This is a genomic window from Sphingomonas sp. Leaf30 (assembly GCF_001422525.1).
GTDB lineage: Bacteria > Pseudomonadota > Alphaproteobacteria > Sphingomonadales > Sphingomonadaceae > Sphingomonas > Sphingomonas aerolata.
Genome location: NZ_LMKZ01000002.1, coordinates 379,443 through 437,113, shown reverse-complemented (window position 1 = coordinate 437,113; position 57,671 = coordinate 379,443). Strand labels below are relative to the sequence as shown.

General features: G+C 67.6%; 43 protein-coding genes and 2 tRNA genes (1 of these 45 only partly in view). 19 read left to right on the top strand and 26 right to left on the bottom strand.

From position 1 onward, the window contains the following. A protein-coding gene (dxs, locus tag ASE89_RS08655; RefSeq protein WP_056676127.1) for a 1-deoxy-D-xylulose-5-phosphate synthase crosses the window boundary here: on the top strand, positions 1-1,637 show its 3' portion. Its footprint begins 286 nt before the window's first position; 1,637 of the gene's 1,923 nt are visible here — the last part of the coding sequence; the start codon falls outside the window, past its left edge; it ends in the stop codon at positions 1,635-1,637. Then, complete coding sequence (locus tag ASE89_RS20295) at positions 1,634-1,798, top strand: hypothetical protein (protein ID WP_156363369.1); 165 nt, start codon at positions 1,634-1,636, stop codon at positions 1,796-1,798. The genes dxs and ASE89_RS20295 overlap by 4 nt, the downstream gene beginning before the upstream one ends. A gap of 29 nt (positions 1,799-1,827) precedes the next feature. Here the strand turns inward: ASE89_RS20295 and ASE89_RS08650 are convergent, their stop codons facing one another. After that, a complete protein-coding gene (locus tag ASE89_RS08650) occupies positions 1,828-2,499 on the bottom strand; it encodes an RBBP9/YdeN family alpha/beta hydrolase (RefSeq protein ID WP_056676122.1) in 672 nt (223 codons plus the stop codon). A gap of 187 nt (positions 2,500-2,686) precedes the next feature. On the opposite strand from ASE89_RS08650, the gene ASE89_RS08645 reads away from it, so the two are divergent. From ASE89_RS08645 to ASE89_RS08625, 5 genes are all read left to right on the top strand, one after another. Then, positions 2,687-3,436 (top strand): TlyA family RNA methyltransferase, encoded by a 750-nt coding sequence (locus ASE89_RS08645; RefSeq protein ID WP_056676119.1) that lies wholly within the window; start codon positions 2,687-2,689, stop codon positions 3,434-3,436. Positions 3,437-3,607: 171 nt separating this feature from the next. After that, a complete protein-coding gene (locus ASE89_RS08640; RefSeq protein WP_056676116.1) occupies positions 3,608-4,126 on the top strand; it encodes a TspO/MBR family protein in 519 nt (172 codons plus the stop codon). Positions 4,127-4,164: 38 nt separating this feature from the next. Further along, positions 4,165-4,419: an accessory factor UbiK family protein gene (locus ASE89_RS08635; protein WP_031395657.1), complete on the top strand. Its 255-nt coding sequence runs from the start codon at positions 4,165-4,167 to the stop codon at positions 4,417-4,419. Between the two features lie 97 nt (positions 4,420-4,516). Next, positions 4,517-5,023: a YbjN domain-containing protein gene (locus ASE89_RS08630; RefSeq protein ID WP_031395656.1), complete on the top strand. Its 507-nt coding sequence runs from the start codon at positions 4,517-4,519 to the stop codon at positions 5,021-5,023. Positions 5,024-5,054: 31 nt separating this feature from the next. Then, positions 5,055-5,870, top strand: coding sequence for a pyrroline-5-carboxylate reductase family protein (locus tag ASE89_RS08625; protein WP_056676113.1), 816 nt, complete (start codon positions 5,055-5,057; stop codon positions 5,868-5,870). Here the strand turns inward: ASE89_RS08625 and ASE89_RS08620 are convergent, their stop codons facing one another. Beyond that, positions 5,871-6,359 carry a MarR family transcriptional regulator gene (locus ASE89_RS08620; RefSeq protein ID WP_031395654.1) on the bottom strand — a complete coding sequence of 163 codons (489 nt, stop codon included), beginning with the start codon at positions 6,357-6,359 and terminating at the stop codon, positions 5,871-5,873. A gap of 106 nt (positions 6,360-6,465) precedes the next feature. Between ASE89_RS08620 and ASE89_RS08615 the strand changes: the two genes are divergently transcribed. From ASE89_RS08615 to ASE89_RS08605, 3 genes are all read left to right on the top strand, one after another. Then, positions 6,466-7,545 (top strand): branched-chain amino acid aminotransferase, encoded by a 1,080-nt coding sequence (locus ASE89_RS08615; protein ID WP_156363368.1) that lies wholly within the window; start codon positions 6,466-6,468, stop codon positions 7,543-7,545. 52 nt (positions 7,546-7,597) lie between these two features. Next, positions 7,598-7,672 (top strand) — tRNA-Gln (locus ASE89_RS08610). Positions 7,673-7,738: 66 nt separating this feature from the next. Beyond that, a complete protein-coding gene (locus tag ASE89_RS08605) occupies positions 7,739-8,167 on the top strand; it encodes a DUF1810 domain-containing protein (protein ID WP_056676108.1) in 429 nt (142 codons plus the stop codon). A gap of 21 nt (positions 8,168-8,188) precedes the next feature. Here ASE89_RS08605 and ASE89_RS08600 read toward each other — a convergent pair whose 3' ends face one another. Beyond that, entirely contained in the window at positions 8,189-8,851 is a 663-nt protein-coding gene (locus ASE89_RS08600) for a Fe2+-dependent dioxygenase (RefSeq protein ID WP_056676100.1), read from the bottom strand. Positions 8,852-8,943: 92 nt separating this feature from the next. Here ASE89_RS08600 and ASE89_RS08595 point away from each other — a divergent pair, with 92 nt between their 5' ends. Then, positions 8,944-9,252, top strand: a complete 309-nt coding sequence (locus tag ASE89_RS08595; RefSeq protein ID WP_146163685.1) for a hypothetical protein — start codon at positions 8,944-8,946, stop codon at positions 9,250-9,252. 110 nt (positions 9,253-9,362) lie between these two features. Here the strand turns inward: ASE89_RS08595 and ASE89_RS08590 are convergent, their stop codons facing one another. Further along, complete coding sequence (locus ASE89_RS08590; protein ID WP_056676094.1) at positions 9,363-11,459, bottom strand: alpha/beta hydrolase family protein; 2,097 nt, start codon at positions 11,457-11,459, stop codon at positions 9,363-9,365. Between the two features lie 58 nt (positions 11,460-11,517). Continuing rightward, positions 11,518-12,645 carry a lactonase family protein gene (locus tag ASE89_RS08585; protein ID WP_056676091.1) on the bottom strand — a complete coding sequence of 376 codons (1,128 nt, stop codon included), beginning with the start codon at positions 12,643-12,645 and terminating at the stop codon, positions 11,518-11,520. Between the two features lie 117 nt (positions 12,646-12,762). On the opposite strand from ASE89_RS08585, the gene ASE89_RS08580 reads away from it, so the two are divergent. The 4 genes from ASE89_RS08580 (at position 12,763) to ASE89_RS08565 (ending at position 17,700) form a co-directional block, all read left to right on the top strand. After that, positions 12,763-14,160, top strand: coding sequence for an ABC1 kinase family protein (locus tag ASE89_RS08580; RefSeq protein ID WP_082451343.1), 1,398 nt, complete (start codon positions 12,763-12,765; stop codon positions 14,158-14,160). 129 nt (positions 14,161-14,289) lie between these two features. Beyond that, positions 14,290-16,650 carry an FdhF/YdeP family oxidoreductase gene (locus tag ASE89_RS08575; protein ID WP_056676088.1) on the top strand — a complete coding sequence of 787 codons (2,361 nt, stop codon included), beginning with the start codon at positions 14,290-14,292 and terminating at the stop codon, positions 16,648-16,650. Next, entirely contained in the window at positions 16,647-17,441 is a 795-nt protein-coding gene (locus ASE89_RS08570) for a formate/nitrite transporter family protein (protein ID WP_056676084.1), read from the top strand. The genes ASE89_RS08575 and ASE89_RS08570 overlap by 4 nt, the downstream gene beginning before the upstream one ends. 7 nt (positions 17,442-17,448) lie before the next feature. Then, a complete protein-coding gene (locus ASE89_RS08565) occupies positions 17,449-17,700 on the top strand; it encodes a hypothetical protein (protein WP_056676081.1) in 252 nt (83 codons plus the stop codon). A gap of 125 nt (positions 17,701-17,825) precedes the next feature. On the opposite strand, the gene ASE89_RS08560 is transcribed toward ASE89_RS08565, so the two are convergent. The 8 genes from ASE89_RS08560 to ASE89_RS08525 all read right to left on the bottom strand — a co-directional run bounded on the left by ASE89_RS08560 (position 17,826) and on the right by ASE89_RS08525 (position 33,440). Continuing rightward, positions 17,826-19,892, bottom strand: coding sequence for a catalase (locus tag ASE89_RS08560; RefSeq protein ID WP_056676077.1), 2,067 nt, complete (start codon positions 19,890-19,892; stop codon positions 17,826-17,828). 104 nt (positions 19,893-19,996) lie between these two features. Then, positions 19,997-20,260, bottom strand: coding sequence for a hypothetical protein (locus tag ASE89_RS08555; protein ID WP_156363367.1), 264 nt, complete (start codon positions 20,258-20,260; stop codon positions 19,997-19,999). A gap of 98 nt (positions 20,261-20,358) precedes the next feature. After that, positions 20,359-22,275, bottom strand: a complete 1,917-nt coding sequence (locus ASE89_RS08550; RefSeq protein ID WP_056676480.1) for an alpha-L-fucosidase — start codon at positions 22,273-22,275, stop codon at positions 20,359-20,361. Between the two features lie 18 nt (positions 22,276-22,293). After that, entirely contained in the window at positions 22,294-24,591 is a 2,298-nt protein-coding gene (locus tag ASE89_RS08545) for a GH92 family glycosyl hydrolase (RefSeq protein WP_056676072.1), read from the bottom strand. Next, entirely contained in the window at positions 24,588-26,009 is a 1,422-nt protein-coding gene (locus ASE89_RS08540; protein WP_056676070.1) for a glycoside hydrolase family 125 protein, read from the bottom strand. The genes ASE89_RS08545 and ASE89_RS08540 overlap by 4 nt, the downstream gene beginning before the upstream one ends. Beyond that, entirely contained in the window at positions 26,006-28,543 is a 2,538-nt protein-coding gene (locus ASE89_RS08535) for a glycoside hydrolase family 3 C-terminal domain-containing protein (RefSeq protein WP_056676068.1), read from the bottom strand. Before ASE89_RS08535 ends, ASE89_RS08540 begins: the two co-directional genes overlap by 4 nt. Next, positions 28,540-31,125, bottom strand: coding sequence for a beta-mannosidase (locus tag ASE89_RS08530; protein WP_056676065.1), 2,586 nt, complete (start codon positions 31,123-31,125; stop codon positions 28,540-28,542). The genes ASE89_RS08535 and ASE89_RS08530 overlap by 4 nt, the downstream gene beginning before the upstream one ends. Next, a complete protein-coding gene (locus ASE89_RS08525) occupies positions 31,125-33,440 on the bottom strand; it encodes a beta-N-acetylhexosaminidase (protein ID WP_056676059.1) in 2,316 nt (771 codons plus the stop codon). Before ASE89_RS08525 ends, ASE89_RS08530 begins: the two co-directional genes overlap by 1 nt. A 285-nt stretch (positions 33,441-33,725) precedes the next feature. On the opposite strand from ASE89_RS08525, the gene ASE89_RS08520 reads away from it, so the two are divergent. Continuing rightward, the gene (locus ASE89_RS08520) at positions 33,726-34,463 is read left to right on the top strand and encodes a GntR family transcriptional regulator (protein ID WP_031396151.1); all 738 of its coding nucleotides are present in this window, start codon (positions 33,726-33,728) and stop codon (positions 34,461-34,463) included. A 22-nt stretch (positions 34,464-34,485) separates the two neighbouring features. Continuing rightward, on the top strand, positions 34,486-37,407 hold the full coding sequence (galA, locus tag ASE89_RS08515) for a beta-galactosidase GalA (protein WP_056676056.1): 2,922 nt from the start codon (positions 34,486-34,488) through the stop codon (positions 37,405-37,407). Between the two features lie 61 nt (positions 37,408-37,468). On the opposite strand, the gene nagE is transcribed toward galA, so the two are convergent. From nagE to ASE89_RS08485, 6 genes are all read right to left on the bottom strand, one after another. Further along, positions 37,469-39,202 carry an N-acetylglucosamine-specific PTS transporter subunit IIBC gene (gene nagE, locus ASE89_RS08510; protein ID WP_056676054.1) on the bottom strand — a complete coding sequence of 578 codons (1,734 nt, stop codon included), beginning with the start codon at positions 39,200-39,202 and terminating at the stop codon, positions 37,469-37,471. Beyond that, positions 39,199-41,700, bottom strand: a complete 2,502-nt coding sequence (gene ptsP, locus ASE89_RS08505; protein WP_056676051.1) for a phosphoenolpyruvate--protein phosphotransferase — start codon at positions 41,698-41,700, stop codon at positions 39,199-39,201. The genes nagE and ptsP overlap by 4 nt, the downstream gene beginning before the upstream one ends. 43 nt (positions 41,701-41,743) lie before the next feature. Then, positions 41,744-42,886 (bottom strand): N-acetylglucosamine-6-phosphate deacetylase, encoded by a 1,143-nt coding sequence (nagA, locus tag ASE89_RS08500; protein ID WP_056676048.1) that lies wholly within the window; start codon positions 42,884-42,886, stop codon positions 41,744-41,746. Further along, the gene (locus tag ASE89_RS08495) at positions 42,883-43,953 is read right to left on the bottom strand and encodes an SIS domain-containing protein (protein WP_056676046.1); all 1,071 of its coding nucleotides are present in this window, start codon (positions 43,951-43,953) and stop codon (positions 42,883-42,885) included. The genes nagA and ASE89_RS08495 overlap by 4 nt, the downstream gene beginning before the upstream one ends. 85 nt (positions 43,954-44,038) lie before the next feature. Next, positions 44,039-44,806: a copper homeostasis protein CutC gene (locus ASE89_RS08490; RefSeq protein WP_156363366.1), complete on the bottom strand. Its 768-nt coding sequence runs from the start codon at positions 44,804-44,806 to the stop codon at positions 44,039-44,041. A gap of 4 nt (positions 44,807-44,810) precedes the next feature. Then, entirely contained in the window at positions 44,811-45,824 is a 1,014-nt protein-coding gene (locus ASE89_RS08485; protein ID WP_056676043.1) for a N(4)-(beta-N-acetylglucosaminyl)-L-asparaginase, read from the bottom strand. 203 nt (positions 45,825-46,027) lie between these two features. On the opposite strand from ASE89_RS08485, the gene ASE89_RS08480 reads away from it, so the two are divergent. After that, positions 46,028-49,096: a TonB-dependent receptor domain-containing protein gene (locus tag ASE89_RS08480; RefSeq protein ID WP_031439245.1), complete on the top strand. Its 3,069-nt coding sequence runs from the start codon at positions 46,028-46,030 to the stop codon at positions 49,094-49,096. A gap of 154 nt (positions 49,097-49,250) precedes the next feature. Then, positions 49,251-49,335, top strand: a tRNA-Leu gene (locus ASE89_RS08475). Between the two features lie 53 nt (positions 49,336-49,388). On the opposite strand, the gene ASE89_RS08470 is transcribed toward ASE89_RS08475, so the two are convergent. The 7 genes from ASE89_RS08470 to ASE89_RS08440 all read right to left on the bottom strand — a co-directional run bounded on the left by ASE89_RS08470 (position 49,389) and on the right by ASE89_RS08440 (position 57,517). Further along, on the bottom strand, positions 49,389-50,420 hold the full coding sequence (locus ASE89_RS08470) for a sulfate/molybdate ABC transporter ATP-binding protein (RefSeq protein WP_056676041.1): 1,032 nt from the start codon (positions 50,418-50,420) through the stop codon (positions 49,389-49,391). Then, entirely contained in the window at positions 50,417-51,256 is an 840-nt protein-coding gene (gene cysW / locus ASE89_RS08465) for a sulfate ABC transporter permease subunit CysW (protein ID WP_031395573.1), read from the bottom strand. The genes ASE89_RS08470 and cysW overlap by 4 nt, the downstream gene beginning before the upstream one ends. After that, complete coding sequence (gene cysT, locus ASE89_RS08460) at positions 51,253-52,119, bottom strand: sulfate ABC transporter permease subunit CysT (RefSeq protein WP_056676038.1); 867 nt, start codon at positions 52,117-52,119, stop codon at positions 51,253-51,255. Before cysT ends, cysW begins: the two co-directional genes overlap by 4 nt. A gap of 30 nt (positions 52,120-52,149) precedes the next feature. Beyond that, positions 52,150-53,175 carry a sulfate ABC transporter substrate-binding protein gene (locus tag ASE89_RS08455; protein WP_056676035.1) on the bottom strand — a complete coding sequence of 342 codons (1,026 nt, stop codon included), beginning with the start codon at positions 53,173-53,175 and terminating at the stop codon, positions 52,150-52,152. Positions 53,176-53,271: 96 nt separating this feature from the next. Next, on the bottom strand, positions 53,272-54,333 hold the full coding sequence (locus ASE89_RS08450; protein ID WP_056676032.1) for a lipocalin-like domain-containing protein: 1,062 nt from the start codon (positions 54,331-54,333) through the stop codon (positions 53,272-53,274). Next, a complete protein-coding gene (locus ASE89_RS08445; RefSeq protein WP_056676030.1) occupies positions 54,333-56,843 on the bottom strand; it encodes an FtsX-like permease family protein in 2,511 nt (836 codons plus the stop codon). Before ASE89_RS08445 ends, ASE89_RS08450 begins: the two co-directional genes overlap by 1 nt. Continuing rightward, positions 56,840-57,517 (bottom strand): ABC transporter ATP-binding protein, encoded by a 678-nt coding sequence (locus ASE89_RS08440; protein WP_056676027.1) that lies wholly within the window; start codon positions 57,515-57,517, stop codon positions 56,840-56,842. Before ASE89_RS08440 ends, ASE89_RS08445 begins: the two co-directional genes overlap by 4 nt. Positions 57,518-57,671: the final 154 nt, after the last annotated feature.

Here is a 57,671-nt window from a genome sequence, read left to right as displayed (position 1 = left end):
CGTTGCGCCAGGGTGGCGGCCTCAGCGGCTTCACCAAGCGGAGCGAGAGCGAATACGACCCGTTCGGCGCTGCGCATTCCTCGACGTCGATCTCGGCCGCGCTCGGCTTCGCGGTCGCCAACAAGATCGCGGGCACGCCGGGCAAGGGCATTGCCGTGATCGGCGACGGCGCGATGTCGGCGGGCATGGCCTATGAGGCGATGAACAATGCCGAGCAGGCGGGCAATCGCCTCGTCGTGATCCTGAACGACAATGACATGTCGATCGCGCCGCCGGTCGGCGGGTTGTCGGCCTATCTTAGCCGGATCGTGTCGAGCCGCGAATTCCTGGGCATTCGCGAGCTTGCCAAGAAGCTCGCGCGCCGCCTGCCGCGGCCGTTCCACAACGCCGCGCGGAAGACCGACGAGTTCGCCCGCGGCATGACGATGGGCGGTACGCTGTTCGAGGAACTCGGCTTTTATTATGTCGGGCCGATCGATGGGCATAATCTCGAGCATCTGATTCCCGTGCTCGAGAATGTGCGCGACGCGGAGGAGGGCCCGATCCTCGTCCATGTCGTGACCAAGAAGGGCAAGGGCTATGCGCCCGCCGAGGCCGCGGCCGACAAATATCACGGCGTGCAGAAGTTCGACGTGATCTCGGGCGTGCAGACCAAGGCCCCGCCGGGACCGCCGCAATATCAGAACGTCTTCGGCGCGCAGCTCGTCGCCGAGGCTGCCAAGGACGACCGGATCTGTGCGATCACCGCAGCGATGCCGTCCGGCACCGGCCTCGATGCCTTTGCCAAGGCCTATCCCGACCGCTTCTTCGATGTCGGCATTGCCGAACAGCACGGCGTGACGTTCGCGGCAGGACTCGCGGCACAGGGGATGCGGCCGTTCTGCGCGATTTACTCGACGTTCCTGCAGCGCGCCTATGACCAGGTCGTGCACGACGTCGCGATCCAGAACCTGCCGGTGCGCTTTGCGATCGACCGCGCCGGGCTGGTCGGCGCGGATGGGGCGACGCACGCCGGATCGTTCGACGTGACCTATCTCGCGACGCTGCCGAATTTCGTCGTGATGGCGGCGGCGGACGAAGCCGAGCTGGTCCATATGACACACACCGCGGCGCAGTATGACACCGGCCCGATCGCGGTGCGCTACCCGCGCGGCAACGGCACGGGCGTCGCCTTGCCTGCCACGCCCGAACTGCTTGAAATCGGCAAGGGCCGGATCGTTCGCGAGGGCAAGGCCGTGGCGATCCTGTCGCTCGGCACGCGGCTCGAGGAAGCATTGAAGGCCGCCGATGTGCTCGAGGCCAAGGGGCTGTCGACCACCGTCGCCGATCTGCGATTCGCCAAGCCGCTCGACGTCGAGATGATCCGCAAGCTGCTGACCACGCACGAGGTCGCTGTCACGATCGAGGAGGGCGCGGTCGGCGGTTTCGGGGCGCATGTGCTGACGCTGGCCAGCGACGAGGGGCTGATCGATGGCGGGCTGAAGCTGCGCACGCTGCGTCTGCCGGATCTCTTCCAGGATCAGGACAAGCCCGACGCGCAATATGCCGAGGCCGGGCTCGATGCGGCGGCGCTGGTGGAAACCGTGCTCAAGGCGCTGCGCCATAATTCGGGCGGGGTTGCCGAAGCGCGCGCATGACCGGGCCGACCAAGGCCATCGTGATCATCGCGCTCGCGGTGATCGTGATGGTGTCGCTGAACATCGCCATGTGGCGGCGGATGCGTGCCGGGCTGGCCGCGGCGCGCGCCGCGGACCAGCAGGATCAGCAGACGGGGGCAGACGACACACTGCGCGGTTGATCCGGAACGACTGCCCGACCCGCGCCTGCCTATCTGCCCAGATAGTGGGACTGGGCCGCGTCGGTTGCGCTGACGGCGAGGATCGATCGCGCCTGGCTCGGCGGCAGCGCTTGCCCGTGACCGTCGCCACTCGCGGCGATCACCCGCTCGAGCAGATCCTGTCCCTCGCGCCACCAGCCGATACCGCTCACGGCATTGAGATGCCCCTGCGGGCCGGCATCGACGAAATGACTGCCCCAGTCGGCGGCCATGCTGTGCGCGCGGTCGGGCGTGACCCAGGGATCGTCGCTGCTCGCGACGACGATCGAGGGGAAGGGCAGGGGGCCGCGCGGGGTCGGTGAAAAGCCCTTGAGCTCGGCCTGGGCCCCACCGCGATCGACATCGGCGGGCGCGACGAGCAATGCCCCCGCGACGGGCCAGCCATAGGGTTGCGGGCTGAGTTCGGCCCACCACGCCACCGCAAGGCAACCGAGGCTGTGCGCGGCTAGGATGACGGGGGCCTGCGCGCGCCGGATCGCCTCGTCGAGTCGCGTGACCCAGGCGTTGCGATGCGGCGTGTTCCACATCCCCAGTTCGACCCGGACGGTATCCGGCCGGGCATCTTCCCACAGGGTCTGCCAGTGTGACGGGCCGGATCCGCCGAGCCCGGGGACGGTCAGGATGGTCGGCTGAACGCTATCATATGGTGCAAAAGAACCCACGACGCCTCTCCTTCTCCAGACCCCCGGAGCCCGGGGGTAGGATCGTGATCGATCGACGCTCTAGGGGACGTCGGCCGATCACGATCCCTGTCCGCAAGATAATCCTACCAGTTCAGTGGGCAATAGACATTGCGGCGAAAGGAAGGCAGCTTGCGATGATCGGACGCCGGGGCGATAGGCTGGGCGTATGGCAAAGCAACGCGCGGACCAGATGCTGGTCGACAGGGGACTGGTCGAGTCGCGGACGCGCGCGCAGGCGCTGATCATGGCGGGGCTGGTCTTTGCCGGCACGCGCAAGGTCGACAAGCCGGGGCAGACGCTGGCGGACGACGTCGTGCTCGACGTCCGGGGCCGCGATCACCCCTGGGTGTCACGCGGCGGGATCAAGCTCGCGCACGGGCTCGCACATTTCGGCTGGATGGTCACGGACGCGGTGGCGATCGACGTCGGCTCGTCGACCGGCGGGTTTACCGACGTGCTGCTCAGCAACGGGGTCGCCCGCGTCTATGCCGTCGACAGCGGGACCAACCAGCTTGCGTGGAAACTCCGCCAGAACCCGCGCGTGATCGTCCATGAACAGACCAGCGCGCGCATCCTGACCGACGCGCATATCCCCGAACCGGTCGACCTGATCGTCTGCGATGCGAGCTTTATCGGGCTGGCCAAGGTGCTCGAGCGACCGATTAGGTTCGCACGTCCCGGCGCGCGGCTGCTCGCGCTCGTCAAGCCGCAGTTCGAGGCAGGACGCGAAGAGGTCGGAAAGGGCGGCGTGATCCGCGATCCGGCCGTCCATGCGCGCGTCTGCGGCGAGGTCGCGGCCTGGTTCGAGGCACAGGGCTGGCAGGTCGAGGGCGTCGTCGAGAGCCCGATCACCGGTCCCGAGGGCAATATCGAGTTCCTGATCGCCGCGCATGCGGTCGCCGCGCCACGCGGCTGAGGATCCCGATGCTACCCGCGCTGGACCCGGATCGGCCATCGCAGAATGACACACTTCCCGATCGGTACATGCATGTTGCGGTTTACGGCAGGGCGTTCCCGCGGCAGGACTAAGGCGATCAGTCGTGAAAGGACGTATGTGGGAGGCATCGCTTCGAAGGGCCAGCTGAGGATGTCGTTCCTGCGCTGGGCGATCGTGACCGTTCCGTTGATCGTCCTGCTGGGCTTTCTGGCCGGGCGCGCGGTCCCGGTGGGGAGCGAAAGTGCCTGGTACACCGCCCTGGTGAAGCCCGCGCTCACTCCGCCAGGCTGGGTGTTTCCGGTCGCCTGGTCGACGCTCTACGTGCTGCTCGGCCTGGCTCTCGCAATGATCCTCAATGCGCGCGGCGCGCTGGGGCGGGGGCGCGCGATCGCCTTGTTTGCCGCGCAGTTCGTGTTGAATCTTGCCTGGACGCCATTGTTCTTCGGCGCGCACCGAATCGGGGCGTCGGTGCTCGTCATCGTCGCGATGTTGCTGCTCTCGATCGCGGCGACATTCCTGTTCGCGCGCATCCGGCGCGGGGCGGCGTGGCTGATGGTGCCCTATATGGTGTGGATCAGCTTTGCGGGAATGCTCACATACGGTATAGGCCGGCTCAACCCCGAGGCCGAAACCCTTGTGCCGACGACGCGCACCTCCCAGATGTTGTGAAGAGGCGCGCCGCGCGAGTTACTAGCAGGATGATGACAATGCAGTCCGAAAACCGGATGTTCGACGATTTCGTGAAGGTCCTGAACGGCGCCGCAGGAACCTTTGCCGGTGTCGGCCGCGAAGCGCAGTCGGGAGTTCGCGAGCGTGCCCGCGAATGGCTCGGCGGCCTCGATTTCGTGAGCCGTGAGGAGTTCGACGCGGTCAAGTCGATGGCGGCTGCGGCGCGCGACGAAAATGATGCGCTGAAGGCCCGGCTCGACGCTCTCGAAGCAAAAATGCAGGTCGGCGTCTGACTTTTCCACAGATTTCTGGGCATTCGGATCGAACGGGGTTGTCGGAGCATTTTTGCCCCGGCACCCTTTGTCGCGTGACAAGGAGTGCCAGGACGTAATGATGCTCGACCACGCCGACCATGACCAGGACGATGCTGCGCCCATCGACATGCTCGAAGCCTATTATGCTGCGCATGGATGGGAGCACGAACGTCACGACGACGAGATCGTCGCGACCGTAAAGGGCAGCTGGACGACGTACGAGCTGCGCGCCCTGTGGCGCGAGGACGACAGCGTGCTGCAGTTCCTGGCGTTTCCGGACATCAAGGTGCCCGATGAACGGCGTCAGGCGGTCTACGAGACGATCGGGCTCGCCAACGAGCAGCTCTGGATCGGCCATTTCGAACTCTGGTCGACGAGCGGAATCCTGCTGTTCCGTCACGCGGCGATGGTCGATGGCGGTGAGGATGGCACGATGTCGCTGTCGGCCGCCGAACTGCTCGTCGAATCGGCGATCGAGGAATGCGAGCGTTTCTATCCAGTGTTCCAGTTCGTCCTGTGGGGCGGGAAGACGCCCGCGGATGCGCTTGCCTCGGCATTGATCGAAACCCAGGGCGAGGCGTGATCGCGCGCGTTTCCCCGGGCGCGGCGTGCCGATGACCGGGCGGATCCTGATGATCGGCTGTGGCAATATGGGCGGGGCGATGCTGGCCCGCTGGCTTGCCGACGGCCTTTCACCTGACAGCGTGACCGTCGTCAGCCCCAGTATGCGCGTGATGCCACCCGGTGTGCACGTCGTCGCCGCGGTGCCCGACCCCGACGACTTTTCCGCTGAAACCGTCATGCTCGCGCTGAAGCCGCAGCAGCTTGGCGCGCTGAAGACGCCCGTTTTCGCGCGCTATGCGCCAAAGCTGCTGATTTCGATCCTCGCGGGGGTCGAGATCGCCGCACTCGACCGTCTGTCCCAGGCGCAGGCGGTGGTTCGAGCGATGCCCAACCTGCCGGTTGCGATCGGCCGCGGCGTGGTTGCGCTGCACGGCGCAACGGATGACGGCGCGGCGCGTGCGACCGCAGAGGCGTTGATGACCCCGCTCGGTCTGGTCGAGTGGATCGCCGCAGAGGCGCAGTTCGATGCCGTTACCGCGCTCGCGGGATGCGGGCCGGGATTCGTGTTCCGTTTTGCCGACGCGCTGGCCAAGGCGGGGCAGGCGCTCGGCCTGCCGGCGGATCAGGCGGCGCGACTCGCGATCGCGACGCTCGACGGATCTGCGCAGATGGCCGGCGTAGCCGACGTTTCGCCGGCGGTACTGGCGGACCGGGTCGCGAGCCCGGGTGGATCGACGCGGGAAGGCTTGAACGTGCTCGACGACGGCGATGCACTGGTCACCCTGCTGTCCCGCACGCTGGCGGCGTCGGCACGACGCAATGCGGAGATGGCGGCAAACGCCCGCGGCGACCGCGCGCCGCGCTAGTTAGCCGCGCAGCTTGATGACCTGCTCGCGTTCCTCTTCGGGGATCAGGCCTTCTAGCACCGCCCAATAGCCCGCAACCGCACCGTGGCCGGCGTGATTATAGGCTGCGGACATCTTCTGTCGCGCGGCTTCGAACAGGTCGCTTTCCATCTTGCTGCCGACCGGCGTCAAGCGCAGCAGCCGCTGACGCCGGTCACGATCGCCGGGACGAACCTCGATAAAGCCGCGATCGCTGAGTTCGTTCAGCACGCGACCGAGTGACTGTTTGGTGATCGCCAGCAGCGACAGCAGTTCGCTGACCGTCATGTCCGGTTTGCGGGCGATGAAATACAGGGCGCGGTGGTGCGCGCGCCCCAGCCCCTGCTCCGCGAGCCCCGCATCGATCGACCGGACCAGATGGCTCTGACCGAAGTACAGGAGTTCCATGCCGCGACGCAGTTCGGGTTCGCGAAGAAACAGGGGTGAAGCGGGTGATGCTGAGGCAGCCATGTTGACCGGTTTAGTCTTCGGTCCTAGTCGACGGCAAGCCGTGGAAAGAGAGAAAAATTCAATGCATCCTCCGTTGTCGCAGGCCTCATCGTCCCCAGACGCGAGCATGACATTTTCGTTCGAACCGTGTGGCGATCCGGTCGCTGCGAACGAGCGTGCGCAGCGCCTGATCGATCCCGGCTTCGGCCGGGTCTTTACCGACCATATGGCGATGATCCGCTTCAGTGACGCGAAGGGCTGGCATGATGCCAGGATCACGACGCGCGCGCCGATCATGATGGATCCCGCATCGTCGGTTCTGCACTATGCGCAAGAAATCTTCGAAGGAATGAAGGCCTATCGACTCGCCGATGGCGGCACCGCGCTCTTCCGGCCCGAAGCCAATGCGCGGCGTTTCCAGGATTCGGCACGCCGGATGGCGATGCCCGAGCTTCCCGAATCGCTGTTCCTCGAATCGGTCGAGCGCCTGGTCCGGACGGATCAGGACTGGATTCCCGACAGCGACGGCGGCGCGCTGTATCTGCGGCCGTTCATGTTCGCGAGCGAGGTGTTCCTGGGGGTCAAGCCGAGCGCCGAATATCTCTACATGGTGCTCGCCTCGTCGGTCGGTGCCTATTTCAAGGGCGGTGCCTCCGCGGTCTCGATCTGGGTCAGCCAGCATTATACGCGTGCGGCACAGGGCGGCACGGGCGCGGCGAAGTGCGGCGGCAACTACGCCGCCAGCCTGCTCGCGCAGAAGGAAGCGATCAGCCAGGGCTGTGACCAGGTCGTCTTCCTCGATGCGGTCGAGCGCCGCTGGGTCGAGGAACTCGGCGGCATGAACGTCTTCTTCGTCTTCAAGGACGGCAGCCTGTCGACCCCCGCGCTCACGGGCACGATCCTGCCCGGCATCACCCGCGATTCGATCCTGACGCTCGCGCGGGCGCAGGGGATCACGGTGCGCGAGGAGCCCTATGCGATCGACCAGTGGCGCGCCGACGCGGCGAGCGGCAAGCTTGTCGAGGCGTTCGCCTGCGGCACCGCCGCGGTCGTGACCCCGATCGGGACCGTCGCGTCGCCCGAGGGCCGCTTCACGATCGGCGGCGGCGAGCCGGGCGCGATGACGCTGCGGATCCGCGATTCGCTCGTCGCGATCCAGCGCGGTCTGGCGCCGGATGCCAATGGGTGGGTCCATCGACTCGATTAAGACGCGATAGGGCTTTTCTCGTCGGGGCGCGCCGCTATAAGGCCGCCTCTGCTGGGGCGTCGCCAAGTGGTAAGGCAGCGGCTTTTGATGCCGCCATGCGCAGGTTCGAACCCTGCCGCCCCAGCCAGTCCTTCCTGCGTCCATCGATTCTGCCATATGTGGAGAGTTGAGGATTGAGTGAAAGCAGGCGGTTATGACCTATCCTTATGATCTTGAACGATTCGTCACTGCGCAGGCGGCAGTCTACGAGTCCGCGCTTGCCGAGATACGCCGCGGCGCCAAGCGTAGTCACTGGATGTGGTTCATCTTCCCGCAGGCTGCCGGGCTCGGACGAAGCCCGATGGCGCAGCATTATGCGATCGTGTCACTCGAGGAAGCGCGGGCCTATCTCGCGCATCCGGTGCTCGGGGCGCGTCTACGGCAATGCGTGGAAGCGCTCGACGCGCTGACGGGGGTGACCGCCCGGGCCGTTTTCGGTGAGGTCGATGCGATGAAGCTGCGATCGTCGCTGACGCTGTTTCGCGAGGCGGGGAATGATCCGCTGTTCGGCGCAGCGCTCGATCGCTGGTTTGCCGGGACGAGCGACGCGGCCACGCTTGCTCTCATCGACAGATCAAGCTGACGGCGATCCACGCCGCGCCGTTCAGTCCTCGGCCCAGCGCCGGAGCAGGTTGGATTGCGTCTTGGCGAGCAGGTCGAGTTCGGGCGTCTTGCCCAGCCGCTCGAACAGCGCGTGGCGGGCGGTTTCGAGATCGAACAGCAGTTCCCGTGCATCCGCGTCCCGAACGAGGCTCCGGACCCAAGTCACCGCGGCAAGCCGCTCGCCCGACACGACTGGCGCCACGCGGTGCAGCGAGGTCGTCGGATAGCAGACCGCCGAGCCCGCAGGCAGCTTGACGTCCTGTTCGCCGGCGGCGGATTCGATCACCAGTTCGCCGCCGTCATAATCCTCAGGCTCGCTGAGGAAGACCGTCACCGACACATCGGTCCGCATCCCGCCCATGATCGCATCGTCGACATGACTGCCATAGGCCATGCCCGCATCATAGCGGCTGAAGAGCGGCGGGCGGACGACATGCGGTCGCGTCGCCATGCGGAACAGGGCATTGTCGAGCAACCGGTCGACGACGAGGTCCTGCATCTCGGCGAGCAACGGGTCGCCGCGGTCGACCTGTTCGTTGCGTTTGACCGTTCGTGCCTCGCGCCCCGCCGTCCGTCGGCCGTCGACATAGCGGGTCTTGCGCATATTATCTCGCAGCCGCTGGAGATTGTCCGCATCCAGGACGTTGGCAATCATGATCATCATGGGAAATCTCGCAAATCCGGCATGGAGCCGGGTGATGCGCCCCTAACAGTTCAGTGCCCTCCCGGCCAACGTGTCAGGACCAAGGAGATAGTATGCGTACAAAATTATGGATGGGCGTCGGCGCCTTTGTGATCGCGCAATCGGGCCAAGCCGTCATCGGGGACGCGGCCGCCAAGCCAATGCCGTCGCCAGCTCAGCAGGTCGGTGAGGGCGAAGGCGAGGGTGAAGGTGAAGGACGGCGGGTCGTTCGGTCGGGCAAGGCTCGGCATGCGGTGACATCGCCGCGGCGCGCGCGCGCGGTGCAGCAGCAGCGTGGCCAGCGCGGCGAAGGCGAATATGAGGGTGGTGAGAACGAGCGCGGCGAGGGTGGCGAAAACGAGGGTGGCGAGGGCGAACGATGAGCCGCCTACGCCGATTGGCGTAACCAGCACTGCCGCACGGACCGGCATGATCCGTGCGGCAGTAACGAGACGGCACCATGGGCATCGCCCCGGCGGTGACGAACGGACGGTCAGTCGGTGCGTGATCCGCTCGGCTTGGCACGATAGCGATCGAACCAGGCGATGATCGCCGAGGCCTTTGCCGCGGATTGCGACGGCCGTGCGGTGAAGCCGCCATGGCTCGCACCCGGCACCTTGACGAGCGCGGTCGGTACGCCGCGAATCTGCAACGCGGCGTAATATTGCTCGGATTCCGAAACCGGCGTGCGGTAATCGTCGCTGCCCACCACGACCAGGGTCGGCGTCTTGACGTTGCCGACGAGACTGAGCGGCGAGCGGTTCCAGTAGCTCATCGGATCCTCCCATGGCAGCTTGCTGAACCAGTAGCGCGACGTGAACAGCGTATTGTCCATCGTCAGCGCCTCGCTCGCCCAGTTGATCACCGGCTTCTGCGTCGCCGCGGCCTTGAACCGGTCGGTCTTGCCGACGATCCAGGCGGTCAACACGCCGCCGCCCGATCCGCCGGTGACGAACAGATTGTCGGGATCCGCGGTCCCATCCGCGATCGCCGCGTCGACCGCGGCGATCAGGTCGCCATAATCGTCGGACGGGTATTTCTTGTCGATCAGGTTGGCGAACTCCTCGCCGTAGGAGGTCGAGCCGCGCGGATTGGTCCACAGCACCGCATAGCCTGCCGCGGCATAGAGCTGCATGTCGGTGGCGAACCCCGGGCCATAGGCGCTGTTCGGCCCACCATGGATTTCCAGGATCAGCGGCACGCGCTGGCCGGGCGTGCGATTGGCGGGCGTTGCGAGCCACGCGTCGATCGCGCGGCCATCAGGCGCGGTCACCGCGATCTTGCGGATCGGCGCGAGCGTCTTGGCGCCGGTCATCACCGCGTTGAGCTGCGTCAGCCGCCGTGACTTGCCACCGCTCGACACCCAGACATCGGCAGGAGCGCTGCCGTCGCCGCCGGTATAGGCGATCGTCCCGCCTCTCGCGACCGAGAACTCGCCCCCGGTATAGGGTCGGTCGAGCCCGCCGCCCGCGACATTGTCGACCAGCGGCGTCGTCCGGCCGTCGAGGCCGATGCGCGCAATCCGGCGCTGGCCGTGATCGTCATAGCTTGCATAGAGGCTGCGCCCGTCGGCGGCCCAAATCGCATCCTCGATCCCGCGATCGAGCGCGGCGGTCAGCGACCGGGGACTGCCGGCGTTGCGGTCGCCGAGGTAGAGCTGCGTATTCTCGTAACTGCGTCGCTTGTCGTCGAAGCCGAGCCACGCGATCCGCGTGCCGTCGGGGGAGATCCGCGGCTGCGCATCGGGGCCGTCGCGGGTCGTCAGCGTCCGCATCGCGCCGCTCGTCGTGTCGACCGCGATGAGGTCCGAATTCATCACCTGCCGCTCGGCTTCGGGCCCACGGATCGCGGCGAACACGATCGCGCGGCCGTCGGGCGTCCATGACAAGGGGCCGCCGTCATCGAACGCGCCGAAGGTGAGCTGTTGCGGCGCGCCGCCGTCCGCCGCGACGACGAACAGATGATCGCGGCCGGGCTTCACATAGCCGGGGCCATCGTTGCGATAATTGACGCGGTCGATCACTGTCAGCGGCTCGGCCCATTTTGCGCCCTCGGGCTTGGGCGGTGCCTTGCCGAGCGTCGTCGCCTCGCCAGCAACGGTCGCGACGTAAGCGAGCCGGGTGCCGTCGGGCGACCAGGCAAGCGCCTGCGGATCGCCGGGAAAGCCCGTCACCCGCGCGCTCGTGCCGGTCGCGATCCAGCGGACGAACAGTTGCGACTGCTCGCCGTCGCGCGCGACATAGGCAACGCGCGTGCCGTCGGGGGACCAGCGCGGGTCTGACCCTTGCGCGGCGAACGGCGACTGGCGACCGGTCGCGACGTCGATCAACCACAGCGACGACTGGACACGGTCGGTCATGACGTCGGCGGTGCGGCGGACATAGACGATCGTGCGTCCGTCAGGGCTGATCTGCGGGTCCGCTGCGATCGACAGGCCGAACAGGTCGGCACCGGTGAAGCGCCGCGTCGGGGCGTCGGCCGGGGCCGCAATCGGCTGCTGCTGCGCGACGGCGGGGGCAGCCGACAACAGGGCGAGAACGAGGGTGAGGCGCAAGCACGGCTCCTTTGACGATGATCGAGGCGCGATCATGCCCGATCCCCCGGCCCGTGCAAGGGCAGGGGCGGGGGCGTCACCGGTCGGGTGATCGTCAGCCGTTCGGCGCGAGGAACACCGCCCCGGGGACGCGCAGCGTTTGATCGGTCGCCGCGAGACGGCCGTCCTTGCCAAGCGCCATGACCGCGATCGTGCCCGACCGCTCGTTCGCGACGAGCATCTGCCGCTGATCCTCGAGCAGGAGGAAGATGCGCGGCCAGTGTTCGCCGGCGGTGATGTGCTGGACGAGGGTCGGCACTCCGTCGCGATCGAGTGCGAACACCGCGATGCTGTCAGCGCCGCGGTTCGAGACGTAGAGGTGCCGGCCGGCGCGATCGATCGCGATGTGCGCGGCCTGGGACGACCCGACATGGCCATCGGGCAGGGTGGATACCTGCGTGCGGGTGGTGAAACGCCCGTCCGGCTGTGCATCGAGCGCGGTCACGGTATTGGCGAGTTCGGCAACGACATAGGCGCGTGGCAGGCGGGGATGCCAGACGAGGTGGCGCGGTCCCGTTCCCGGCGGCGCGCGCCACGCCGGGACCGGTGCGCCAAGGCTGCGCGCTCCCGGATCGAACCGATAGGCGAAGATCGTGTCGGCGCCGAGGTCGACCGAGTGCAGCCAGCGCCGATCGGGGCTGAACCCGACCCAGTGCGCATGCGGGCCCTCCTGACGGCTCTTGTCTCGACCGGTCCCCTCATGGCGGAAGATCGTCGGTTCGCCGGGCGCGCCGGTCGCGGGATCGACGCGGTAGAAGCCGACGCTGCCGCTCGAATAATTGGCGATGGCGAGGCAGCCGGACCCGTCGTCAAACGCGGCATGGCAGGGATCGGCGCCACCCGATGGCATCGTGCCGCGGGCTTTCCAGCCGGGCGCAAAGCCAGTCACCGATCCTTTTGCCTGCTCGCGCAGGACATACCAAAGCCCGGTGCGGGGTGCCCGCACCGCAAACGATGCGTCGTCGATCCCGGCGACCGGCGGTTCGACCTGCCAGCGATTGCGCGCCTGGTCATGCGACAGCGTGTACAGGCCCTTGCCGCCCTCGCGCGCATAGGTGCCGACGAGCACGCGGGCGTCGCGCGGCGATGGCGGCGCGGCGCGCAGACCGGTGGCGAGCGTCGCGGTCGCCATGCCGCAGAGCAATGTGCGGCGGGTGATGTTATTGAAAACAGGTGGCGTCATGGATGGCGGTCCGATGGTTGATCCTCCACCCCAGCTTACCATCTAAGAAGCGGTCTCGCGCAAGGGGCTCTCCAGACCGAGGATAGACCGACGAGCGAAGATCCTGTCATGCCCGGTATGGAGCCGGGCACTCAACAAAATCCACACGCTGATAACGAGTCCGGCTTCGACGCGGGATCGCAATCGCGTGGCGGGCGGTCGATCCCGCGGGGCCGGCTGTCGCGGCTGGGCGTGTTCGGGCGGCTTGCCGGCGGCGTCGCGGGCGGGGTGGTCGCCGAGGGGGCCCGGCGGCTCGCGAGCGGCGAGCGTCCGCGCATGTCGGACCTGCTGCTGACCCCCGCCAACGCGGTGCGCGTCGCGGATCAGCTTTCGCATCTGCGCGGCGCGGCGATGAAGCTCGGCCAGATGGTGTCGATGGACGCGGGCGACATGCTGCCGCCCGAACTGGCGACGATCCTCGCCAGGCTGCGCAACGATGCGCATCACATGCCGCCCGCGCAGCTCGACCGGGTGCTCACGGCCGAATGGGGGAAGGACTGGCGTCGCCGCTTCGCGCATTTCCAGGCTCATCCGGTCGCGGCTGCATCGATCGGCCAGGTGCACCGGGCACGGCTCCCCGACGGACGCGTGCTGGCGATCAAGGTGCAATATCCGGGCGTGAAGGACAGCATCGACGCGGATGTCGACAATGTCGCGACGCTGCTGCGCGTGTCGGGGCTGTTGCCCAAGGAGCTCGACATCACGCGGCTGCTCGGTGACGCGAAACAGCAATTGCACGACGAGGCGGATTATGTCCGCGAGGGCGAGATGCTGGAACGCTATCGCGCGCTGGTGGGCGACGACGCGGGGCTGGTCGTTCCGCAACTCGAGCCGACATTGTCGACCCCGCGCGTGCTGGCGATGGAGTATATCGACTGTACGCCGATCGAGAGCCTCGAAACCGCACCCCAGGATGTACGCGATACGGCCATGGAGCGGCTGATCAGGCTCACGCTGCACGAATTGCTCGACTGGCGGCTGATGCAGACCGATCCCAATTTCGCGAATTATCGCTGGCAGGCCGAGACGGGGCGGATCGTCCTGCTCGACTTCGGGGCCGCGCGCGCGGTGCCGCAGGACGTAGCGGACGGGTATCGCCGGCTGCTGGCCGCGGGGCTCGCCGGACAGCGCGACGCGGTCCGCGAAGCCGCCGTTCAGGCGGGCTTTCTGGGCGAGGCCGCGGTCGTGGGGCATCGGCCGCAGATCGACCACATAATCGACGTGATCCTGGCGGAGATGAACCGGACGGGGCCGTTCGACTTCGGCGATCGCAGCTTCGTCTCTGTGCTGCGGGACGAGGGCGCGGCGATCGCCCGCGACCGGTCGACCTGGCATATCCCGTCGGCCGACATGCTATTCGTGCAACGCAAGATCAGCGGTACCGCGCTGCTCGCCGCACGGCTGAAGGCGCGCGTGGACGTGCGGGCGATGGTCGAACCTTATTGTCCGTCGAATGAAAGCCGTACTGACCTATAAAGGCGATCACTGGCTGCGATTTTCCTGTTTTGCCGCTTATGCTGCGGCGCGGTATCGCGACTCCAAACGTTAAGGCTGCATGGACCCGGGCCTTTTCCGCGGTGACACGCCCGATTTGGAGATTTGAGTATGCGTAACAAGCGTCCCGACGGGATTGTCGACTATACCGGCCCGGCCGGTGGCTGGGGTGCGCTCAAGGCGGTCGCGACGTCGCTGAAGGCGCAGCAGATCGTGGTCCGCGGCGGGCAGACGCTGCTCAAATCCAACCAGCCCGACGGGTTCGACTGTCCGAGCTGCGCCTGGCCGGATCCCAAGCATACCTCGTCGTTCGAATTCTGCGAGAATGGCGCCAAGGCGGTGGCATGGGAATCCACGGCCAAGCTGATCGGCGCCGGCTTCTTCGCCAAGCACAGTGTCGCCGAGATCTGGAAGCAGAGCGATCACTGGATCGAGGATCAGGGTCGCGTCACCGAACCGCTGCGCTACAACGCCGCGACCGACCATTATGAGGTCGTGACCTGGGCGGAGGCGATGTCTGCGATCGGTGCGGGTCTTGCCGCGGTGCCGGATCCGAATCAGGCCGAATTCTATACCTCGGGCCGCTGCTCGAACGAGGCGGCGTTCCTCTATCAGCTGTTCGTGCGGCTGTACGGGACCAACAATTTCCCTGACTGTTCGAACATGTGCCACGAGGCGACGTCGGTCGGCCTCCCCAAGTCGATCGGGATCGGCAAGGGTACGGTCAGTCTTGAGGATTTCGACCATGCCGACCTGATCCTGTCGATCGGCCATAATCCGGGGACCAACCATCCGCGGATGATGGCGACGCTGCGCGAGGTGTCGCGCCGCGGTGGCAAGATCATCGTGTTCAATCCGCTGAAGGAACGCTCGCTCGAACGCTTCGAATCGCCGCAGTCGGTGGTCGAGATGGCGACGATGTCGGCGACCCAGATCGCCAGTTCCTATCTGCAGGTGAAGGTCGGCGGTGACGCCGCAGCGTTGAAGGGTATCGCCAAGGCACTCGTGGCGCTCGACGAGGCGGCGCGCGTGAGCGGCGGCGAACCCACGCTCGACCATGCGTTCATCGCTGAACATACCGACGGGCTCGAGCCCTATATCGCCGATCTCGCGCGGACCGACTGGGCCGATATCGAACAGGCCAGTGGTTTGCGCCGGGCGGATCTCGAGGACGTCGCGCGGATCTATGCGTCGTCCAAGGCGACGATCGCCTGTTACGGCATGGGGATCACCCAGCACCGCACCGGTACCAGCAACGTCCAGCAGCTTGCGAACCTGTTGCTGCTGCGCGGCAATATGGGCCGCCCCGGCGCCGGGATCTGTCCGCTGCGCGGGCATAGCAACGTGCAGGGCGACCGGACGGTCGGCATCACCGAACGCCCGATGCCGCTGTTGCTCGATCAGATGAAGAAGGTCTTCAACTTCGAGCCGCCGCGCGAGCATGGTCATTCGGTGGTCGAAAGCATCGCCGCGATGCGCGACGGCAAGGCCAAGGCGATCGTCTGCCTGGGTGGCAACCTCGCCATCGCGTCGTCCGATCCGCAGGCGTGCGCCGAAGGGTTCCGCAATCTCGATCTGGCGGTGCACATCACCACCAAGCTCAACCGCACGATGCTGTTGATGGCGAAGGACACCTATATCCTGCCATGCCTGGGGCGGACCGAGCTCGACACGCAGGCCGGTGGCCCACAGTCAGTCACCGTCGAGGATTCGATGTCGATGGTCCACGCCTCGCGCGGCTTCCTGATGCCGCCCGGCGAGAATGTGAAGTCGGAGATCTGGATCGTCGGCGAGATCGCCAAGGCGACGCTCAAGGGCAAGGGCGATATCGACTGGGATGCCTATGTCGCCAATTACGACCTGATCCGCGACAAGATCGAGGCCGTGTTCCCCGATTTCGCCGATTACAACGCGCGCATTCGCAAGCCCGGCGGGTTCCATCTGCCCAATTCCGCCGCGATGCGGATCTGGAAGACGAGCAGCGGCAAGGCGAACTTCATCGTCGCCGAGGGGATCGAGGAAGACGAGACCGCAAACGCGCCGGACGTGCTGCGTCTGACGACGCTGCGGGCGCATGATCAGTATAACACGACCGTCTACAGCCTCGACGACCGGTATCGCGGTGTCTTCGGCCGTCGCGACATCCTGTTCATGAACGAGCGTGACATGGCGCGGCTCGGCTATGCGGAGGGCGATGTCGTCGATGTCGCCACCGCGTTGCAATATGCGCATCCCGACCGCGTCGTGCAGAAGCTGACCTTGGTCCGCTATGCGCTGCCGGACGGGTGCATCGCGTCCTATTATCCCGAGACGCAGCCGCTGATCGCGCTCGAGGATCATGATCCGCAGAGCTTCACCCCGTCCTACAAGTCGGTTCCGGTCACGGTGCGGCGGGCTAGCGGGGATGTCGGTGCGGAGCGCGGCGTGGCGCGCGCGGGGGTCGTCGGCCAGAGCCAGGCCGCGATGGTATGAGCGCGGGATACGCGCCGACGATCGACACCTATGCGACGCTCGCGGCGGCCAAGGCCGCGGCGTGGCGTCGCTCACCGGTTGGCTTCTTTGCGGGCGCGATCCTGGCTGGAACCTATATCGGGATCGCGATGATCCTGGCGATCAGCGCGGCGGCGGGGCTTCCTCCTGGCGTCCGGCCGCTGGTGATGGGCGCGACGTTCGGGATCGGCCTGATCCTGACGGTATTCGCCGGCGCCGAGCTGTTCACCGGCTATGTCATGTATCTTGGCTTCGGCCTGGCGAAGCGGACCATCAGCTATGGTGAGGCGATCACGCTGGCGAGCGTCGTCTGGCTCGGCAATCTGGTCGGCGGCGTCCTGCTATCGGCAATCTTCGCAATCGGCGGGGGCGGCGCCGTGTTCGCCAATGCCGACACGATGTTCAACGCCTATGTCCAGCACAAGGTCGAGGCGGACGGGATCGCGTTGTTCGCGCGGGCGATCCTGTGCAACTGGCTCGTCTGTCTCGCGATCTGGACGGCGGCGCGGATGAAGGGCGATGCGGCCAAGTGCATCGCGATGGCCTGGATCCTGCTCGCCTTCGTCGCTGCCGGCTTCGAGCATTCGGTCGCCAACATGACCGCGCTCACGCTCGGCCTCATGGCGCCGCATCCGGTGATCAATCTGGCGGGCACGGTGCACAATCTCGTCGTCGTGACGGCGGGAAACACCGTCGGCGGGCTGGTCTTCGTCGTCTTCGGGTACATGCTCGCGGCCCGGACGGACGCCGCGGCCGCGCCCGCGGCGGACTGACGCGCACTTGGCCCGAAAGCATTATCTCACCGCGACGCTGCCCGATGGCTATGTGAAGACGATCGGGCCCACGGCGACGGCGTTCACGCATTACTGGCGGATCGTCGCGGTGCTCGCCAACGGCAAGACCGAAGTGTTCTGGGGGCACAGCAAGTCATTGGCCGAGGCGAAGAAGAAGCGCGTTGCGGCCGAGGAGGCGTCGATCCAGCGCGGCTGGCGATCGCACGCGTTCGAGATCGTCGAGCTCGTTCGCTCGTAGACCGTCAGCCCGTACAGCCGGGCCAGACGCGAAACGGCCGCCCCGCACATGATGTGCGGGGCGGCCGTTCTTCTATGCGACGAATGAGACCACGCACGAACGGCGGGATCTCATTCTTATACCGGTCAGGCGAGCATGCGGACGCTAGGCTCACGATCCCAATAGCGCTTTGCACCCGCGGTCGCGATGTCGGCCAGCGCCACCACACCCGCATCGGGCTCTACGCCAGCCTTGTCGAGAAGCGGCTTGGCCGCATCGCTGGCGCCGATCGCCTTCAGGTGACCGAACGCATCCATGACCCACTGGACCGCCGCGCCTTCCTTCAGGAGCATCTTGCACCCGTCGGCCGACAGGACGACCGCCACCGCGTCGAAGATCTGCGACGGGCTGCCCGCAAGCTGGCCCTGTGCCTTCTTCATGCTGCCATCGGCGAGCTTCGCGCCACCGACCTTGGGCGCGACCAGCACCGGTTTGCCGCCGGCACCCTCGACCGCCGCGACGACCGCGTCGATCTCCGCGCCATCCGACCCGTCGGCAATCAGGATCCCGACCTGACGGCCCTCGAGCGTCTCCTTCATGTTCTTCTGAATCGACAATGCCGGGCTCGGTGGCATGTCGACCGGAGCGCGGAACGCCGGATTGGCCGCCGGCAGGGGGATGCCGAGACCATCGGCAACGCGCGTGGCCAGTTCCTCGTTCACGTTGCGGAGGTTGGCGACGGTGCGCTCCTGAACATGCGCGAGACCGACCTTCGACAGCTCGAAGGTGAAGGCCGACGCGATATGCGCCTTCTCATTGTCGGTCGCCGACACCCAGAACAGCCGTGCCTGGCTATAATGATCGCCGAACAGTTCGGCGCGCATGCGCAGCTTCTCGCCCTGCTCGTCGGCACCGGTCGGGTTGGTGGTCGTCACGAAGCCGTTCGGCGACTCGCGTGGGCCGCCGTCTTCGCCGACAACCGACAGGCTGTTCGGCTCGTAATTGGCGCGACCCTTGGGCACCTTGGTCTGCATCATGCCGTCACGCTGGAAATTGCCGGCGGGGCTGCGCGGTGCGTTGACCGGGATCTGGTGGAAGTTGGTCGTGCCGAGACGCGACTTCTGCGTGTCGAGATAGCTGAACAAACGGCCTTGAAGCAGCGGATCGTTCGAGAAATCGATACCGGGGACGATGTTGGTCGGCAGGAACGCGACCTGCTCGGTCTCGGCGAAGAAATTGTCGACGTTGCGGTCGAGCACCATCCGGCCGATGATCCGGACAGGAACGTCCTCCTCGGGAATCAGCTTGGTCGAATCGAGCACGTCATAGGGCTGCGCCTCGGCGAACGCCTTGTCGAACACCTGGATGCCGAGCTCCCACTCGGGGAAGTCGCCGGTGTCGATCGCTTCCCACAGGTCGCGACGATGATAGTCGTTGTCCGCGGCCTGGAGCTTGAGCGTCTCGTCCCAGATCGTCGACTGGAGACCAAGCTTGGGCTTCCAGTGGAACTTGACGAAGCTCGACTTGCCTTCCTCGTTCACGAGTTGGAACGTATGGACGCCGAAGCCTTCCATCATCCGCAGCGAACGCGGCAGGGTACGGTCGGACATCGCCCACATCTGCATGTGCGTCGATTCCGGAGTCAGCGACGCCCAGTCCCAGAAGGTGTCGTGCGCCGAACCTGCCTGCGGATAGGCGCGATCGGCCTCCATCTTCACCGAATGGATCAGGTCGGGGAACTTGATCGCGTCCTGGATGAAGAACACCGGAATGTTGTTGCCGACGAGATCCCAGTTGCCCTCGGTCGTGTAGAACTTGACCGCGAAGCCGCGCACGTCGCGCGGGGTGTCGACCGAGCCGGCGCCGCCGGCGACCGTCGAGAAGCGCGTGAAGAGTTCGGTCTTCGTACCCTTCTTGAACACCGCCGCCTTGGTCAGATCGGAGATATCGTCGGTCGCTTCGAAATAGCCGTGCGCACCCGTTCCGCGCGCGTGGACGATCCGCTCGGGGATACGCTCGTGATCGAAGTGGAAGATCTTCTCGCGCAGCACGAAATCCTCGAGCAGCGTGGGACCACGCGCGCCGGATTTCAGGCTGTTCTGGTTGTCGGACACGGGCACGCCGTGGTTGGTAGTCAGGACGGGGACGTCGCCGCCTGCCTGCTGATGCGTCTCACCACCGTTGCCGGGGTTGCGCTGTTCGGTGTCGCTCATTGCGGATCCTTGCTGTCGAGGACGAAGTTCGGGGGCTCAACGTGTGATCCACCAGACCGGGTCCATGCAGGCGGCAAGGAATCGGCCTGCTTCATGTTAGGGGATCAGGTCGTGGGCGACGGATGTTGCCCGGACCACGCCGAACCGAGTCCGTTTCCAGCAGGTGCCCGGAATCGCCGGAGTTTTTTCGCCGACCGCCAGAGCAGAAGCAGGCCGATCGCGAACAGGAACAGCGCACCGAACAGGAAGGCGAGGTAGAATCCTGGTGCGAGCCAGGCCGATCGTATCACCGGCGCGGCCTCGGCACCGTCCACGGCGACCCCTGCCATGCTGGTCATCGGCGTTGCACTGGTTTCGATCGCTGTCATGGCGTGTCCCCGGCCGGACCGGCGCCGTCGCGGCACCGGATCCGACCTGAGGTATGCCCGCGATTTATTTCACGCGTGGGACAGACCGTATCATAGCGTCACCCGCTGCGCGGCCGGAACGCGCCGATTCCGGCGATTGCCAGGCGGCGGGCAGGAATTGCTGTTTCGGCAAAGCTGAGGCGGAGCAGACGGGCCGTGACCGGCGCCGCAAACGCAATGCGCTGAGTCGCGAGCGCATAGGCGATGTTCGGCAGTTCGCCCTTGCCGGCCTCTTGCCAGTTGGTGCCGTCGGTGCTCGTCTCGATCCGGTAGCCCTTTGGCGGTGCGGTATTTGCCATCACCGCGCGCGACGGCGTCAGGCTGAACCCGGCGAGCGTCTCGGTCGCGCCGAGGTCGATCGTCACCGAGGCGGGGGCGCCGGCTTTGGGGGCGGGCAGCGCCCAGCTCGTCGCGGTGTCGTTGTCGAGCAGTGCCTGCGCGCCCGGGGCGGAGGCGGCCGCGATCGACCAGCGCGTCGTGGCGACGATGCTCGGGTCCGATGCGACGACGGTGGCGACCGCGGCGGGCGCGACCTGGCGGAAAAGCGCGATCTCGCGGATCGCGGGGCAGGCGGGGGCCTCGAGGATTCGCAGACGCAGGCGGCGGGCCGTGACCGGTGCGGGCAGGCGGATGATACGCTGCGCGCCGATGCAGGCGTGCTGCGCCAGCTCGCGCCACCGGCCGTCCACTTCGGCATCGACCGCAAACCGCGTCACGCGCAGCCCGAGCGGGAGATATTCGCGCAGGCGGATGAGGTCGAAGACCCGGCCGGGCGGAAGGTCGAGCACGAGACTGGGCGTCGTGATCCCGTCGGCGGTCGACCAATAGCTGTCGGCGCGACCGTCGAGGACATTGGCCGGCAAAAAGCCTGCGCCGCGGCTCTGGCTGGCGGTCGCGACCGCACCCTGAGCGAGGTCGCGCGCGAAGGTGGCGGCCTGCGCGGTGCCGAACGACTTCAGCACGGCGACGTCGATATCGGCGAGGCGGCCGCGCCGGTCGGGTGGCAGGTTGAGGTTCAGGTTGGTGCCGCGACCGACCGACTCGTCGTACAGCTTTACCAGCCGCGCGGGCGTCTTGACCTTCGCATCCTCGTCCGCGTGATAGAACCAGCCCGGCCGGATCGAGACGTCGGTCTCGGCCGGCCACCAGAGCGGCGCACCCCGCACGCCCGAATTGCCCTCGCTCTGGACATAGGGATGGTTCGGCATGGTCGGCCAGCAGGGATCGCCTGCGACCCCGTCCTCATTGCCGACCCAGCGCACGTCGGCGCCGAGCGGATCGAAGGTGCAGGCCATCGGCTGATGCTGATGGACCAGCGCGACGATCGACGGCCAGTTGTAATATTTTGGTGCATCGATCTTCCGCGTGTCGCGCGCGCCGCCATAATAGCCGTCGCCACCATTCGCGCCGTCGAACCAGAATTCGAACAGGGTGCCATAGCGCGTGCAGAGTTCGACCACCTGCTTGCGGAAATAGTCGACATAGGCCGGGCGGCCATATTCCGCGTGATTGCGATCCCAGGGCGAGAGGTACAGCCCGAAATCGAGCCCGGCCCGCCTGGTCGCGCGCTCCATCTCGCCGACGACATCGCCCTTGCCGTTCTTGTACGGGCTGTTGCGGATGCAATGCTCGGTCAGCATCGTTGGCCACAGGCAGAAGCCGTCATGATGCTTGGCGGTCAGGATGATGCCGCGCATGCCGCCTGCCTTGGCCGCCGCGACGATCTGGTCGGGGTCGAAATCGGTCGGATCGAAGAGCTTGGGATCCTCGTCGCCATAGCCCCATTCGCGATCGGTGAAGGTGTTTATCGAGAAATGGACAAAGGCATATTGCTCGCGCGCATGCCAGGCGAGCTGGCGTTTCGACGGCGTCGCACCCCATGGCTTGGGGGCGGCCGCGCGGGTCGCCGCGAGCGCAGGCGTCGCGGTTGCGGCCAAGCCCGAGGCGAGCAGGAGGCGGCGGGAAACTTCGGTCATCATCGTCTCCATGGGAATTCAGGCGGCGGGGCGGCCGAACGAGGGGGGGCGGTCAGCGAGCTTCGCGCCGAACGCCGGATCGGGGGTGGCGGACATTGTGAAGCGCAGCGTACCGCCGGCGACGAGGTCCGCATGCGCGATCCAGCTTTTCGTCCAGGGCTTGCCGTTCCAGGTGACCGCGGTGACATAGGGCGTATCGGCGCGATTGCCTGGCGCCTCGATCACGACCTTGCGCTTGCCCCCGACCTTGAGTTCGGCGCGGGTGAAGAGCGGCGAGCCGAACACATAGACCGCCGCGACCGGATCGACCGGGTAGAGGCCGAGCGCGGACATCACGAACCATGCGCTCATCTGGCCGCAATCGTCATTGCCGATGATCCCGTCGGGCGCGCGCTTGTACATCGTCGTCAGGATCTTGCGGACCAGCGCCTGCGTCTTCCAGGGCTGGCCGACATAGGCGTAGAGATACGGCACGTGCTGATCAGGTTCGTTGCCGTGCGCATATTGGCCGATCAGCCCCGATATGTCGGGCGGCGCGTCCCTGGGCAGCGTCGACGGCGCAGCGAACAGCGCGTCGAGGCGCGCGGCGAATTTCGCATCGCCACCGAAATGCGCGATCTGGCCGTAGAGATCATGCTGGTTGAGGAAGGTCGTCTGCCAGCCATTGGCTTCGGTGAAGTCGTGGTAGCGCTTGATGTGGCCGAGCTGGATCGGGTCATAGGGCGTCAGCCAGCTGCCATCAGCGAGTTTGGGCCGCGCCAGGCCGATCGCCGGGTCGAGCACGTTGCGATAGTTCCGGCTGCGCTCGCGCAAGCGGGCCGCGTCATCGGTCGCGCCGGCCCTGGCCGCGAGGGCGGCCATCGCCCAGTCGTCATAGGCATATTCCTGCGTTCGGCTGACCGACTCGTCGACCTGATCGGCAGGCAGATAGCCGCGCGCGATATAGGTGCCGCGCGCGCGGCTGTTGACAAGGTCGGGGGCCTTGGCGTCGAACGCGCGCGTGCGGATCGCCGGCCAGGCGGCGGCATAGTCGGCGTCGATGCCCTTGGCCGCGGCCTCCGCCATGATCGCGACCGAATGCCAGCCGATCATCGTGCCGGTCTCGACCCCCTGGAGCGGCCAGCAGGGCGGGCCATAGGCGCTCTGCTGCGTCTGGCGGACCAGGTCCCGGACGAGCGACCGCGCGCGATCGGGCGCGACCAGCGTCAGTAGCGGGTGGAGCGTACGATAGGTGTCCCAGGTCGAATAGGTGCTGTAGGCCTGTTCGCCCTTGGGCACGCTGTGGACCAGCCGGTCGAGCCCGACATAGCGGTCGTCGACATCCGAAAACAGCGTCGGCGCGAGCATCGCATGATAGAGCGCGGTGGCCATGACGACGCGCTGGTCGTCGCTGCCGCCGTCGATCTTAACGGTCTTGAGCGCATCGGCCCAGTCGCCGATGGCCTGCCGCCGCGCGGCATCGAAGTCGCGCGAGGCCGAGGCGGCGAGGTTGGTCCGTGCGCCCGCCATGTCGACCGCGGAGACCGCGGTCCGCACGACGATCGGGGCGGATCCCGCATCGTCGTAGTGCAGCACCGCGCGCACGCGGTCGGCGGTCGCGATCGCGCCGTTGACGACCTGGTCGCCCGCATGGAGCGTGATCCGGTCGGGCTTGCGGGAGACCTGCATCGCGAAGTGGATGCGGCGCCCCTTGGCCCAGCGGAAGGTGCGGCGGCTGCCGATCAGGATGCCGTCCGATTCGAGTTCGATCCGGCTGTCGTCGATCAGCGGGCCTTCGCCCGGGCGGCTGTCGCGGTAGTTGCCGAGGTCGATAAGGAGATGCCCGGGGCCGGCAGGAAAGCGGTGCCGCTGCCAGCCGACGCGCGCTTCGGCGGTGAGTTCGGAGCGAACGCCGTTGCCGAGCGTGCAGGCATAATAGCCGGGCTCGGCACTCTCCTGCGCATAGGTCTGGCGATAGCCTTCGCCGGGACGGTCGGGCGCGCCGGGGCGCAGCTTGACCGGGCCGCGGGCAGGCACGACGAGCACGTCCATCATGTCGGCGATACCGGTGCCCGACAGATGCGTGTGCGAAAAGCCCATGATCGACGGGTCACCGCGATGATAGCCCGAGCAGTTCGCCCAGTTCTCCGTATCCGTATCGGGGCTGACCTGGACCATGCCGAAGGGCACGGTCGCGCCGGGATAGGTATGACCGTCACCGCCGGTCCCGATCCACAGATCGGGCACCGCGCGCGACCGGCCGGCAAAGGCCGGGATCGCGCCGCTCAGGGCCAACGCACCGGTCGAGCCGAGCAACGCACGTCGCGTGAGCCTCATAACGGCGCCGCCAGCAGCTCGGGGCGGGTATCGGCAAGATGGACGAGCAGTTCCCCGAACAGTCCGTTTGTCCAGGCGAACCAGCTGCGCGTGAACTTGGTGGGATCGTCCTTGTCGAACGCCTCGTGCATGAAGCCTGTGTCGGCATCCGTATCGCGCAGCATTCTGAGGCAGCTGCGGACGGTCGCGTCGTCGGCGCCGGCAAGCGCGCGGATGATCAGCGACATCGGCCAGATCTGGCCGAGCCCGACATGCGGGCCGCCGATCCCCTCCGCCTTGGTGCCCTTGAAGAAATAGGGATTGGCGTCGCTCCATGCCGCTTCGGCGGTGCGGCGCCAGAGCGGGTCGGTGGCGGGAACGCAGCCCATATAGGCGAGCGCGGACAGCGACGGCACGTTGGCGTCGTCCATGAAGACCGCGTTGCCGAACCCGTCGACCTCATAGGCCCAGACCTCGCGGCCGTCGCGCAGCCGCATCTTGCCATGCGCATTGAGCGCGGTCTCGACCTCGGCCGCAAGCGCGGTGGCATCGGCGGCGAGCGCGGTGTCGTTGCGCGCCTCCTTCGCGACGACAGCCAGTTCGCGCAGCGTCGTCACCGCGAAATTATTGGCCGGGATAAGATAGGGATAGAGGCAGGCATCGTCGGACGGACGAAAGCCGCACTGGATCAGGCCGTTCGGCTTGGCGGGATTGCCCCAGCCCTCGAGCGCCATCGTCTCGGTATTGCGGTTCGAGGCGCGCAGGAAGCTATAGGGTCCGCGGCCGTCCTTACGCTGCTGCTCGCGATAGGTGCGCAGGCTGGCGCGTGCTGCCTCCGCCCAGGTCGCGTCGAACGGGGTCGCGTCGCGCGTCGCCTGCCAATAGCCATAAGCGAGACGCATCGGGTAGCAGAGTGAATCGATCTCCCATTTGCGCTCGGCAACACCCGGTTTCATCTCGGTCTGGTCGTGCAGCGCCCAGCTCAGCTCGGTCTTGCCGGCGGGATCCTCGAGAAATGCGTTGGCATAGGGATCGAGCAGGATCGAGCGCGACTGGCGGGCGATCAGCCCGCGGAACACGGTGCGCAGCGCGGGATCGTTGCGGACGAGGTGGAGATAGGGGCGGAGCTGCGCCGAGCTGTCGCGCAGCCACAGGCACGGAATGTCGCCGGTGATGACGAAGGCATCGGGCGCACCGCCGATGGTCGACATCCGCACGGTCGTATCGAGCGTGTTGGGATAGCAGTTGCCGAACATCCAGCGCAGCTTCGGATCGGCGATCCGGGCCGAGACGCGGGCGATCTCGCGTTCCACCGCCCGGCTCTTGAACAGACGGTCGGCGACGGCGGGGCGCTTGGAGGGCAGGTTCGGGCGGGCGGCAAAAGCAGGGGTGCCGACGAGCGCGAGCCCGCCGGCGATCAACGAACGGCGATCGATCATTTGGGCAGCCCCACCGCTGCGCCGGTGATCGTCAGGTCGGTCCATTGTCCCTCGCCGTCGCCGGGCTGGCCGCCGCCGACATAGAGGCGATAGGCGCCGGGCTGGATCGTGCGCGTGCCGTCACGCGCGACGCTGCTCATCGAGCGGGGATCGAGCGCGAACGAGACGGTGCGCGACTGGCCGGGCTTGAGTGCGACGCGGTTGAAGCCGACGAGCTGGCGCTGGAGCACCGCGGTGGTCGCTCCGCCGCCGGTAGTCGCGGTCGGGACGAGATAGGCCTGAACCACCTCTTCGCCCGCGCGCGCGCCGGTGTTCGAGACCTTCGCCGCGATCGTGAGCGGCTGGCCGGCGGCGACGGTGAGGCCGGGCTTTGCCGCGGCATAGCCGAAGCTGGTATAGCTCAGCCCGTGGCCGAAGCCCCAGAGCGGCTTGCCGGTGAAGTATCGATAGGTGCGCTCCTTCATCGTATAGTCGATGAAGGCGGGCAGATCGCTGGCAGACTTGTAGACGGTGACGGGGAGGCGACCCGAGGGGTTGTTGAGCCCCGCGAGCGTCTCGGCGATCGCGGTGCCGCCGGCCTGGCCCGGATACCAGGCGGTCAGGATCGCGTCGGCGAGCGACGGATCGACCGCCACCGCGCTGCCGCTGGTCAGGACGAGGATGACGGGTTTGCCGGTCGCGCGCAGTGCTTTCAGCAGCGCCTGTTGCGCGAGCGGAAGCCCGATGTCGGTGCGGTCGCCGCCGACGAAGCCGGGGACACTGACCGACAGCGCTTCGCCCTCGAGATCGGGCGACAGGCCCATCACCGCGACGACGACGTCCGACGCGTTTGCGGCGGCGACGGCGGCGGCGAGCATCGGCGCGGCGGGCGGCGTCCAGAGCAGGCGGATGCCTTCGTCGTCGCTGCGGTGATCGAGCTCGAGGCGGAAGGCGGCGGGCTTGCCGTCGCTGGAGACCGGGATCTCGACGCGGCCCTTCTTGACCTCGCCCGCAGTGAGCTGGCGGTCGCCGATCCAGAGGCGTGCGACGTCATGGACCGAACAGTCCTTCCAGCACGCCGGGACGTCGATCACCAGCGTATAGTCACCCGCGGCGGGCGGAGTGAAGACGCCCGACCAGCGGACGGCGAAGCTGCGGCCAAGCCCGGGCGCCGGACTGACGCGGTTGAGGTCGGCATCGATGCGGCGTTCGGTGCGCGTCAGCACCGGCGTGCCGCCGGTCGTCCCGGTACCAGCGAAATATTCGGCCTTCAGACCCTGTGGAAAGACGGTTTCGGGAACCACCACCGGCGCGCCGTCGGCGAGCACGGAGCCCTGGGCATAGCGGACATTGGCGGCGCCGAACTGTTTGCGGATACCGTCGAGCGGGGTGACCGGGGCGACCGCGGTGCCGTGATAATTGCCCTGGAGCACGCCGATATCGTCGGCATTGGTGCCGATCACCGCGATCCGGCTGCCCGATTTGAGCGGCAGGCGGCTGGCGTCGTTCTTGAGCAGCACGATCGATTTGCGCGCCGCTTCGAGTGCGAGCGCACGGTGCGCGGGGGTGTCGACCTGATCGGTGCCGATCTTGCTCCACGGGCTGTCGCCGCCGAACGCGATGCCCAGCGCGCGGCGGGCGCGGAAGGCCCGCGTTAGCGCGGTGTCGACCTCGGCCTCGCTCACCAGGCCCTGGCGGACCGCGGCGGGGAGCCCGGCATAGGCGGTGCCGCAATTGAGGTCGGTGCCGCCCCTGATCGCCGCCGCCGCTGCGCCGGGCGTGTCGAGCCGGTAGTGGTGATAGGTGCTGATATTACCGACCGCGTCGCAATCCGAGACGGTGAAGCCGGTAAAGCCCCAGTCGCGCCGCAGCCGGTCGACCATCAGCGGCGACGACGCGCAGGCGGGCACCCCGTGGATCGAGTTGTACGCGCACATCAGCGAGAGCGCCTTGCCCTCGGTCACCGCCTGACGGAAGGCGGGCAGGTAGGTTGCTTCCAGATCCTGCGGGCTGGGGTCGACGTCGAAACTGTCGCGCCCGGCCTCGGGGCCGCTGTGCACCGCGAAATGCTTTGGCGTGGCGACGACCTTGGGGTGAAGCGGGTCGGGGCCCTGGAGACCGCCGATGAAGGCGACGCCGAGCCGCCCGGTCAGATACGGGTCCTCGCCATAGGTTTCCTGCCCGCGCCCCCAGCGCGGATCGCGGAAGATGTTGATGTTGGGCGACCAGATCGTCAGCCCTTCATAGATGCGGCGATCGGCATTGGCGGGCTTCGCATTGAAGCGCGCGCGTGCCTCGGTCGCGACGACGTCGCCGATCTTGCGGACGAGCACCGGATCCCAGGCCGCGGCCATGCCGATCGCCTGCGGGAACACGGTCGCATGACCATTGCGCGCGAGACCGTGCAGTCCCTCGTTCCACCAGTCATAGGCGGGCAGGCCGAGCTTCGCATCGGCGGGCGCGGTGCTCTGCAGCTGCGCGGCCTTTTCCTCCATCGACATGGTGGCGACTGCGGTGGCGACGGGATCGGCGGAGGCGAGCAGGAGCCAGATCATCGGGCAAGGGTCCTCAAGGTAAGCGATTTGCGCAGTGTGGCAGGTGACGCGTCCGACGCAACGGCGACGGTCCGCGTCTCGCCCGGCAGAAGATCGAACCCGTCATCGGCGGGCTGCGCCGCCACGTCCCCGAAATCGAGCATGACCGCGCGGGCGAAGCGGCTGGCAGTGATCGTCGCGGTCGAGCCCGACCAGGTGACGCTCAGGCCCGGATCAGGATAGGCCATGTCCTTGGGCAACGCGCGTTCGATGATCGCACGACTGGCGACCGCGTCACCGACGATCAGCTCGGCGACCGCATAGCTGGCCCCCAGCGCGGCACTGCCGAACAGCGTCGCGTCGGGGAGCGTCGCGGCGCGCGTCGACGAGAGCGGCGGCAGCGTCGCGGGCGTGGTGGTGTCGTTCAGCACGGCGCCCGCCATGTCCATCGCGCGCACCCGCCAGCGCGCGGCGATCGGCGTGGTCGCGTCGGAGATCAGCGAGATCCGCGTCGCGCCATCCTTGTGCTCCGCGGCGATTGCCTGGGGTGCGAAGAAGCGCCGCGCGGCATAGTTCAGCAGCTTCCACTGGCCATCATGATCGATGCTCGCCCAGCTGATCGAGGGCCAGACGTCGTTCAGCTGCCAGTAGAGCGATCCCATCGTCACCGGGCGGCACGCACGGTGATGCAATGCGGCGATGCGGATCGCCTCGGCCTGGTTGACCTGCGTCAGATAGACGAGATCGGCAAAGTCCTTTGCCGGGCGCAGGCGATCGCGCAGATACATCAGCAGGCGCTCATTGCCCTCGCCGGCGAGGAATTTCTGATGCGCCTTCATCACCGGACTGTCGGCGGCCAGCGGGCCCTTGCCCGCGAAGTCGCGGATCGTCGCGAGGTCCGGCATCGCCTGGAACCCATATTCGGACATGAAGCGCGGGCAGCTGTCGAGATAGCCTTCGACCGGCTTCGAGCCGGACCAGACATCCCAGAAATGGCGATCGCCATTCTTGTCGGTGTCGGTCGGGCCCTCATAATCGGTCGAGGGGGAGCCCGGCCAATAGGGGGTGCCGGGCGAATATTTCGTCACCGCCTGGCGCAGCACGCGGTCGAACAGGACCGCCATGCCCGCGCCGATCCGCTCCTGCTCATCCGCGCCGACCGCCTTCTTGAACGCCTTGCGATCGGACCAGTTCTCCCAGCCCGACAGCACTTCGTTGCCGCCGGCCCAGATCACGACCGACGGATGCGAGCCGATCCGGGCGACCTGCTGCTCGGCTTCGATCCGGACATTCTCGCGGAATGCGGCATCGGGCGGCGTGACGCTGCCGCCGAACATGAAGTCCTGCCACACCATCAGCCCCATGCGGTCGGCCAGGTCGTAAAAGGCGTCGTCGAGATAATAGCCGCCGCCCCAGACGCGGATCATGTTCATGTTGGCGTCCGCCGCGCCCTTCAGGATCGTCTGCATATAGGCGGGGGTGACGCGCGACGGGAACATGTCGAACGGGATCAGGTTCGCGCCCTTGGCGAAGATCGGCGTGCCGTTGACCTTGAAGCCGAAGCTGCCGTCCTTGCGGATCAGTTCGACCGTGCGCAGGCCGATCCGCCGCGTGACACTGTCCTCTGCGGTCGCTTGCGCGCCGGCGAGCGAGGCGGTGACGGTGTAGAGCGGCTGCGCGCCATAGCCGATCGGCTGCCAACGCTGCGGCGCGGCGATCGTCAGCGGGAGCGAGACGCTGTTGCTGCCGGCGGCGAGCGTGACGCTACGGTCGACCGTGACGGTCTTGCCGTCGGGACCCGTGACCACGGCGTGGACGGTGGTGCGACCGGGCGTGTCGGCGACGATGTCGAGCCTGGCCGCGATCCGCGCCTCGGCGTCGCTCAGATCCTCCTGCTCGACCCGGAACGTCTCGATCCGCGCCTCGTCCCAGATCTCGAGACGGACCGGGCGCCAGATGCCGATATTGACGATCCGGGGACCCCAGTCCCAGCTGTAATGGTATTTGGGTTTGCGAATATAAGGCGAGGTCTGCTTGCCCTTGGGCTCGTCGCCGAACGCGCTGTCATATTCGCCGGGAAGCGGGTGCTTCTCGGCGAGCACCATCGGCTGCAGCGTGCGGATCGGCGAGGCGATCGTCACCAGCACCTCGTTGCGGCCAGCCTTCAACGCCGATTTCGCGTCCACCCGCCAGCGACGGTGCGCGTTGTCGGTCTTGAGCAGCGGCGTGCCGTTGACGGTGACGGTCGCAAAGGTGTCGAGACCGTCGAACACGAGGTCGAGATGGTCGCGCGCGAGCATCGCTGGCGTGACGTCGAGCACGCGGCGGAACTGCCACCGGGTCAGCCCGGCCCACTGGATCGCGCCCTCGTTCATGCCCTTATAGGGATCGGGGACGCGGCGCGCGGCGATCAGGTCCTGCTGGACCGATCCCGGCACGGTGGCCGCGAGCCATTTCGCCTCACGCTTGTGCGCGGCGACCGCGCTCGTGTCGGTCGGATCGATCCGCACCTGCCAGTCGCGGTCGAGCGTGACCACCGTCTTCGGGGCCGAGATCGCGGGCGAGGCGAGTGCTAGGAGAGGGAGTAGGAACCAGCGACGCATCAGCGTGTCTCCGTGAGTTGCATCCGCTCGACCGCATAATAGGGATCGGACGTGGGGGAGGTGAATTGCAGGCAGATGTCGCGGTCGCCGGTCAGCGCAGGCAGGCGGCCCTTGACGCTGAACCGGGTGGCGGCGGTTGCCGGATCGGGAAGCGGGAAGGTGCCGGCGACGACCGGCTTGGCACCCGCCACGGTGCAGCCGACGAGCACGATCAGCTCGCCGTGCGGGGTGACGTTATAGTGCCGGCGCAGCTTGGTATCTTCATGCGCCAGCGCATAATGACGCGGCAGGCGGGCGATATCGATCGTGAAGCCCTTTGCGACGTCCATCGGCGCGGCGGGATAGGCGGTGCACAGGTCGAACAGGTCGATATTGTACACCGGTGCGTTCGCCTGCGCCTCCGGCGTCAGCGGCACGCGGAGTGCGAGCGAACCCTTGGGACAGGCGACCATGTCGGACGCCGTGCGCGTCAGCAGTGCCTGACGGCCGGTATCGAACAGGCGTGGCTCGGCGATCTGCTGACCGGCGGCGTCGAACGCGGCGGCGCGGATCTTGACCCCGGGTTTGATCGACAGCGGCGCCGTATAGGCGGGCGACCGCGCGCCGGGGGCCTTGCCGTCGAGCGTGTAGCGGATCGTGCCATAGGGCGCCTGCGTCGCCAGCGAGACCTTGGCGCTTTTGGTGCGCAGCGCATCGCCGCGCGTGCCAGCGAGCGTATAGCCGACTGCAAACGCGCTGTCCGCGACCTGCATGCCGGAGGTGCGCCAGCGGCCGATCTGCGGCTGGACCCGCTCGAGAAAGCTGCCGAAGTCGCGCTTGTCCTTGCCCGACCAGGTGATCTCGGCGAGCGCGGCGGCGCGCGGGAAGATCAGATGCTGCATCTGATAGGGCGTGACGATGTACTCACTCCACAGATTGCCCTGTGCACCGAGCACGTGATGCGCCTTGTCAGCGGGGATCCCCGCGGGCATCGGCTCGTATTTGTACACGGTCTCGAGAGACTGGATGTCGATCCGGCCCGGCGGTTCGTCGCTGCGATCGCTTTGCAGGCTGTTGAGGTAGAGTGTCGGTGCAGGTGAGAGGACGACGTCGTGGTTCTGGTTCGCGGCCTCGACCGCGCCCTTCTCCCCACGCCACGACATCACCGATGCGGAGGCGGGGAGGCCGCCTTCGAGGATTTCGTCCCAGCCGATCAGGCGGCGGCCCTTGCTGGCGAGATATTCGCCGAACTGGTCGATCATCCAGCTCTGCAGCCCGTTCTCGTCCTTGATCCCGAGCTTGAGCATCTGCGCCTGGACTTCGGGGCTGCGTTCCCACTGATCCTTGACCGCCTCGTCGCCGCCGAGATGGACATAGGTGCCGGGGAAGACCGCCATGATCTCGTCGAGCACCGTCTTGACGAAGGCGATGCCCTTGGGGCCGGGGTTGAAGAGATAGGGGTTCACGCCCCAGTCGCTGCTGACCTTCGGTGTGTCGCCGAGGACGCCGAGCTCGGGATAGGCCGCGACGAGCGCCTGGGCGTGGCCGGGCAGGTCGATCTCGGGGACGATGACGATGCCGCGTTCGGTCGCATAGGCGACGAGCTTGCGCAGCTCGTCCTGCGTGTAGAAGCCGCCGACCTGCGTGCCGGGCGCCTCGCCGGTCGAGGGCGAGGTCCGGACGCTGCCGATCGCGGTCAGCCGGGGATAAGCCTTCACCTCGAACCGCCAGCCCTGATCGTCGGTGAGGTGGAGATGGAGCGTGTTGAGCTTCACCGACGCCATCTGGTCGACGATCGCATAGAGCGAGGGCAGCGACTGGAAATGCCGTGCGGTGTCGATCATCAGCCCGCGCCAGCCGAAGCGGGGGGCGTCGTCGATCGTGACCGCTGGGATCCGGACGGGCTGGCCGAACGCGCGATCGGGGCTGATCAGCTGCGCCAGCGTCATCGCGCCATAGACAAGCCCGGCATCGCCCGACGCCGCGATCCGAACGCCCGACGCATCGACCGTCAGACGATAGGCTTCCGCGCCTTTGATCGTCGCGTCGCGATCGATCCGGATCACGCCGCGCGCGCCGGTCGCCAGCGTCAGGCCGCGTTCGGTCTTCACATGGGCGAGGAGCAGACGGGCGGCGGCGGTGGTGCCGGCATCGCCGGGATCGGCGGACACCGTGCTGCCCGTCACGATCGTCACGGCGCCGGTTCCGCGCGTCATCGCTGCGGGTTGCGGGACGAGCGGCAGGCGGTCCTGTGCATCGGCCACGCCGGTGGTGCCGAGCATCATGCCGGTCGCGATAAGCGCGCATCCGAAACGGGGGGGTGCGTTTGACCGCATGATTTCTGCTCCCGGTAACCGGCTCCTCACGGCCGCTGGTCGGGGAATGTAACCAATATAGGTCCAGACACAAGCCGTTGATTGGCCAGCGTCCTGAAAGCAGGTCCCGAACCTTTGCAAAGTTTGCCACTGTTTCAGCCGATCTGGCAGCTTCGACCCGTTTTGGACGGAAATACCAATATAATCCTTGGCGCCGGTCTGGTTGCCGCGCGGCTGTGCTTTGGCTATCCTCCCGCGCCAGGACAGGGTGTGGCGCGCTTCGGGCTGCCAGTCAAAGGGGGGTACATGGCGTTTTCCGATGATATCGGACGCTTTCGCAAGGGCAATCCGTCGCCGCTCTATCTTCAGTTGCAGGATCTGATCCGCAACGCGATCGGCGAGAAGCTGCTCGTCCAGGGCAATGCGATCCCCGCCGAACGCGATCTGGCGATCGAATATGACGTCTCGCGCATCACCGTGCGCAAGGCGATCGGCGGGCTCGTCGAGGAAGGACTGCTGACGCGGCGCCGGGGTGCAGGCACGTTCGTCGCCGGCCGCGTCGAAAAGAGCTTCTCGAAACTGTCGTCGTTCAGCGAGGACATGGCGGCACGCGGCCGGACATCGAGCAGCACCTGGATCTCGCGATCGGCGGGCCAGGTGAACCCCGAAGAGGCGATGGCGCTCGGCCTGTCGCCGGGGGCGCCGGTGTTCCGCTTCAACCGCATCCGCTATGCCGACGAGGAGGCGATGGCGCTCGAATTCTCGACCATCGCGGGCTATTGCCTGACCTCGGTCGATGGCGTGACGGACTCGCTCTATGCCGCGCTCGAAGCGGCGGGGAGCCGACCGGTGCGCGCATTGCAGCGGCTGCGGGCGGTGCCGTTCGGGGGCGAGCATGCGCGGATGCTGGGGGTCGATGCCGGTCATGCCGGGCTGCTGATCGAACGCCGCGGCTTCCTGCGCGACGGACGCGCGGCTGAATTCACGCGCTCCTATTACCGCGGCGACGCCTATGACTTCGTCGCCGAACTGGCCGACATCTGATCCGTTACACCGAAAGACTGCTATGAACCGACGCCAGCTCCTCATCGGCACGGCGGGCGCCGGTGTCGGCGTCGTCGTCCGCCCGACCGACGCCTTTGCTGCCGCCGGGGCTGGCCCAGGTCGGCAGGCAGGCGAGGCCGGCGCGTTGCCGATGCCCGCGCCGTCGCGGACTCTGCCGCCTGCGATGCATGTTCAGGACCCGTCCTGCACCCGGATCGAACGCGGTTGGGTGTTTCATGAAGGCGATGTCGCGACGCCCGCGCCCGAGGGGCATAATGCGACCTATCTGAGCGTGAAGGCGGGCAATGCGCTCGGCGCCGCGGCCATGGCGTTCGACGATTCGGACTGGGCGCCGGTCCGGTTGCCGCACGACTGGGCGTCCGCGCAGCCGTTCGAGCGCGATGCGAATATCTCGCAGGGCTATCGCCGGCGCGGCATCGGCTGGTACCGGCGGACGCTGCGGCTGGAGGCGGACGATCGCGGCAAGACGATCGCGCTGCGGTTCGACGGGATCGCGAGCAACGCGACGATCTGGGTCAATGGCAGCGTCGTCGCGCACAACTGGTCCGCCTATAACAGCGTCGAGATCGACCTGACCCCGTTCGCCCGGTTCGGCGACGATCTGAACATGATCGTCGTGCGGGTCGACGCCACCGCGATGGAAGGCTGGTGGTATGAAGGCGCCGGCCTGTACCGGCATGTCTGGCTGATCCGGCGCGCGCCGGTCGCGATCGTCACCGACGGTGTGCACTGCGATCCGCGACGCGACCCGGCGGGGGGTTGGCACGTGCCGGTCGCGGTGACGATCGGCAGCATAGGCCGCGCTGCGGTCGGCGTGACGATCGAGACGATCCTGCTCGACCCGGACGGCAAGCCGGTTGCGACGGCACGCGCGGTGGCGAGCGTCGCGCCGCTCGATCCGGTGGTGACGACGCTGACGATGCCGGTGACAGCGCCCACCTTGTGGTCGATCGAAACGCCGACGCTTTACACTGTCCTCACGCGCGTGATGCGAGACGGCAGCGTCATTGACGAGCGGCGGACACGCGTGGGGTTCCGGACGATCCGCTTCGATGCGGACAGGGGCTTCTTCCTGAACGCGCAGCCGGTGAAGCTAAAGGGCGTGTGCCTGCATCAGGATCACGCGGGCGTCGGGACCGCGATTCCCGACGCGCTGGTCCGCTGGCGCCTCGAGCGGCTGAAGGCGATGGGGTGCAACGCGATCCGCTGTTCGCACAATGCCCCGGCGGCCGAGCTGCTCGACCTGTGCGATGAGATGGGGTTCGTCGTGATGGACGAGAACCGCCAGTTCAATCCCGCGCCCGACTATATGGCGCAACTCGAATGGATGGTGCGGCGCGATCGCAATCATCCGAGCGTGATCCTGTGGTCGGTATTCAACGAGGAGCCGATGCAGGGGACGGAGGCCGGCGTCGAGATGCTCCGGCGGATGGTCCATGCGACGCATGCGCTCGACGACAGCCGGCCGGTGACCGCGGCGATGAACGGCGCCTTTTTCGATCCCGTCAACGTCTCAAGCGAAATCGATGTGACGGGGTTCAACTATTATCAGGGCGATTATGATCGCTTTCACCAGCTCAACCCGACCAAGCCGATCACGAGTTCGGAGGATACGAGCGCCTATGAGACGCGTGGGGCCTTTGCCAGCGATCCGGCGCGGCATGTCCAGTCGTCCGATGACGTCGAGGCGGCGAGCTGGGGGGATACGCATCGCGGCACCTGGAAGAAGATCGCCGAGCGGCCGTTCGTCGCGGGTGGATTCGTGTGGACGGGGTTCGACTATCACGGCGAACCGACCCCGCATGAATGGCCAACGATCTCGAGCTTCTTCGGCATCCTCGACCTGTGCGGTTTTCCCAAGACCGCGTTCGACATCCACCGCGCGCACTGGGTCGATACCGCGCCGGTGGTAAGTATCACCCCGCACTGGACCTGGCCGGGGCGGGAAGGCCAGCCGGTCACGCTGCTGGTGATGAGCAATGCTGAACGCGTCGAGGTCCGGCTGAACGGCCGGGTCGTCGGCGAGGCGGCGGTCGATCGGATCATGGGGAATGAATTCGTCGTGCCCTATGCCCCCGGGCGGATCGAAGTGGTCGCGCGGCGCGGCGGTTCGCCGGTGGCACGCGCGGCGCAGGAAACCGCCGGACCGCCAGTCGCGCTGCGGCTGACGCCGGCGCGGACGGTGATGGCGGGTGATGGCGAGGATGCGCAGCCGGTGACGATCGACGCGGTCGATGCGGCAGGACGCCATGTGCCGACCGCCAATCTGCCGACGCGGTTCGCGGTCGAGGGGGCGACGATCATCGGGATCGGCAATGGCGATCCGAACAGCCATGAAAGCGAGAAGGGCAATGCCCGATCGCTGTTCAACGGCCTCGCGCAGGTCATCGTCCAGGCGGGCCGGGGGCGGGGGCGGATCGTGATGACCGCGACCGCGCGGGGCCTAAAGCCGGCGCGGCTGACGATCGATCGCGCGGGTCTCGCGCCGCCCGCGCAGGTCGCCGTGACGCTAGCTGCGATGGCGATCCGCGAGTGGCGCCGTTCGCCGGCGATGGCGACGCGGCCCGATCCGGCGCTGGCACCGGTCGATGGCGACAATAACAGCTGGGCGTTCGTGCGCAGCGGGACGCCGGTCGATCCGGATCGTGCGGGCCGCTGGCGGATCTATCGCACGAAGGTCACGCCGTGGCGGCGGGTTGCGCAGGAGGGGGGCGTGATCCGCTTTGCAGCGATCGCCGGGCGTGCGGAGCTATGGGTCGACGGCACGCGGGTCGCGGTCAAGGGTGCCGCATCGGTCGGACCGTTCGAGGCGGCGGTGCCGCCGGGTGGCGGCGTGCGGACGATCGCGGTGCTGGTCGAGGCGGCGCCGGGCGTCGCGTCCGGGCTCGTCGGCGGCGTGACGCTGGAGCCGCGCGCACGATAACAAGGGCCGTGCCGTGCCGCCCGTCCCCCGGCCGATGCCGCAGGGACGGGCGGAATGGACGTCAGGCGGGCGTGCGGATCAGCGTCGCGAGCGTCGCGTCGGTCCCGAGCAGGTGCAACTGACCGGCAGCGGGGCGTGCGGTGGCGCGGAGCCCGAGACGTGCGAGACGCGGTTCGTCAATCGCCGCAGCGTCGGCCAGTTCGATCCGCACCCGACCGGGGTGGCGGCTCGCGGTGACGATATTGTCCTTGCCTCCGAGTGCGGCAACGGCCGCGTCCGAAAGCCGCACCGCGGTGGTGTCGTGCACTACTGCGACGGTCGCGACGGGCGCAGCGCGGGCGACAACTGCAGGACCGCCCAGGGCGAGCGCATCGCGGATCTCGACCGCGACCACATCTGCAATCGGGCCGAGCACGACCTGCAGCGCGGCGTTCGATGGGCGCAGGATTCCGCGCGCGCCAAGCGCCTTGAGAGCCGCGTCGTCGACCGCGGACTGGTCGACGACGATCAGACGCAGCCGCGTGGTGCAGGCGCTGACCGTGGTCAGGTTCGCGCCGCCGCCAAGCGCCTGTGCGAATGCCGCGCCACGACCGCCTGCTACCGGTGCGGCAGCCGCAACGCTGGCCTCTGCTTCCCGGCCCGGGGTGGCGAGGTTGAACTTGCGGATGAAGAAGCGGAACAGCCCGTAATAGAGCGCGAAATAGACCGCGCCGACGGGGAGCAGCAGCAGCGGCCGCGTCGCCTTGCCATAGTTGAGGACATAATCGAGCAGTCCCGCCGAGAAGCCGAAGCCGAGCTTCACGCCCAGCGCGTTCATCAACGCCATCGACAGCCCGGTCAGCACCGCATGGACCGCATAGAGCAGCGGTGCGAGGAACATGAAGCTGAACTCGATCGGCTCGGTCACGCCGGTCAGTGCGGAGGTCAGAGCGAGGCTGAACAACATGCCGCCGACCGCCTTGCGGCGTTCGGGAAGCGCGGCGTGGTACATGGCGAGACACGCGGCGGGCAGGCCGAACATCATGACCGGGAAGAACCCCGCCATGAACGCGCCGGCATCCGGATCGCCCGCGAAGAAGCGCCGCAGATCGCCGGTCGTGCCGTGATAATCGCCCGCGACGAACCAGACGATGTTGTTGACCAGATGATGCAGCCCGGTGACGAGCAACAGCCGGTTGAACAGGCCGAACAGGAACAGGCCGATCGCACCGCTGCCGCTGACCGCCAGGCTGAGCTGATCGACGCCCGCGTTGAGGATGCCGAAGCCCGCTCCGAAGATGACCGCGAAAACCAGCCCGGCAACGCCGCTGACGATCGGAACGAACCGACGCCCGCCGAAAAAGGCGAGATATTCCGGCAATTTGATCGCCGAGTACCGGTTGTAGAGCAGCCCGCCGGCGAGGCCGGACAAGATTCCGATCGGCACGTCGAGCCGCGCGATCGCCTTGGCCTTCCAGGCTGCGGCGACAATCTCGAGCGTCGGGGTCGCTATCCCCGCGACGACGTCGGCGGGGACGGATAGGAACACCTTGCCCGCTTCGGTCGCGACGAGGAAGCACACGACACCGGCGAGGCAGGCCGCCCCATTGCCGTCACGCGCGAAGCCGGTCGCGACACCGATCGCGAACAACAGCCCGAGATGCGAGAAAATCGCGTCCCCGGCCGCACTCAGGAACGCGATGTCGAGCAGGTCGGGCTGGCCGAGACGCAGCAACAGGCCGGCGATCGGCAGCACCGCGATCGGCAGCATGAGCGCACGGCCGAGCGGCTGCAGGGCTTCGAGTATCGACTTCATGCGGCAAACTCCCGGGCGAGCGTTCGGACTTGGGCAGCGGAGGTGCAGGCGAGGCACGCGGTCGCGTGCGCGCGGCAGGCCTCCATGCCGAGCGTGGCGACCAGCGCCTTGATCTCCGGAATGATCGCCGGCGCGCAGGAGAGTTCGGTCACGCCGAGGCCGATCAGGATCGGCACGGCAAGTGGTTCGGAGGCCAGCCCCCCGCACACGCCGGTCCAGCGTCCATGGACCGCGCCACCCTTGCAGGTCTGCGCGATCAGGCGGAGGACGGCGGGATGGAGCCCGTCGATGCCCGACGCGACCGCCGGATTGCCGCGATCCATCGCCAGCGTATATTGGGTGAGATCGTTGGTGCCGACCGACAGGAAGTCCGCTTCGCTGGCGATCAGGTCCGCGGTCACCGCCGCGGCGGGGGTCTCGATCATGACGCCGACCGGGACGCGATCGGGCAGATCGAGCTCGGCGGCGATCCGGTCGACCGCGGCGCGGACTGCGCGCAGCTCGTCGAGGCTGGCGATCATCGGCACCATGATCCGGCACTGACCCGTGGGACGGACCGACAGGATCGCGCGGACCTGATCCTCGAGCATCTGCGGATAGGCGAGCCCGACGCGGATGCCGCGTAGGCCCAGCGCGGGGTTTTCCTCGGCATCCATCGGCAGATAGGGGGCGGGCTTGTCGCCGCCGATATCGAGCAGCCGGACGATCAGCGGGCGACCGTCGAGCGCGTCGGCGATCGCCTGATAGTCGGCGGTCTGTTCGGCAACGCTCGGCGCGGACTCGCGTTCGAGGAACAGGAATTCGGTGCGGAGAAGGCCGGAGCCCTCCGCACCGTTGTCGCGCGCGAGACGGGCATCGCCGATTGATCCGAGATTGGCGAACGCCTCGATCCGCGTCCCGTCGGCCATGCGGCAGAGTTCGCCGGCGCGCGCGAGCATGTCGGCGCGGCGCTTCTCGGCCTGCGCAAGCCGGACCTGTGCGGCGACGAGCGTGTCCGCGTCGGGATCGACGCGCATGAGCCCTTCGCTCGCCTCGAGGATGACGGGCGTGCCGTCCGCCAGCGGGGCAAGCGCGGGGCCGATCGCGACCAGAGCGGGCAGGCCGATCGTCGCGGCGAGGATGGCGACATGCGACGTCGGCCCACCGCGCGCGACGCACAGGCCGATCACCGTCGCGCGGTCGAGTGCGAGAATGTCCGATGGCAGCAGGTCGTCGGCGAGCAGGATCGTCTCAGGCGGAAAGACCGGGACGGTCGTCTCAACGCCTTCGAGGACCGCCAACAGCTGGCGTTCGAGGTCGAGCATGTCGTCCGCGCGCTCGGCGAGCCGTGCATCGGAGCCGGCACGCAACGCGTCGGCAAGCGGCCGGATCGTGGCGCGCCAGCCGTGGCCCGCGCTCTTGCCCGCCGCGATCTGCGCCTGCGTCCCGTCGCGGAGCACGGGATCGTCGAGCATCGCCGCATGCGCTTCGACGATCGCCTTCTGCGCGCCTGCGCTATGGCGGGTCTGCTCGGCGAGTCGCGCGGCGAGCGTCGTGATCGCGCTCGCGAACCGCTCATTCTCGACGGCGATGCCCTGGCCCTGTTCGGGGACCGCGATCTCGGCATGGCGGAACCAGCGCGCCTTGCCGACCGCGAGGCCCGGTGCAGCGGTCACGCCGAGCAAGGCGCCGTCGATCGCCGCACGCGCCGGGCTGGCTGCTGCCGGGGCCGGGGCGGGTGCGGGAGCGGCCTCGTCCATGCCGCTGAGGATCAGCGCCGCGATCGCGTCGAGCGCGTCGGCGGCGTCGGGGCCCCGCGCACCGAGCGTGATCGGGTCGTTGTACCGCACCCCGAGCGCGAGCAGCCCGATCGGGCTGAGAATGCTGGACGTGTTCGCATCGCGCGTGACCGTGACGTCCGCGGTATAGCGTTTCGCGAGCGCCCCGAGCCGCGCGGCGGGGCGCGCGTGAATCCCGTGCGCAAGCGGCACTGTGATCGTCCGCGTCAGGATTTCGCCCGAGGCCGCGCCACCTGCGACTGCGTCGGGCCGGATGTCGGCTACCGGTTCGATCGTCATCAGCGGGTCGCCGAGCGCGACCTCCCGGTCGGTCGTGCACTGCGTGATGGCGAACCGGTCGGGGTTGACGATGATGATCGGCGTGACGACGGCACGCGCCTCGCGTACGAGCAGGTCGAGATCGAAGCGGATCAGCGGCGCACCCGTGACGACCCTGTCGCCGACCGCAACGCACGGCGAGAAGCCCCGACCGCCGAGCGCGACAGTATCGAGCCCGATATGGATCAGGATCTCCGCGCCTTCCGCCGTGCGCAGCGTGATCGCATGGCCGCTGTCGAGCAGCGTCAGCACGGTCGCGTCACAGGGCGCGTAGAGCCCGTCGCCGGTCGGATCGATCGCGACGCCGTCCCCCAGCATGCGGTCGGCGAAGACTGCATCAGGGACCTGGTCGATGGGCAGCGCCCAACCCTGCATCGGCGCGCTCAGGAGGATGGGAGCCATGGGATCGTCCTTGGTGCCGTAAGGGGGGTAAAGCGGGGCGTGGTCAGGCGGACGGAACGCCGCCGAACCAGGTGCCCAGGGGGTGGAGATCATGCGTCAGCCGCACCCAGTCGGCGCGCTGCCCAGGGGCAAGCGCCCCGCGCGTGTCCGACAGGCCGAGGAACGCGGCCGGATAGGTCGAAGCCATCGCTGCGGCAACCTCGGGTGCGAGGTCGAGCCGTGCGACCGCATTGCGGACCGCACCGGTCATGTCGAGATCCGACCCCGCCAGTGTGCCGTCCGCGCCGACGCAGCGGCCATCCTCGACATGGATCGGCCGCCCCTGGATCGTGAAGGACTTATCCGCCGCGCCGACACAGGGCATCGCGTCCGAGACGAGCATGAACCGGTCATGCGGGCGGCTTCGCAATGCGATCCGCAACGCGGCATCATCGACGTGAAAGCCGTCGACGATGATCCCGCAATAGACCGACTGATCGTCGAGCGCTGCGCCGACCACGCCGGGCGCGCGGTGGATCAGCGGCGACATCGCGTTGAACAGATGGGTCACGCCGGTGATGCCCGCAGCGATGCCCGCGGCGGCGGTTGCATAGCTCGCATCGCTGTGACCGATGCTGACCAGCACTCCGGCGGCGGTGAGCGCGGCGACCTGATCGGCGGTGACGCGTTCGGGCGCGAGCGTCAGCATGACGCGGCCGCGGCGGGGACGCGTCATCAATTCCATCAGATCGTCGTCGAGATCCTGGAAGCGCGACGCATCATGGATGCCCTTGCGGGCCGCACTGATGACCGGACCCTCGACATGAATGCCGACCACGCCCGGCACGTCGGCGTCGATCGCGGCGTCGACCGCATCGAGCGCGCGCGCGATCACGTCGGGCGTGTCGCTGATCAGCGTAACCATGAACGCCGTCGTGCCGTAACGGGCATGCGCCGCACCGATGGCGGCGATTCCCTCGACCGTGGTGGCATCGTTGAACAGCACGCCGCCGCCGCCATTGACCTGCGTGTCGACGAAGCCGGGCATGATCCAGCCCCCGTCGAGGTCGATCGTCTCCGCCACGGTGTCCGCGACGGGCGCCGCGTCGAGGCTGACGATCCGGCCGTCTTCGACGACCATCGTCGCGTCGGTGAGGACAGCGGCCGGCGTGACGATATGGCCGTTGGAAAACCGGAAAGTCGTCATAGCGTGCGCGTGACCTTGGCAAGATGCGAGGGCGCGTCGGGATCGAACCCGCGCGCCACGGAAAGGGCGTTGACGAGCTTGTAGAAGCTCTGGATCATCAGGACCGGCTCGATCGCCGGATGCGCGGCGAGCGCGGGCAGCGTCGCGTCGCCGGCCTGCGCGTTGCGTGCGGCATCGGCCAGCAGGACGCAGGCGCCGCGCCCCGCAAATTCGGCCGCGGCATCGCGCACGCCGTCGCCGGCCGCGTCGGACGTCGCCAGCGCGAGCAGGGGAAAACCGTCCTCGACGAGCTGCATCGGGCCGTGGCGCACCTCGGCCGAGCTGAAGCTTTCGGCGTGAAGCGCGCAGGTTTCCTTCATCTTCAGCGCCGCCTCATTGGCGATGCCGAAGCCCGGTCCGCGCGCGATGACAAAGAGGTTGGTAGCAGTGCGCAACGGCGCGATCGCGCTGGACCAGTCGAGCGCCCAGGCGCGCTCTAGGTCGGCGGGAAGTGCCGCCACCGCGTCGCGCAACGCATCGTCGTCGGCCCATTCCGCGGTGAGTGCCGCCAGTGCTGCGAGCGCGCAGATATAGGATTTGGTCGCAGCGACGGAGCGCTCGGGGCCAGCCTTGAGCGCGATCAGCGTGTCGGCGGCAGCGGCGAGCGGCGACGTCTCGTCATTGACCAGCGCGACGACATGCGCGCCGCCTGCCTTCATCGAGGCGACCGTCGCGAGCAGATCAGGGCTGCGGCCGCTTTGCGAGATGGCGATGCACAGCGTCGTCTGCGCGGAAAGCTCTGCGTCGTACAGCGACACGACCGAGGGGGCGGCGGCCGCGACCGGGATGCCGGTCTTCGTCCAGATCAGGTATTTGCCGTAAACCGCAGCGTGATCGGACGATCCGCGCGCGCAGGTCACGACCACCGCGGGCGGTGCGGCCCGCAGCTTTGCGCCGAGCGTCGCGAAGGCGTCGGCATTGGCCGCGAGCAGCCGGGCAACCGCGGCGCCCGATTCCGCCGCTTCGCTGAACATCAGCGTGGCTTCCGGGTCGCGTGCCGCCAAGGGGGCGGGGGGGGCGTTGGTCATGACAGCTCGCTCTCAGGATCTTGCACGGTGACCGTATGGCGGCCTTCGTCGTTGGATTACGCCAAGCGTAAGTTATAGATTGGTCTTATTCAAGCGTGTGTTTCTGCGTAAGCATATGTGACAGCTGGCGGATGCGGTCCGTACTGGTCGCGGTGCGGTTCGGCGCGGCGAAACCGAATCGCACGTCCACCGGATCGGCACCGCCGGCGATCGGCTGACGGCACGAGGCGTGGACTTCGGTGATGCCGGTGCGCAGCAGCGCGGGCAGTGATTGCGGGGACACGCCGCTGCCCGCGAGGATGATGGTGCGTCCGGCGGCTCGGCGATGCAGGTCGGCAACTGTCTCGACCCCGTCGATCGCTTTGGGCGTCCCGCCCGAGGTGAGGACCCGGTCGAAGCCGAGTTCGATTGCGGTGTCGAGGGCGGCGCCAAGATCGGAACACACGTCGAAGGCGCGGTGCAGCGTCAGCGAAAGCGGCCTGCCGCGTTCGCTGCCGAGCGTCCGTGCGTGCGCGATCAGCATGGCCAAGGTTGTCGCGTCGAGGCGGTGGTCGGCCAGGGTTGCGCCGATCACGACGCCCGCGAGCCCGGCGTGCGCAGCGGTGACGATATCGTCGGCGATCAACGCGATTTCGCGCGGGGTGTAGGCGAAACCGCCCTCGCGCGGGCGTACGAGCAGGTGCGCGGGGAGGGGCGCCTGCGCCGCCGCGCGGATCAGCGACGCAGGCGGCGTCAAGCCACCGACCGCGAGTGCGGCGCACAGCTCGATCCGGTCGGCGCCGCCCTCCACCGCGGCATCGATGCCGTCGAGATCCTCGACACAGACTTCGAGCGTCATGGCGTCGCGCATCATGCGGTCAGCTCGCGAACAAGGCGCGCGCTTTCAGCACCGTGGTGCTGCCGCGCGCGTCGGTGACGGCGTAGGTAAAGCCCGGCAACAGGCAGAAGGCCCCGACCGCGCCTTTTGTATCGAGCGCGAGGAAACCGACCTGCACCCCGCGTATCGCGTCGCCGCGCAGTCGCGCGATATGGCGGACCACCTCTTCGCAGGCCTGTTGCGGCGACGCGCCCGCGCGCATCGATGCGACGACGCGCGCCGACCCTGCGACACGCGTAACCTCCTCGCCCAGCCCGGTCGAGGTCGCGCCGCCGACGCCGGCCTCGACATAGAGTCCCGATCCGACCTGCGGCGAATCGCCGACCCGGCCGCGCATCTTGAACGCCATGCCCGATGTGGTGCAGGCGCCGGCCATCCGCCCCGTCGGATCGCGCATCAGCAGGCCGATCGTGTCATGGTCGAGCGCGCCACCGGGCGTCCGCGTTATGCGGTTCTCGCTATTGGCTTCGGGGCGATAATCCGCGGTCTTCAGCCAGTCGCGCCACGCCTTTTCCGCCTCGGGCGTCAGCAACGACTGTTGCTTAAAGCCCTGGTCACGCGCGAACCGCGTCGCGCCTTCGCCGACGAGCATGGTGTGCGGCGTCCGCTCCATCACCCGCCGCGCGACGGAGATCGCGTGCATCGTGTTCTCGAGCGCTGCGACTGCGCCGACGCCGCCCGCATCATCCATGATGACCGCATCGAGCGTGACATGGCCGTCGCGGTCGGGATAGCCCGAATAGCCGACGCTGTGATTGTCCGGATCGGCTTCGGGGACCATCGCGCCGGCCTCGACCGAATCGATCAGCGATCCGCCGGCGCGTCTGCGGGCAAAGGCTGCGGCGTTGGCTGCAGCACCGAAATCCCAGGTCGACACGATCAGTGCGGGCGCAGGGCCGCCGGTTGCGGCGCGCGCGCGGGCGATCGGCGCAACAAAGGGCAGGGCCGCTCCAATACCACCAAACGCGGTCAGCAACGATCGTCTCGTCTTCATCAGCAGCCCCCTGTTGTCACCCTGGCGCCCAGTCGTATCGCAAGTCACGGCGGTCGACCAGTCGTATGGCCATTTTACAACATCCGGTCCGAAACGTTACACAGTGGTCTTACTAAGGTATTGACTGAGACCCGATTATGACCAAAACCTTACGAAGGAGACGGGGGCAGGCGACAACGCTGGCCCAAACAAGGGTTTTTAGTATGAACGTGCGTAATTCGGCGTCTTATATGGCGCTTGCGGGGGCACTGATGGTGTCCGCGACCCCGGCGATTGGACAGGTCACGCCGGCACAGGCCGAGGCTACCACGCCCGCGGAGGCCAAGGTCGAGGCGGATGCGGCGACCGCGACCAGCGCCGTCGACGCGCCGCCCGCCGAAGACCGCGCTGGCGGGGGCGACATCGTCGTGACCGGATCGCGCATCCAGCGTCCGAACATGACCTCCGCCGCACCGATCACCTCGGTCACCTCGCAGGACATCCGCGCCCAGGCTGCGGTCAATGTCGAGGACGTCCTTAACCGCCTCCCGCAGGTCGCGCCCGACAGCCAGCAGACCTATAATGATTCGGACGGCCGGCAGCGGATCAAGCTGCGCAGCCTCGGGTTCGAGCGGACGCTCGTCCTCATCGACGGCAAGCGCCTCGGCACGCAGAACGGGCAGGACGTTGGCATCATCCCGCCGTCGCTGCTCGAGCGGGTCGACGTCCTGACCGGTGGTGCGTCGTCGGTCTACGGGTCCGATGCCGTCGCCGGCGTCGTCAACTTCGTCCTGAAAAAGGATTTCGAAGGCATCCAGCTCGACGGCAACTATAATTTCTACAACCACAACAACAAGGACACGGTCGTCTCGTCGCTGGCGCGCGCAGCCGGCTTCAACAGCCCGCGCGGCCTGACCAACGATGGCGGCCGCGCCGACGTCACGCTGACCGCGGGCAAGAAGTTCTTCGACGGGGCGCTGCGGATCAACGGCTTCGTCAACTACAAGCATACCGACGAGGTCCTGCTGTCCGAGCGGTCTAACTCGGGCTGCTACCTCACGCAGACGAGTCTCAACGCGCCGATCTCGTGCGGCCTGACGCCGAGCAGCTCGACCAGCGGCCTGATTTCGCCGCTGGACAGCAAGGGCGTCGCGACGGGGCAGTATGTCAACAACCCCAATGGCACGCGCACCTTCGTGCCGTTCGGCACCGGCGCGGGCAATGCGTCGAACTATTTCAGCAACTATGCCTATCAGCGCCCGTCCGAGCGCGTGAATGCGGGTGGCTTCGTCAGCCTCGACGTCGCGCCGGACGCAGAAGTCTATGCATCGGGCATCTGGTTCCGCGACAAGTCGTACAACAACTACCCGGCGATCGCGGGCGGCAACGTCCAGGTGAACTGCAACAATCCGTTCCTGTCGGCTTCGCAGGCCAGCACGATCTGCGGTGCGGCAGCGGGTACCGCGGCGTTTGCGCCGATCGACATCCGCTATCGCCTCGGCGAGGGCAATGACCAGCCGGACAGCTATCTGAACACCGGTCTGCGCCTGACCGGCGGTCTGCGCGGCAAGGCCGGCGATGCATGGACCTATGACATCGGCGGCGTCTATGCGCGCAACAAGCAGGACTACACGCCGAGCTTCGTCAACGCGGCCAATCTGCGGAATTCGCTGAACGTGGGCGGGACGCTCGCGGCACCGACCTGCGCAGGGACCACGGACGCCGCCTGCGTGCCGTTCGACGCGTTCAGCGCGGGCAACACCAATCCGGCGCTGATCGACTATCTCTACGACCGCGGCACGTCGACCACGATCGGCACGCTGTATGACGTGCAGGCGAACATCACCGGCGATCTCGGCAAGTATGGTGTCACCTCGCCGTTCGCCGAGCAGGGCGTCGCAATCGCGCTCGGCACGGAATATCGCAAGGATACGCTGAAATCGACCGCCGACAGCGTCTACCGCGCCGGGCTTGGTGGCAATGACACCTATCTCAAGCAGGATGTCTGGGAGGCCAATATCGAGGTCCAGGCGCCGCTGATCGAGCACAAGCCGTTCGCGGAACTGCTGCAGGCCAATGGTGGCTATCGCGTTTCGAAGTACAGCAGCAATTCGAGCAGCTTCAACACGTGGAAGATCGAGGGCATCTACGCCCCGGTCAGCGACCTGACGTTCCGTGCCTCGTTCAACAAGGCGCAGCGCGCGCCGACCGTGACCGAGATCCGGCAGGCGACCAATGTCGATTTCGCCCGTGGCGGATCGGGCACGTTCAACGATTTCTGCGCACCGACCGTGACGACCAACGCCGCTGGCGGCGTGACCTATGGCACGCCTGTCGCCTCGCGTGAGGTCTGCCGCGCGACCGGCCTGTCCGACGCGCTGTACGGCAGCCCGACGCTGATCTGTCCGGGGGATGCATCGACGGGGGCGACCGGGTGTACGGTTCGCTCGGGCGGTTTCGAAGCCGATCCCGAAACGGCTTATACCCAGACCTATGGCCTGATCGTGAAGCCGCGCTTCGTGCCCGGGCTGGTCTTCTCGGTCGATCGCTACAAGATCAAGATCGACGACTCGCTCGGCTATAACGACTTCAGCTATTACACCGATGGCTGTCAGCGTTCGAACGGCGACGCGTTCTTCTGTCAGGGCATCGTCCGCAATCCCGGCACCGGCACGCTCTACTCGAACGCGGCGAGCAACCCGACGACCGGCTTCATCCGCCAGGGTACGACCAACTTCTACAAGTCGATCGCCCGCGGCTATGACTTCCAGGCGCAGTACACGCTCGATCTCGCCAGCGTCGGCAAGATCGACTGGAACTTCAACGGCTCGCTGACGACCTTTGCAGGTGGTCAGGACTCGCCGGTCCAGCCGACCCGCAACTGCGCAGGCTATTACGGCAATGGCTGCGGTCAGCTGATCCCGAAATGGTCGCACGGCCTGCGCGCGACCTATACGACGGTCGACAAGGGGTTCAGCGCGTCGTTCAACTGGCGCTATGTCGGTTCGCTGACGAATGCGGACAATTCGGGTGATCCGGCGATCGGCGGCACGCCCGAGCGCGAGCGGACCAGCTATTTCCGCGTCTCGCCGAAGAGCTATTTCGATCTCGCGCTCAACTTTGCGATCGACAAGGCGTTCTCGCTGCGCCTGATCGCGAACAACCTGCTCGACAAGAGCGCGCCGATCGTCCCCGACTCCTACAATGTCGCGCTGGCACGGACCAACACGATCCCGCAGCGCTACGACTCGCTTGGTCGCAATCTGGCGGTTGGTGCTACCGTCCGGTTCTGATCCCGTACCCCCACCTCAGGGCCCGCCGGAAACGGCGGGCCTTTTTTTATGCGCGCGTTCGGCGATGGAGAGGCGGGTTCGTGCTTGCGGGCGTGGATCGCATGGTCTAGCGAAACCGCCGCTGCCCGGGGCTTGAAGCCTGCAGGGCGGCCGTGCGGGTGTGGTGGAATTGGTAGACGCGCTGGACTCAAAATCCTGTTCCGAAAGGAGTGCCGGTTCGACCCCGGCCACCCGCACCACCTTTAATGCTTACCAAGCCGGGCGACCGAAACCAGTCGGCCCGGCTCTACGGCTACGAAGCCGAAAAAATCTGAACATCTTCGAAGCGAAGCCCCGCACGAGCGCCACGCTCGGGCAAGGGACCGCTCGTGTCGATCTCGACCGCAATGTCGTCGACACGCGCCTCGACGCGCCACGTACCACCCCGCTTGTGCACGGCGCCGACGACGATCGACAGCGCACCGGGAGCGTCATCCCCCAATAGCGCCTCGTGCGGGCGGAAGTGCAGTTCGGCCGCTCCGTTAGCGAGCGCCTTCGGAGAAACGTCGAGCGCCTTTCCGTGATGCAGGACGCGGCCATCGGCTACCGTCACCGGGATGCGGTTGGTCTCGCCGACGAATTCGGAGACGAACGGCGTAGCGGGCATGTCATAGACCTCGCGCGGGGTCCCGATCTGTTCGATGACACCGCGGTTCATGATGACGACGCGGTCGGCAAGCTCGAGCGCCTCCTCCTGATCATGCGTGACGAACACCGAGGTCAGGCCGAGCCGGTCGTGCAGCTCGCGCAGCCAGCGTCGCAGGTCCTTGCGGACCTTGGCATCGAGCGCGCCAAAGGGTTCGTCGAGCAGCAGCAGGCGGGGCTCGACTGCGAGCGCCCGCGCCAGTGCGACACGCTGGCGCTGTCCCCCGGAAAGTTGTGCTGGATAGCGATGACCCAGATCGGGCAGCTGGATCAGGTCGAGCAGCTCGGCGACGCGCGCACGGATGTCTGCCTTGGCCGGACGATCGCGGCGGGCACGCACGGTCAGGCCGAACGCGATGTTGTCGGCGACCGTCATGTGACGGAACAGCGCGTAGTTCTGGAACACGAAGCCGATCTGGCGTTCGGCCGCAGGCGTCCCGGTCATGTCGGCGCCGTCGAACAGGACACGGCCTTTATCGGGGAAATCGAGCCCCGCGATCATGCGGAGCAGCGTCGTCTTGCCCGAGCCTGACGGCCCCAGCAGCGCGAGGAACTCGCCCGGACGTGCTTCGAGGCTGACGTCGTTCAGCGCGGCGAACTGGCCGAACCGCTTCGATACGGCGTCGATGACGATACTCAATGCGCACTCCTTGCCTGGTGATAGCCGAACCGCCATTCGAGCAGGCTCTTCAGCACGAGCGTGACGAGCGCGAGCGACGCGAGCAGCGATGCCACCGCAAACGCGCCGACGAAGTCATATTCGTTGTACAGGATCTCGACGTGGAGCGGCATGGTGTTGGTCAGGCCGCGGATATGGCCCGACACCACCGACACCGCGCCGAATTCCCCCATCGCCCGCGCGTTGCAGAGCAGCACGCCGTAGAGCAGGCCCCAGCGGATATTGGGCAGGGTGACGTGCCAGAAGGTCTGCCACCCCGACGCGCCGAGCGACACCGCGGCCTCCTCGTCGTCGCGGCCCTGCTCGGCCATCAGCGGGATGATCTCGCGCGCGACGAACGGGAAGGTGACGAACACGGTGGCAAGGACGATGCCCGGCACCGCGAAGATGACCTTCCAGTTGTGCGCGATCAGCCACGGCCCGAACCAGCCCTGTGCGCCGAACATCAGCACGAAGATGAGGCCGGCGACGACGGGCGACACCGAAAATGGCAGGTCGATGAGCGAGATAAGCAGGCTCTTGCCGCGGAAGTCGAACTTGGTGATCGCCCAGGACGCGACGACGCCGAACACGCAATTGAGCGGCACCGAGATCGCCGCGACCAGCAGGGTCAGCCGGATCGCCGCACGCGCGTCGGGCTGGCCGATCGCGTCGACGAACATCGGCCAGCCCTTGGCAAAGGCCTGAACGAACACGACGACAAGCGGCAGCGCGAGGAACAGCGCGAGGAAGAGGAGACCGACGCCGATCAGGATCCGCCGGGCGACGGGGCTTTCGCTGGACGCGGCGCGGGTCATTTCGCGCTCCGCTTCGCGCGCCACGCCTGGAGCAGGTTGACGAGCAGCAGCATCGAGAAGGAGGCAATCAGCATGACGCACGCGATCGCGGTTGCGCCAGGATAGTCGAACTGTTCGAGCTGGGTGACGATCAGCAACGGCGCGATCTCCGACTTGTACGGCATGTTGCCCGCGATGAAGATGACCGAACCATATTCGCCGACGCCGCGCGCGAAGGCGAGCGCGAAGCCGGTCAGCAGCGCGGGTGCGATGGCGGGCAGGATGACCCGGCTGAACGTCTGCCACCGGGTCGCCCCGAGCGTCGCGGCGGCCTCCTCGACATCGGCGCCGAGATCGGCGAGCACGGGCTGGACCGAGCGCACGATGAACGGCAGGCCGATGAAGATGAGCGCGACGACGACGCCGAGCGGGGTGTAGGCGACGCGGATGCCGAGCGGTGCCAGCAGCGACCCGATCCAGCCGTTTTCAGCATAGAGCGACACCAGCGCAATGCCCGCGACCGCGGTCGGCAGCGCGAAGGGCAGGTCGACCGCGGCGTCGACGAACTTCTTGCCCGGAAACTCATAGCGCGCGAGGATCCAGGCGATCAGCAGGCCGAACACCGCATTGACCGACGCGGCCAGCAGCGCGGTACCGAAGCTGAGCTTGTAGGCTGACAGCGCGCGCGCCGAGAGACCAACCGCGACGAACCCGTCCCAGCCAAGCCCCGCCGCGCGCAGGAAGATCGTCGACAGCGGGATGAGCACGATCAGGCATAGCCAGACGATCGTCAGCCCCATCGTCAGCCCGAACCCGGGAATGACCGACCGTCGCGCGCGGCGAGCGCGGCCGGGCCTGGCGCCGAGGCGCGCGACGTCAGCCATTGGTGGGGATCCGGACGATCGCATTCCCGATCAGCGCTTCGGACCCGAATAGATCCGGTCGAACACGCCGCCGTCTGCAAAGAAGCGGGCCTGCGCGACCTTCCATCCACCGAAATCGCGGATGGTGCGCATCTCGATCTTCGGGAACAGCGTCACATAGCGCGCCAGCACCGCAGGATCGCGGGGGCGATAATAGTTCTTGGCGACGATATCCTGGCCCTCGGGCGTGTAGAGGAACCGGAGATAGGCCTCAGCGACCTTCTCGGTACCGTGCGCCTTGGCATTGGCATCGACGACCGCGACCGACGGTTCGGCGAGCACCGAGATCGACGGCACGACGATGTCGAACTTGCCGGTGCCGAGTTCCTTTTCGGACAGGAACGCTTCGTTCTCCCAGGCGATCAGCACGTCGCCGAGCCCGCGCTCGACGAAGGTGGTGGTGGCGCCGCGTGCGCCCGAATCAAGGACCGGGACATGGCCGTAGAGCTGCGAGACATAGGCCTGCGCGGCGGCGTCGGATCCGCCCCCGGCCTTCTTCCCATAGGCCCAGGCCGCGAGGAAGTTCCAGCGTGCGCCGCCGCTGGTCTTGGGGTTGGGCGTGATCACCTGGACGCCGGGTTTGACGAGATCGCTCCAGTCGCGAATCTGCTTGGGATTGCCCTTGCGGACCAGGAACACGATCGTCGACGTATAGGGCGCGCTGTTGTCGGGCAGGCGCGTTTCCCAAGTGGCGGGCAGCAGCTTCGCACGCTCGGCAATCGCATCGACGTCATAGGCGAGCGCCAGCGTGACGACGTCGGCGCCCAGGCCGTCGATCACCGCGCGCGACTGCTTGCCCGATCCGCCATGGCTCATGTTGAACCGCACCGTCTGGCCGGTGTCCTGCTTCCACTTGGCCGCGAACGCGGTGTTCACCGCCTTGTAGAGTTCGCGGGTCGGATCGTAGCTGACGTTGAGCAACTCGACCGATCCGTCCTTGCCCGTGCTCGAGGGCGACGAGCAGCCCGCGACGATCGCAGCAAGCGCCAGGCCGATATGCGTGCGGTTCAGTCTCATCCAGTCCCTCCGGTTCGCGTAATCCCTATCGCGTCGGTAGTGGTGGGGAATAGCCGCAAAGCTTGGCCATGCCAAAGCCTGGGTATCCGGCAGGCGTCACATCTGCAGCGGATCGGCATAGCCGGTGAGCTCGAGATAGCCGCTGCCGCCCGCCGTGCGGACCGCACCTTCCCAATAGACCGGCATGCCGCTGCGCCGCGCGTCGAGCTCCTGATCGGCGAACAGCGGATCGAGGCGGAAGCGGCGGACCCCTTCGGGGAGGCGGACGGTGAGGCGTTGCGTCACGGGGTAGAGCGCCCCCGTGCGCGGCGAGCGCCACTGGCGGAGCGGATCGAACCGGACGTCGGCGGGTGCGAACCGGACGACGCGGCCATCCGCGCGGCGCAGCGATCCCCCAGCCCAGAGCGGCTTGCCGTCGCGGCCTCGAATGCGGAACGCCATCAGCGCCCCCCCGTCGTCAAGATTAAGCCCGGTCCAGTCCCAGCCGACCGCGCCGCCGCCGAGATAGTCGGACGACCATTCGCGGTCGAGCCACGCCTGTCCGGTGACGCGTTGCGGCGTGCCGTTCCGCACCAGCTGCCCCGCCACCGCGAGGTGCGGGATCGAGTAATAATGGCTCGCCTGTTCGGGCTTCGGGCCCTTCTGGCTGTAGCCCGCCTTGCCCTGGAGCAGGGGCGGCTGGCGCGGTGTCAGCGTCAGCGTCAGCGCGAAATCGCCGGTGGTGACGGTGGTTGTGAACCGGCCGTCGGGTCGCCTGCGGATATGCCAGTCCTTGAGCGTGACGTCGGTATCGCCGATGCGCGCCTGGGCCAGGCCGAACCCCGCCCGTGCCGCCCGCTCCCCGTGCAGCAGATGGCCGAGCTTCGGGTCGGAGAGCGCTGCGTGCGCGAACAGGATCTGCTTGGGGGCAAAGCGGCTGGGGTTCGCCGCGTCGGTGCCCGGGGTGGTCCGGAAGAAGGTGATCTGGAAGCCGAGATTGCGTCCGTCCTGCGTCTTCAGCAGACCGGTGACATACCACCATTCGGTGCGGAATGCCGGGTGCGCACCGTGTTCGCGCGGGAAGGTGAAAGAGGGTCCGGGACGGACGACGGGATAGCCGGTGGCGGCCGGCGTCGCGGCGGTCAGCGCCAGCGCTGCGAACGTAAACACTGGGCGCATCACCAGTCCTCCCTGACCATGCGAACCGCATCGGCGGCGATCGCGCGCCGGCCGGCAAGCACCGCGGTACCCGCCGCCGCAACGATCAGCGCAAGTGCTACTCCGCCGACGCTACCCCAGGGTATGCGCGTCGCCATCGTCCAGTTGAACGACTGCGGATTGATCACGTGGACGAGCACCTGTGCCATCACCCCGCCAAGCGTGATCCCGGCGATACCCCCGACGAGACCGAGCAACGCCCCCTCGGTCGCCAGCATCGCGACGATCTGCCGCTTTGCGACGCCGATATGGCGGAGCATCCCGAATTCGCGTGTGCGGGCGATCGTCTGCGCGGACATGGTCGCGGCGACGCCGGCCAGCCCGACAAGGATCGCGACCCCCTCGAGCAAATAGGTGACGGCGAAACTGCGATCGAAGAGTTCGAGGGCATAGCGGCGCAGCGTGGACGGGCGCGCGATCGAGACGAGGCCGGTCAGCGCCGGGGGCGCCGCCGCGGTCAGCGCGCGCTCGACGGTGCGGGGATCCGCGCCGCGGGCACGCGTGATCGCCGCCTCGGTCCGCGTGCGGTCGCCGGTGGCGCGCGTATAGTCGGTGTCGCGGACGATGATCGCGCCCTGCTGGCGGGCATAGTCGCGCCAGATCCCCGCGACGACGTACCGGCCGGCGATCGGCAGCGTCACGCTGTCGCCGACCGACCAGCCATAGAGCCGCGCGGCGGGCTCCGAAATCCAGATCGGCGCGGTGCCGGCGGGGCGGGCGCGTCCGCTTTCGAGCAGCACGAGGCTGGGGTCGGGGCCATCGGTAACAACCGGGCGCGCGATCAACGAGACGGGCGGCCGGTCCGGCGCGAGCGTCAGCGGGATCTGCCGGCTATACGCGATCGCCGCGATGCCGGGCACGGCGCGCAACCGGGCCTGCGCCGCGGGATCGAGCCCGGTGCCACCCTCGACCCGAAGGTAGAGATCGTCCGAGAGGACCTGACCCAGCCATTCGTCGACCGCGCCGCGAAAGCTGGTGACCATCACCGCCATCGCGATCATCAGCGCGGTGCTCGCGACGATCCCGCACAGCGCGGTGGCGGCCTGGGCGGGGGCACCGTGGAGGTGGCGGATGGCGAGGTCTACGGGGACGGACCGCCCGCCACCGCGGCTGAGCGGCGCGAGCAGCGTGCGCGCGAGCCAGGGCATGCCGGCGATGCCGCCTGCGAGTATCAGCGCCATGCTCGCAAACCCGAACAGGGGCAGGCCGCCGATCGCGGGGAGCAGCGCCGCGCCACCGCCGAGCAGCATCAGGATGGCGGCGGGGCGGACGGGCATGGGGGTCCGGGGGTCGATCACGTCGCCGGCGTTGCGCAGTGCCGCGGCGGGGGCCGCCCGCGCCGCGATCCGCGCCGGCAGGACGCTGCCAGCGACCGCGGCCAGCAGGCCGAGCGCGAAGAAGCCGATCGCGGCGGCGGGCGCGAAGGTCAGCCGGACGCGGCCATCGGCGAAATAGCCTGCGCCAAGGTCCGCGCCGAACCGGGCGAGCGCGGCATAGGCCAGCGCATAGCCGAGCAGCAGACCGAGCGTGGCGCCGATCACGCCGATCGCCAGCCCCTCCAGCGCGACGGTCGCGACGATCCCGTTGCGCGGCAGGCCGAGCGTGCGGACAAGCGCAAAGGCCCGCAACCGGCGTGCCACTGACAGCGACTGCGCGGAAAAGACGAGGAACCCGCCGGTCAGCAATGCGACCAGCGCGAGCATGTCGAGATTGACGCGGTACGCGCGTGACAGCGCGTCGCTGCGGGTCGCATCACTTGCGTCGCTGCCGATCGTCGCATCGCGCGGCAGAATGGTAGCGAGGCGTGGAGGGGCGGCGCCGTCCTGCTGTTTCACGTCGATCCGGTCGAGGCGGCCGAGCCGGTCGAAGCGCCACTGCGCCGCGGCGATGTCGATCACGCCGATCGCCTCGCCCTCGGCTACGCCCGGCAACCGGCCGGCGACGCGCATCGTTGCGGTTCGACCGTTGGCGGTGACGACGAGCATCGCGCCGGGACGGGCATTCACGTTGCGCATCGCCGCGGCGGACAGATAGAGCGCGGCGTCGTCGAACGCCGCGTCGCCCCGCCGGTCGATCCCGGCGGGGGCGATGCCGAGCAGCGACGGCGTGACCTGTGCCGCACGGATCACGTCGAGGCCGAGCAGGGTGACGGGCCGCCTCCCGATCGTCGCGCGCAGGATGACGACCGGGCTCGCGTCCGCGACGCCGGCTGCGGTCGCAACCCTGGGATAGAGCGCTTCGTCGAAGCCGAGCGGGCTGGTCGCGTTGACCTGAACGTCCGCGCTACCCTTGACGGTGCGCAATGCGCCTTCGAACGACGACAGCGCCGATCCGTTGACGAGGTGGACCGCGAAGGCGAGGGCGACACCGATGGCGATCGCGATCGCGGTGAGGGCGAGCCGCGCGGGATGGGCGCGCCACTCGCCACCGATCATCCAGCCCAGCGCGAGCCGCGCCGACAGGATGCTCATCGCGCGCGTTCCAGCCCGCTTGCGGTCAGCGTCAGAAGATCGTCGGCGATCGCGGCGGCCGCCGCCGAATGGGTGACGATGATCGCGGCGACGCCCTGTTCGCGAACCGCGTCGGAAAACAGCGTCAGGATCTTCGCGGCGGTGTCGGGGTCGAGATTGCCCGTCGGTTCGTCGGCGAGGATCAGCGCGGGGCGGTGGACGAGCGCGCGCGCGATCGCGACGCGCTGCAGTTCGCCGCCCGAGAGGTCGCGCGCATAGCCGTCGCCGCGCGTGCCGAGCCCGACCCGTGCGAGCATCTCCTGCGCCTGGTCGGCGATCGCGCGACGGTCGGTGGACACCAGCGCGAGCGGGAGCGCGACGTTCTGGCGAAGGGTCAGATAGGGCAGGACGTGAAAGGCCTGGAACACGAACCCGATCCGGGTCGCGCGCAGCCGCGTCAGCGCGGCCTCGTCGAGTGTGTCGAGGATCGTGTCCTCGATCGCGACATGCCCCGCGTCTGGCGTGTCGAGACCGGCCAGGATGTTGAGCAGCGTCGATTTGCCGACGCCGCTTTCGCCGACGATCGCGATCAGCTGGCCGGCACGCGCGGTCAGGTCGAGCCCGCCGAAGAGTTGGCGGCCGCCTGGGACCGACTTTTCGAGCGCGGTGACGCGGAGCAGGGCGCGGTCTTGCATGGGGGGCTCATGCCACGGCGCGCAGCTGGGGGACAGCGTGGCGGTGTTGCTATGGGTTGTTTTGGGGGCTGGTTTTTGTGGGGGTGTGGCTGCGAAGGGGCGAGCTTAGGGTTGGCCGATACCGCGTGCTCCCGCGGCGCCCTCAATAGCGCCT

Coding starts and splice junctions, on each gene's coding strand:
- ptsP (WP_056676051.1), bottom strand. CDS start 41,700: ATGGCTCCCATCCTCCTGAGCGCGCCGATGCAGGGTTGGGCGCTGCCC.
- cysW (WP_031395573.1), bottom strand. CDS start 51,256: ATGACCCGCGCCGCGTCCAGCGAAAGCCCCGTCGCCCGGCGGATCCTG.
- ASE89_RS08525 (WP_056676059.1), bottom strand. CDS start 33,440: ATGCGGTCAAACGCACCCCCCCGTTTCGGATGCGCGCTTATCGCGACC.
- ASE89_RS08455 (WP_056676035.1), bottom strand. CDS start 53,175: ATGAGACTGAACCGCACGCATATCGGCCTGGCGCTTGCTGCGATCGTC.
- cysT (WP_056676038.1), bottom strand. CDS start 52,119: ATGGCTGACGTCGCGCGCCTCGGCGCCAGGCCCGGCCGCGCTCGCCGC.
- nagA (WP_056676048.1), bottom strand. CDS start 42,886: ATGACGACTTTCCGGTTTTCCAACGGCCATATCGTCACGCCGGCCGCT.
- ASE89_RS08595 (WP_146163685.1), top strand. CDS start 8,944: ATGCGTACAAAATTATGGATGGGCGTCGGCGCCTTTGTGATCGCGCAA.
- ASE89_RS08615 (WP_156363368.1), top strand. CDS start 6,466: ATGACATTTTCGTTCGAACCGTGTGGCGATCCGGTCGCTGCGAACGAG.
- ASE89_RS08590 (WP_056676094.1), bottom strand. CDS start 11,459: ATGATCGCGCCTCGATCATCGTCAAAGGAGCCGTGCTTGCGCCTCACC.
- nagE (WP_056676054.1), bottom strand. CDS start 39,202: ATGAAGTCGATACTCGAAGCCCTGCAGCCGCTCGGCCGTGCGCTCATG.
- ASE89_RS08545 (WP_056676072.1), bottom strand. CDS start 24,591: ATGAGGCTCACGCGACGTGCGTTGCTCGGCTCGACCGGTGCGTTGGCC.
- ASE89_RS08605 (WP_056676108.1), top strand. CDS start 7,739: ATGACCTATCCTTATGATCTTGAACGATTCGTCACTGCGCAGGCGGCA.
- ASE89_RS08445 (WP_056676030.1), bottom strand. CDS start 56,843: ATGAGCATCCTGTCGGCGCGGCTCGCGCTGGGCTGGATGATCGGTGGC.
- ASE89_RS08530 (WP_056676065.1), bottom strand. CDS start 31,125: ATGCGTCGCTGGTTCCTACTCCCTCTCCTAGCACTCGCCTCGCCCGCG.
- ASE89_RS08585 (WP_056676091.1), bottom strand. CDS start 12,645: ATGACGCCACCTGTTTTCAATAACATCACCCGCCGCACATTGCTCTGC.
- ASE89_RS08640 (WP_056676116.1), top strand. CDS start 3,608: ATGTCGTTCCTGCGCTGGGCGATCGTGACCGTTCCGTTGATCGTCCTG.
- ASE89_RS08495 (WP_056676046.1), bottom strand. CDS start 43,953: ATGACCAACGCCCCCCCCGCCCCCTTGGCGGCACGCGACCCGGAAGCC.
- ASE89_RS08625 (WP_056676113.1), top strand. CDS start 5,055: ATGACCGGGCGGATCCTGATGATCGGCTGTGGCAATATGGGCGGGGCG.
- ASE89_RS08620 (WP_031395654.1), bottom strand. CDS start 6,359: ATGGCTGCCTCAGCATCACCCGCTTCACCCCTGTTTCTTCGCGAACCC.
- ASE89_RS08450 (WP_056676032.1), bottom strand. CDS start 54,333: ATGCGCCCAGTGTTTACGTTCGCAGCGCTGGCGCTGACCGCCGCGACG.
- ASE89_RS08630 (WP_031395656.1), top strand. CDS start 4,517: ATGATGCTCGACCACGCCGACCATGACCAGGACGATGCTGCGCCCATC.
- ASE89_RS08580 (WP_082451343.1), top strand. CDS start 12,763: ATGGAGCCGGGCACTCAACAAAATCCACACGCTGATAACGAGTCCGGC.
- ASE89_RS08560 (WP_056676077.1), bottom strand. CDS start 19,892: ATGAGCGACACCGAACAGCGCAACCCCGGCAACGGTGGTGAGACGCAT.
- ASE89_RS20295 (WP_156363369.1), top strand. CDS start 1,634: ATGACCGGGCCGACCAAGGCCATCGTGATCATCGCGCTCGCGGTGATC.
- ASE89_RS08520 (WP_031396151.1), top strand. CDS start 33,726: ATGGCGTTTTCCGATGATATCGGACGCTTTCGCAAGGGCAATCCGTCG.
- galA (WP_056676056.1), top strand. CDS start 34,486: ATGAACCGACGCCAGCTCCTCATCGGCACGGCGGGCGCCGGTGTCGGC.
- ASE89_RS08440 (WP_056676027.1), bottom strand. CDS start 57,517: ATGCAAGACCGCGCCCTGCTCCGCGTCACCGCGCTCGAAAAGTCGGTC.
- ASE89_RS08635 (WP_031395657.1), top strand. CDS start 4,165: ATGCAGTCCGAAAACCGGATGTTCGACGATTTCGTGAAGGTCCTGAAC.
- ASE89_RS08575 (WP_056676088.1), top strand. CDS start 14,290: ATGCGTAACAAGCGTCCCGACGGGATTGTCGACTATACCGGCCCGGCC.
- ASE89_RS08550 (WP_056676480.1), bottom strand. CDS start 22,275: ATGACCGAAGTTTCCCGCCGCCTCCTGCTCGCCTCGGGCTTGGCCGCA.
- ASE89_RS08485 (WP_056676043.1), bottom strand. CDS start 45,824: ATGAAGACGAGACGATCGTTGCTGACCGCGTTTGGTGGTATTGGAGCG.
- ASE89_RS08480 (WP_031439245.1), top strand. CDS start 46,028: ATGAACGTGCGTAATTCGGCGTCTTATATGGCGCTTGCGGGGGCACTG.
- ASE89_RS08535 (WP_056676068.1), bottom strand. CDS start 28,543: ATGATCTGGCTCCTGCTCGCCTCCGCCGATCCCGTCGCCACCGCAGTC.
- ASE89_RS08490 (WP_156363366.1), bottom strand. CDS start 44,806: ATGATGCGCGACGCCATGACGCTCGAAGTCTGTGTCGAGGATCTCGAC.
- ASE89_RS08600 (WP_056676100.1), bottom strand. CDS start 8,851: ATGATGATCATGATTGCCAACGTCCTGGATGCGGACAATCTCCAGCGG.
- ASE89_RS08540 (WP_056676070.1), bottom strand. CDS start 26,009: ATGATCGATCGCCGTTCGTTGATCGCCGGCGGGCTCGCGCTCGTCGGC.
- ASE89_RS08645 (WP_056676119.1), top strand. CDS start 2,687: ATGGCAAAGCAACGCGCGGACCAGATGCTGGTCGACAGGGGACTGGTC.
- ASE89_RS08570 (WP_056676084.1), top strand. CDS start 16,647: ATGAGCGCGGGATACGCGCCGACGATCGACACCTATGCGACGCTCGCG.
- ASE89_RS08555 (WP_156363367.1), bottom strand. CDS start 20,260: ATGACAGCGATCGAAACCAGTGCAACGCCGATGACCAGCATGGCAGGG.